Raw genomic sequence first — 55,192 nt, forward strand, 5'->3', positions numbered from 1 at the left:
GGTGAGCGGGCCTGTCCGTGTCCGGGCCTGCGCCGCGCTGAAGGCGCTTACTCCCCACGGGGCGGGGCGGCAAGGGGGATGTGTCGTCGGGATGCTCGGAAGCGGTCGGAAGTGGGAAGTTGTCGCAGCAAAAAATACGCACACTGAACAGGTTACAATTCCAGGGTATTTTCCCAGCCTTCGTCTCTCAAAAGGCCATCCCCGCTTCTGCTGTGTGGATTTCCGCGAGGCTTTTGGGTATGTTCGTTTGATGCGGCCTTTTGGCCGCTTCTTTCGATTTCAAGCCCGATTTCCCGCTCCAAGGAGACCTCATGCCCGCCGTGACCATACCTGCCGACCTGCCCGTGCCTCAGCTCAACCAGAACGCCAAGCTCGTGCTTTCCAAGCGCTACCTGCGCAAAGGCCCCGAGGGCGAACCCATGGAGACCGAACAGGAGCTGTTCTGGCGCGTGGCCCAGGCCATCGCCGCCCAGGAAGTGAATTACGCGAAGTCTTCCTGCACTGTCGAAGAGCTGGCGCGGACCTTCTACGACATGATGATCTCTTTCAAGTTCCTGCCCAACTCCCCCACGCTCATGAACGCGGGCACGGACCTGGGACAGCTGGCCGCCTGCTTCGTCATCCCCGTGGGCGACTCCATGGACGAGATTTTCGACGCGGTGAAGCACGCCGCGCTCATCCACAAGTCCGGCGGCGGCACCGGCTTCTCCTTCTCCCGCCTGCGCCCGGCCAGCGCCCGTGTGGGCTCCACCGGCGGCGTGGCATCCGGCCCGGTGTCCTTCATGCGCATCTTCAACACCGCCACCGAGCAGGTGAAGCAGGGCGGCACGCGCCGGGGCGCCAACATGGGCATCCTGCGCGTGGACCATCCGGACATCCTGGAGTTCATCCGCTGCAAGGAGCGCGAGGGCGACCTGAACAACTTCAACATCTCCGTGGCCCTGACCGAAGCCTTCATGCAGGCCGTGGAGGCCGACGAGCCCTACGACCTGATCGCCCCCCACACCCGGGAGGTCAAAGGCCAGCTCAAGGCGCGCGAGGTGTTCTCCATCCTGGTGCAGAAGGCCTGGGAGTCCGGCGATCCGGGCATCATTTTCCTGGACCGCATCAACCGCGACAACCCCACCCCGGCCCTGGGCGAGATCGAGTCCACAAATCCTTGCGGCGAGCAGCCCCTGCTGCCCTACGAGGCCTGCAACCTGGGCTCGATAAACCTGGCGCTCCTGGCCACGGACACCCATGAGGGCGTGGACTGGGACGAGCTCAGGCGCGTGGTGCATGTGGCCGTGCGCTTCCTGGACAACGTCATCGACGCCTCGGTCTATCCGCTGGACCGCATCACGGACATGGTGCGCTCCAACCGCAAGATCGGCCTTGGCGTCATGGGCTTCGCCGACCTCCTCTACCAATTGGACATCCCCTACGATTCCCAGGAGGGGCTGCGCCTGGCCGAAAAGGTGATGGACTTCATCCAGACCGAGTCCAAGGCCGCGTCCAAGATCCTGGCCGACGAGCGCGGGCCTTTCCCCAACTTCGAGGGCTCCACCTTCGCCAAGCGCAAGCAGGGGCCGTTCCGCAACGCCACCACCACCACCATCGCCCCCACGGGCACGCTGTCCATTCTGGCCGGGTGCTCCTCGGGCGTGGAGCCGCTGTTCGCCCTGTCGTTCGCGCGCCACGTCATGGACGGCGAGAAGCTGGTGGAATCAAACCCCTACTTCGAGGCCGCCGTGAAGGCCGCCCAGTGCCACTCGCCCAAGCTCATGGAGGAGGTGGCCGCCAAGGGGTCCATCGCGCACATCACCTACATCCCCGAGGACATCCGCCGCGTCTACGTGACCGCCATGGACATCGAGCCGGTCTGGCACCTCAAGATGCAGGCCGCCTTCCAGAAATACACCGACAACGCCGTGTCCAAGACCGTGAACCTGCCCAACTCCGCCGTGCAGGACGACATCTGGCGCATCTACTGGATGGCCTACGAACTGGGCTGCAAGGGCGTCACCGTGTACCGCGACGGCTGCAAGGCAGGGCAGGTGCTGTGCACCGGCGACGGGACCAAGGCCGACAAGCCCGACGAGCGCGCCGAGACCAAGGTGCGCCACCGCCCCGACGTCTGCTACGGCTTCACCCAGAAGGTGAAGACCGGCTACGGCGACCTGTACCTCACCGTGAACGAGGTGGACGGCAAGCCCTTCGAGGTGTTCGCCACCATCGGCAAGTCCGGCCGCTCCATCACGGCCAAGGCCGAGGCCATCGGACGCCTGGTGTCTTTGGCGCTGCGCTCCGGCGTGGACGTGGCCGACGTGGTTGGGCAGCTGAAGGGAATAGGCGGCGAGAACCCTGTGTTCCAGAAGAAGGGCCTCCTGCTCTCCGTGCCGGACGCCGTGTCCTGGGTGCTGGAGCACCGCTACCTTCAGGGCAAGGTGCTGGCCGAGGACTTCCAGTCCCTGAACGCGCCCACCTGCCCCGAATGCGCCCAGGAACTGGTGTTCGAGGAAGGCTGCTACGTGTGCAAGGCCTGCGGCTTCACCAAGTGCGGCTGATCCAGGGGACCCGATGATATCGGCCGTCCACCTGACCCACGCCTTCGGCGACCACCTCGCCCTTCGCGCCGTGAGCTTTCGCGTGCGCAAGGGCGAGTTCGCCTTCCTGACCGGGCACTCCGGCGCGGGCAAGACCACGCTGCTGCGCCTGCTGCACGGCGACGTCGCGCTCCAACGCGGCAAGGCGTCCATCGCGGGGTATGACCTGGCGGGCATCCGAAAGAGCCAGCTGCCCTATCTGCGCCGCGACGTGGCCGTGGTCTTCCAGGACTTCAAGATCCTCATGGACCGCACCGTGGAGGAGAACGTGCGCCTGCCCCTGGAGGTCAGCGGCCTCTCCTGGGACCAGATCAAGCGCCGGGTGGACTCGGTGCTGGCCTCCCTGCACCTGACCCGCATGGCCCGGCTGGAGTGCCAGAGCCTCTCCGGGGGCGAGCAGCAGCGCGTGGCCATCGCCAGGGCCATGGCCGGAGGACCCAAGGTCATCCTGGCCGACGAGCCCACCGGCAACCTGGACTGGGACATGGCCCAGCGTTTGATGGAGGTGTTCAAGGAGTTCCACGCCCACGGCGTGACCATCCTCATGGCCACCCACAACCAGGAGATCGTTCGCACCACGCCCCAGGCGCGGGTGCTGAGCCTGGAGGCGGGGTTCCTGCTCTCCGGCGGCGAGGAGGCTCCTGCCGAAGGGTACCCGGACTCGGCGCGCGATGCTGATGAACTGAGGCGCGAGGCAGGAAACGGCGAAATGTTCGAGTTCTCCATGAAGCCCCCCAGGGACGGTCAATCATGACCATGCTGGGGCGCGCCTTCGCCCGCGCCTTCATCCAGTTGGCCAGGAGCCCCGGCCTGCACGCCATGGCCGCCCTGGCCCTGGCGCTCACCTGCTTTCTGGCCGGAGCCTTCGGTCTGTTCCTCTCCAACCTGGATTCGCACCTGCGCAAGCACCAGGGGCACGCCCAGTTCCAGATCTACTGGAAACCCGGCACGGACATGGCCCAGGTGCGCCAGCAGTGGGACGCCATCCGCTCCATCTCCGGCGTGGACGAGTTCGTGGCCTTCACCCCGGACCAGGCCCTGGAGAGCCTGAAGCGTTCCATGGGCGACGGCATGGACTTCTCCTGGATGGGCGCAAGCCCCATGCCCGCCACGGCCCTGGCCTCCCTGCGGGTGGTCAGCGAGGACGCCCGCCCGGCCCGGATATTCCTGGAGCGCCTCAAAGCCCTGCCCGGCGTGGACAAGGTGCGCATAAACCCCATGCAGCTGGACGTGGCCACGGCGCTGCGCTCGCTGTCCATGCAGGCGCTGGTGCCGTTGTCCGTGTCGCTGTCCCTGGCCATCGCCATGGTGGCCTATCTGGCGGCGCGGCTGTGCCTGGAGGGCCGCCGGGCCGAGGTGGAGATCATGCGCCTCGTGGGCGCGCAGGAGTGGTTCGTGCGCCTGCCCTGGGCCGTGAGCGCGGGCTTCACCGGCCTGATTGGAGCGCTTCTGGGCCTGGGGGCGCTGTACACGCTGCAACTGGCCCTTTCAGGCGTTCTGTACGAGCCGCCCCTGTGGATCAGGCTCGGGCCTCTCCCGCTGGAGGAGGCTGGGGCCATGCTGCTCATGGCGCTGGCCATGTCCTCCCTGGGCGGCTGGCTGGCCGCCAGGGAGTAGCTTGTGCCCGGTCCCGGTGAGTCCACCCGGAATCTCGAGCATCCTGGCGGCCTGATCGCCTGGTTCGGTCGCGAATACTTCGCCGGATCGCTGCGCGCCCTGGGGCGGCGTCTGCTGGTGCATTCCCACCACAAGCCGCGCCTGTTCACCTGGGAGAACGTCCTGTCCGTGTGCGGGGAGGCTCCCCAGGTGCTGGTTCTTGGCGACCGGAGCCACCCCCCGCCGTTCCTGGGCCTGGAAAACTTCCCCTGCCTGACCGTGTTCTTCAGCGTGGACAGCCACATACACGCCTGGCATCCCCTGTATGCCCAGGCCTTCGACGCCTGCCTGGTGGCCCTGAAGGATGACCTGCCGAACTACGTCCAGGGACGCCTTGGTCCGGAGCGGCTTCTGTGGACCCCGGCCTACGCCCTGAACCCGGAGAACATGCCCTGGACCCCGGCTGAGCCGGAATGGGACGTTTTGTTCGTGGGGGCGGTGGACCCGGAGACCACGCCGGGGCGCGTCGCGTTTCTGGGAGAGCTTTCGCGCGAACTGCCCGGGCTGGAAGTCCGGCAGGGGGATTTCCTGGAGCTTTTCCCCAAGGGGAAGGTGATCCTCAACGTGGCGGAGCGGGGCGACCTGAACTACCGGGTGTTCGAGGCCCTGGCCATGGGCAAGCCGCTGCTCACGCCGCGCACCGGCAACGGGCTTCTGGACCTGTTCGAGGACGGGGTGCATCTTCTGACCTACGCGCCGGGCGACGCGGCGGACTGCGCGGCCAAGGCCCGCTGGCTGCTGGACCACCCGCAGGAGGCCGAAACCATGGGCCGCGCAGGAAAGAGGCTGGTGGACGAGAAACACAGGGCCAGACACCGCGCCGCAACGTTTTCGGCTTTCCTGGACGAACGGTTGGCCGAGGGCAACGCCGAGCGGCTCTCCCTGGCCCGGACGCTCCACGAGAGCGTGCTCAAGCCGCTGCACCTGCACTTCGCCGAGATTGCGGGCGACCCTGCCTTTGCAAGGGCCTATCTGGCCGACGCCTGCCGCCGCTGAGGGGGCATCCTCACCTCATTTCCAGTCTCGTCAGTCCATGGCGGCGAACGCCGGCCGACATCCCAAACCAGGGAAGTCAGACCGCAAGCGCCGCCCGGATGCGTCCGCGCGGGTCCTGCGCGGCCAGGATGCGCTCGAAGCTCTCGAGCTTGCCCAGGGAGCGTGCCTGCTCGCGGGCCACGCGCAGCTCCTCCAAACCCTGATCGATGCGAAAAAGCTTCAGGTCCACAAGCCCCAGCGCCAGCCCCAGGCGGAAGTCCTCGCGATTTCGAAGCGAAATCTCGGACAGATAGCCCATTCGATAGAGCTCGCTGCCGGGTACGGCGCGCAGCAGGGCCTCGGCCTTGCGCAGCACCTCCACGTCGTCCGGCGCGCATTGGAGGCTCATGTGGAAGAACTCGCTGGCCGTGGCCGGGAGGTGCATGGCCGGGTCGAAGGGGAAGCCGGGGCGGCAGTTGAGGTCGCGCCGGGCCAGGGTCTCGGCCAGGGCGGCGTAGAGCTTCGCCGGGGTCTTCGCAGGGCGAAGCGCTTCGCCTGCGGCCTTGGCGAAATCCTCGTACAGGCGCAGCGCCAGGGGATACTCCTGCTGGCGCAGGGCCAGGGCGCACAGGCAGGCCTGGAACGATGCCCCGTCGCGCGCGAAACCCTCCGAGGCGAAGCGCAGGCCCAGATGCAGGGCGTCTCGCGACTGGCCCCCCAGCGTGAGGATGGACAGGATGGAGACCAGGCAGTCCGGGTCCTCCTGGAAGCGGGCCAGCTCTCCGATGACCTCCTCCGGGGCGGCTGCCAGCAGGTTCGATTCCAGGGCGCGCCCGGCCGTCAGCCAGAACAGCCGCTCTCCTTGCGCGCCTGACGCTCCGGCCCCGGCCTGCGCGGACAGGGCCAGACGCCCCAGAGCCTGAACCCGGTGCCCGGGCTGGTGCTCGCGGCGCACACGCTCCCAACCGGCGCGGCCCAGGCGCTCCGCCTCAAGGGGGTGGCCGGTGAAGCGGCGCATGGCCTCGTCCAGTTCCAGGGCGTCGGCGTAGACCACCACTTCCTTGCCGGGCTCGAAGAGCTCATCCAGGCCGTTGTCCTGGGCCGGTTCCAGCACCAGGGCTCCGGCTCCGGCGGCTGCGAAGAGGCGCTGGTTCACCTCGCCCCGGATGGACTCGTTGGGCGCAAGCCGCGCCTTTGCGTACACCTGCTGGACAAGTCCGGGCTCGATGTCGGTCTCCAGGCGCAGGGGGAAGCGGGCCGCCAGGAACTCCGCGAACATCTGCCTGACCGGGCGGAACTCGTTGATGCGGCCCACGAAGGCCGCATTGTCCTGGCGCTCGGCGAACGGCGTCCAGGCCACGCTGCGGGCGTTCCAGGTGATCCACTCCACGGACCTGGCCGCTGTCTGGGCCGGATTTCCGGCGCGGCGCATGGGCTCGACCCAGTCCTTCTGGGTGACGGCCACGGCGTCGAACAGCGTGGAGTAGGGGGCCTGCCAGTAGGGATTCAGGTGCGGGTCCAGGCTCCAGAACACCTTGGGGCAGGGGAGTGTCTCCAGGCCCTTCAGCAGGACGCGCGGAGCCAGGCGTTCGTCCTGGAGTATCAGGTCAGGGCGCAGGCCCCGCTCCTCCAGGGCGGCGGGCAGGTCGAAGATGCCGGGCGGAGGGGTCAGCACCGCCACCTCGGCGGGGAAGGCCTCCAGCCAGGGGGCGAGGCTCGGCGAGACGTAGACCGCCAGGGGTTTGGCGTTCATGCGGGCGCTGTGAGCTGTGCGTGGCGGAAGCAGCCGTTGAGGTGGTCGTTCACCAGCCCGGAGGCCTGCATGAACGCGTAGATGATGGTGGAGCCCACGAAGGTGAACCCGGCGGCCTTGAGGGCGCGGCTTATCTCGTCGGAAAGGGGCGTTTTTGCCGGGACGTCCTGCATGCGCTCCCAGGCGTTGGCCACGGGGCGGTGGTTCACGAAGCCCCACAGGTAGTCCGAGAAGCTGCCGTGCTTTTCCAGGATGGCCAAGTAGGCCCTGGCGTTCTTCGTGGCCCCGTGGACCTTCAAGCGGTTTCGGATGATGCCGGGGTCGGCCAGCAGGCGCTGGAAATCCGCGTCGCCGTAGGCTGCCAGGGTCACGGGGTCGAAGCCTTGGAAGGCCCGGCGCATGCTTTCGCGCCGCCGGAGGATGGTCAGCCAGGACAGCCCGGCCTGGAAACCCTCCAGCAGGAGCAGTTCGAACAGGGCGCGGTCGTCTCGCAGGGGCGCGCCCCATTCGCGGTCGTGGTACTCCAGGTAGAGGGGGTCGGTTCCCGGCCAGGGGCAGCGCGCGAGGCCGTCCGCTCCCGTGACGAGGCTCATGCGCCTTCCTTGGTCAGATAGACCTCCATCTTCTCGGAGAAGAGGAACAGGCAGTCCACCATGAAGGCGTATTCGGGACACTCCTGGCGCCACAGGGCCATGATCTCCTTGAGGTCGTCGCGCGCGGCTGCCGCCTCCGCCGGGGTGTCGGCGTTGTTGATGCGGGCCAGCAGCTCCAGGTATTCGTCGGAGGTGAAGGCCGTGAGCACGGCGCGGCTCACGCGCTCCTTGTCGAGTCCGTCCCAGACGCCTTTCATGGTGGATATCCTTTGCGGTTCAGGTGTGATTCAGGTGCGATGCGGGTGAACGGACGCTACTGCTGCGCCGGGGCGTCGTTCTTGCCGTTCTTGCCGTTCCCGGACGACTTTCCGGAACTCTTGTCCTTGGCTTTGGATTTGTCCTTGGACGTATCCTTGGCTTTGGACTTGCTTTTGGGCCTGGCTTCTTCGGTGCCTGCGTCCGTGGCCGCGCCCGCATCAACCGGCGGCCCCTGGCAGATGGCCAGCTTGTCCTTGGCCATGAAGGCCACCGCGCCGGTTCCGGCCTTGGTGGCGTATTCCACCACCACGGAGGTGTCCTTCTCGTCGTAGCGCCAGGAGCGGTCCCCGCGCGGGTTGGGGGCGGCCTCCAGGGGCGTGCCGTACGTCTCCCCGAGCTTGGCCTGGAGCTGCAGGTGGTTGATCTCGCCGTCGTAGCGGGTGAGCGCCCCGGCCAGCCTGCCCTTGCAGAACACGTAGACCACCTCGCGCATGGATACGCCAAGAAGGTCCATGTTGTCGCCGGTCACGGTGTAGTAGGCCAGGTCGCCGTCTTTTTCGCGCAGGTCTGGTTCCTTCAGCACGGAAAGGGGGGAGCCCCAGGCCAGGCCGCGAAATCCGCCAGCGGTCGCCTTGGCGTCGCTCTTCTTTTTAGAGCCACCCTCTTCGGACGATTTCCTGGACTTGCCGGAGTCCTTCTTGGACTTCGGTTTGGCGTCCTGTTTGGTAGCGGAGCCGGACGCCGTCTTCTGGGCGTCGTCGGTCTTGGCCCAGGACGCCGGGACGGCGAGGCACAGGGCCAGGGCAAAGCTCAGACTCAGACACAGGGCCTGGATCAGGCGGGAGGATCGGATGAAGATGTTCATGGGCGTGGGATAAAGAATGCCCGGCCCCGCATCAAGCGGTCCGGGCATGAAAATGCGACTTTCCTGCGGATAGCCTAAAAACTGTGGTATGCAACCGCCGGGCAGGCCTCACCCCTGGAGCCGACGGCTCCGGTTGCGAGGTCTGCCACAGACGCTCTGCGGCCCCGGCCTCAGACGGCCTTGTCCATGAGCCCCTTGCTCATGCGCTTCAGGCTGTCCGAGAGCTTCAGCAGTTCATCCTGGGGAAACTTCCGGATCACCTTGTTGCTGTCGGCGTCCACCACCTCCACCTGGAGCTCGTCGGAATCGTCCAGCACCTTGAAGTGCAGGTTGACGCCCTTGTCCTTGAAGTAGTCCTGGGCCTTATTCACGAGTTTCGTCACATCGTCGCGGCCCAAGGTCTTGGGGTCGTCCTCTTGCGGCGTGTCCCGGAGTTCCTTTCGGACGTCCTGTCCGACTGCAACGGAGACGGCCTTCTCGTCTTTCTCCTTGAGCGACTGTACGGCGCGTTCCGCCGTCAGCGTCTGGAGAACGGCCTCGTGCGGCAGTTCCTGGGTCTGTACGTTCATGGCTCACCCCTCCCTGGATGAAACCTCCCAAAACAACGGGTTTCGTCTCTCCTCCTATCGGTCTTGACGCCGCGAACTTTAGGGGGAAAACCGCGCGTCGAAGATGTCCGCGCCCTTTCTTGACTTGGGCGCGCTTTTCATAAAAACTCCCCCCTCTCAATTTCGCTATCCTGGAGCCCCACGTGAAACCAGCCCCGTCGTCCGTATCCTTCCCCAAACTGGAGGAGGAGGTCCTGGCCTTCTGGAACGAGGACCGCACCTTCTGGAAGTCCCTCGACAAGACCAAGAACGGCAAGCCCTACGTCTTCTACGACGGCCCCCCCTTCGCCACGGGCCTGCCCCATTACGGCCACATCCTCACCTCCTACGTAAAAGACACCGTGCCGCGCTACCACACCATGCAGGGCCGCTTCGTGGACCGCACCTGGGGCTGGGACTGCCACGGCCTGCCCATCGAGTACGAGGTGGAGAAGAAGCTGGCCATCTCCGGCAAGGCCGAGATCCAGGAGTACGGCATCGGCAAGTTCAACGAGAAGTGCCGCGACATCGTGCTGGGCTACGCGGGCGAATGGGAAAAGGCCGTGGGCCGCATCGGACGCTGGGTTGATTTCTCGCGCCAGTACAAGACCATGGACCTGACCTTCATGGAGTCGGTGCTGTGGATCTTCTCCGAACTCTTCAAGAAAGGGCTGGTGTACGAGAGCCCGCGCGTGGTGGCCTACTGCAACCGCTGCATGACCCCGCTCTCCAACTTCGAGACCGGCCTGGACGACTCCTTCCGCGAGCGCGACGACATGGCCATCACCGTGCGCTTCCGGGAAAAGGCCGACCCCACCCGCTCCTTCCTGGCCTGGACCACCACCCCCTGGACGCTCCCCTCCAACCTGGCCCTGGCCCTGGGCCCGGACATGACCTACGTCCTGGTGGAGATCGCCCCGGACGACAAGGTGTGGATCGCCAAGGAGCGCATGGAGGCCTACAAGAAGTTCCTGCCCGAGAATCCGGTCATCCTGGAAGAGGTGAAGGGTTCCGCCCTGGTGGGGCGCAAGTACCAGCCGCTCTTCCCCTACGCCGTATCCGAGAAGACCCACGTGGTGCTGGAAGGCTCCTTCGTGGACACCTCCACGGGCACGGGCATCGTGCACATGGCCCCCGCCTTCGGTGAGGACGACTACAACCTCTGCACCGCCCAGGGCATCGACATCTTCGACCCCGTGGACCACCAGGGCAAGTTCACCGAGGCCGCCCCGGACCTCACGGGCACGGGCGTGTTCGAGTCCAACAAGGTGGTGGCGCGCAGGCTGCGCGAGGACGGCTCCCTGTTCGCCCAGGAGAACTACCGCCACAGGTATCCCCACTGCTGGCGCTGCGACCAGCCGCTCATCTACCGGGCCATCTCCAGCTGGTACGTGAAGGTGGCCGAGAACCGCGACAAGCTGCTCTCCTGCAACGAGGACATCAACTGGGTGCCCGGCCACATCGGCACCGGCCGCTTCAAGAACTGGATCGCCGACGCGCGCGACTGGTCGGTTTCCCGCAACCGCTTCTGGGGCACGCCCATCCCGGTGTGGCGCTGCGGCTCCTGCGGCCAGCTCGAGGTGCCCGGCTCCATCGCCGAGCTGGAAGCCAGGTCCGGCCAGAAGATCGAGGACCTGCACCGTCCCTTTTGCGACGAGCTCAGCTGGGCCTGCTCCAAGGACGGATGCTCCGGGGCCATGCACCGCGTGCCCGAGGTGTTCGACTGCTGGTTCGAATCCGGAGCCATGCCCTACGGACAGGCCCACTACCCCTTCGAGAAGAAGGAGTGGTTCGACGCCAACTACCCGGCCAGCTTCATCGTGGAATACATCGCCCAGACGCGCGGCTGGTTCTACACCCTGCTTGTTGAAGGGGCGCTGCTCAAGAACCAGACGCCCTTCACCAACTGCATCTGCCACGGCGTGGTGCTGGCCGAGGACGGCCGCAAGATGTCCAAGCGCCTGAAGAACTTCCCCGACCCCATGGACGTGGTCAACAAGTACGGCTCGGACGCCCTGCGCATCTACCTGCTCTCCTCGCCCGTGGTGCGCGGCCTGGACCTGCGCTTCTCCGAACGCGACGTGGAAGACGCCGTGCGCCGCTACCTGATCCCGTTCTGGAACGTGTTCCACTTCTATACGTCCTACGCGGCCCTGGCCCAGGGCTATGAGCCCAAGCGCCTGGAGACCGCCGAGCAGCTGGCCGACCGCCACCTGCTGGCCGAACTGGAAGAGCTGCGCAAGGCGGTCTCGGCCAACATCGAGGCTTACGACCTGCCCAAGTGCTACCAGGCCATCCTGGAGTTCATCGACACGCTCTCGGGCTGGTACGTGCGCCTGAACCGCCCCCGCTTCTGGACCGAGACCCTCACCGACGACGCGCGCCAGGCCTTCGACACCCTGTACACGGCGATCCTGGAGGCCTCGCGCATCTTCGCGCCCTTCATCCCCTTCGCCATGGACCACATCCACAAGCACCTGACCGGCGAGTCGGTGCATCTGGCCGACTGGCCCGTGGCCGTGCCGGGACGAGAAGACGTGAAGCTCACCGCGGAGATCGCCACGGTGCGCCGGGTGATCGAGTGCGGGCGCTCCATCCGTGAGAAGGTGCGCATCAACCTGCGCCAGCCCCTGGCCTCCATCCTGGTGGCGGGCGTGGACCCGGCCACGGTAGAGCCCTACAAGGCGCTCATCGAGGAGCAGGTGAACGTGAAGGGCGTTGAGTTCCCGGCCGGGGCGGACTCGTTCGCGGCGCGCGCCGTGCAACTGGACGCCAAGAAGCTCGGGCCTCTACTCAAGGGCGCTTTCGGGCCGACCCAGGCAGCCGTGAAGGCCGGAAACTACGAGATCGGCGCGGACGGCGCGCTCACCGCCGCTGGCACGCGTGTGGAGCAGGGCGACTTCTCCATTGTCTGGGCGGCGCTCAGCGAGGACGTGGGCGTGGCCGCCTCGCAGTCCCTGGTGGTGGGGCTCAATCTGGTGGTGACCCCGGAACTCAAGCGCGAGGGCTGCGCCAGGACGCTGAACCGCCTGATCCAGGACCAGCGCAAGAAGCTCAATCTGGCCTACGACCAGCGCGTGAAGCTCGGCATCGTGGCCGACGGCGTCTGGAAGGAAGCGCTGGACGCGCACCTGGGCTGGCTGACCGAGCAGTGCCTGGCGGTCGGCGTGGAGTGGAGCGTGGCCGCGCCGCAGATCGAGCTGTCCGACGACAACGGCACGCTGAAGATCGAAGTGATCGCCCAGTAGTAGGCAGCATCTGGGTCGCGACTTAAAGAAAACACAGCGTCGCTCCCGTCATGGGGGCGGCGCTTTTTCCGTCACGCGACCGCCTTTTGCCTCCCGCGAAAAAAACTGTTAGGCAGCCCCCGTGAACATAGCTGACTTGGCCCTGCTCATCATCTGGGGCTTCTTCTTTTTCCGGGGATACTACCGGGGCCTGGTCAAGGAGGCGGCGTCCATCCTGGCGCTGATCCTTGGGTTCAAGCTGGCCGTGGCCTACTCCCCGCAGGTGTCCCCGCACCTGACCTCGCTGGTCTCCAACCCGGCCTTCGCCGCGCCCGCAGCCTTCATCCTCATCTTCGTGGGCGTGATGATCGCCTGTTCGCTCATCGTCAGCGGACTCACGGCGCTCATGAAGCTGACCCTGATCGACTGGGCCAACAAGTTTTTCGGCGGCTTCTTCGGGCTGGCCAAGGGCGTGTTCATAACCGCCCTGGTGCTCTGGGTGTGGACGGTGCTGCTGCCCAAACCGGACTTCATGGCCTCCTCGCGTCTGGTGCCGGTGCTTGAAAAAGTCGACGCGGCCCTGTCCGAGTACATCCCGGCGGACTGGAAGCAGAAGCTGAAAACCCTGACCCCGCCCCCTGTGGTTCCCCAGAAGAAGGTCGTGGAGGAACCCAAGCCCCAGCCCAAACCGCAGGCCAAACCGCAGGCCCAGCCCTCGGAAGGCCAGCCCAAGAAAGGATAATCCCATGTCCGACGCTTCAGGCGAGGCCCTGGCCAAGCTGCGTCAGGTGGTCGCCACGCTGCTCGGTCCGGACGGCTGTCCCTGGGACCGCAAGCAGACCCCGGAAACCCTCTGCGACTACGTGGTCGAGGAAGCCTTCGAGCTGGTGGAGGCCATCCGCTCCGGCGACTCCAAGGCCGCCATGGAAGAGCTGGGCGACGTCCTGTTCCTCTTGTGCTTCGTGGCCGCGCTCTTCGAGCAGCGCGGGGAGTTCACCCTGGCCGACGCCACGGACGCCATCACCGCCAAGATGATCCGCCGCCATCCCCACGTGTTCGAGGGGGCGAAGGTGGAGAACCAGGAGCAGCTGCTCAGGAACTGGGAGCGCATCAAGCGTCAGGAAAAAGACAATAAAGAGGGGATCTTCGATTCCCTGCCGCGCGGCCTGCCCGCGCTCCTGAAGGCCTACCGACTGAACTCCAAGGCCGCCCGGCACCACTTCACCTGGGAGACGGACGCCGATCAGACCGCGCAGCTGGCCTCGGAGTGGGCCGAGCTCCAGGAGGCCATCGCTGGGGGCGACCCGGTCCGTGTGGAAGCCGAATTCGGCGACTACCTGTTCAGCCTGGTGGAGTACGGCCGCAGGCTCGGCGTGAAGGCCAACGCGGCCCTGGAAGGGGCCAACGCCACGTTCCTCTCCCGCTTTGAGGCCATGGAGGAACTGGCCCGCGAACGCGGGCTGGACACCGCTCAATTCGGCCTTACTGATTGGGACGGACTCTGGGACGAAGTGAAGGCGCAGGGAAAGTAGCTCTCGGCAGCATCTCCCGGGCTACGCCACACGCTCGCCGAACGGACAATGAGAAGCGACTGGGGGGGACCTCCACGACAAGGAGATCCGCCCCCGATTATTGGAGCTGGCCGGTGACGGTGACGTTCCAGTGCTCGGCAGGTATGGGCAGGCACATGGTGCGCCCGTCCAGTTCGGCGCACATGATGAGCTCCCCCCCCGCCTCGTTCCAGTAGAGCCGGGAAGCAAACAGAGACACTATTTCCGAAAGCGGCATGGCGTGCGCGCTGGCTGCGTCGATGACCCGGGCCAGCAGCGAGCGGCCTGCCTTGCCCATGGCGGACAGGGCTTCGGGCGAGATGGCGACGTCGTCGGTGTCCATTTCGTGGAGCATGTTCCTGGTGGTCTTCTGGTTGGCGGCCAGAGCGTCCAGGAGTGCATTGTTGTGTGCGGTCATGGTGGCCTCCTTGTTTGGAATACATCCGATTCCGAGCAAGATGCGGGCCACTGGACCATTAAAGGAGTCGTCATGCGTGTTAACGAGTTGGGAACCCCGAAAAAATTGTTTTTCGTTCTCCTAGCGCTGTTTCTGGCCCTGGTCTATTTCGGGCCGGAACGTCAGGAAAAGGACGTGCTTTTGAGCGGCCTGGTGGTGGGCGTGCAGGAAACCGAGGGCCTCATGCGGGCTTTTGCCGTGGAATCGAACGGCCAGCGCTACGTGGTGCGGGTCACCGGGCAGTATTTGCAGCAGGCGGCCCCCCCCTCGCTCCAGGAGAACCAGGACGTTGACGTCAAGGTGACGGGCTTCAAGGGCGTGAAGCAGGGCATCACCTGCGAGCTGGTGGCCGTGGTGCGCGCAGGCGAAGTCCATCCCCCCAGGGAGCAGGCCGATGGCGCGCCCTCAGCGCCACAGGGGAACGCGTCGCTGCCCGTCGACGACCTCAAGAGCTCCTTCGGCCTCAAAGGTATGTAGGCAGAAACTTCCCGCGATGAGCTCAGGCTCCAGGCGGGAAGCGGGGCGCTCCTCATAGCCTGCCTCGTCCAGGCGCGTGATCTCCATGACGGCCAGCGCGCGCCCGTACCACCCCGAACAGTCCTGGGCCGGACGGTACAGCTTGCCGCCACGACGGATGATCCTGCCTGCGGGCCTGGCTTGGCACACGTCCGAGACTACCGGGTTCAGGGGGTGCGGGCGAAACGGCCCAAGGCGCGACTCGCCCCGGTAGAGGTGCAGCTCGTCCCAGGACGAACCGCCCGGCGCGCGCAGGTTCACGAACATCCACCAGACCCCGCCGTGCTCAACGAACGTTGCGTCTGTGCCGGGAGCATCGTTCAGAAGAATCCGGTCCAGCACCCAGCCCCCCGGAAAATCCGTGGCCCGGTACAGGCGCACCTGCCCCGCTTCAGCCGTCTCCGGCACCATGTACATCTGCCCGTCGTGCTCGAACACGTTGGGGTAGGACAGGTGGAAGGGCTCCTCCAGCACGCGCCGGGGATCGCTCCAGCCGCCGTCAGGCAATAGCTCCAGCACGCTCAGCACGCCCTTTTTCCCGAAAGGGATCTCCTCGATGAACAGCCAGGTGCGCCCGTCCCTGGTGAACAGGAACGGGTCGGCCCAGCCGGTTTTGCCGGGCGGCAGCAGGGGCACGAAAGGCTCTTGCGAAAAGCCGGGCCGCGTGGGGTCGCCGTTTCCGGGGCGCACAGCCAGAAACCACTGCCGACGGTGGAAGATGTCCTGCCAGGCCCGCGTCAGGCCGTAGGCGGCAAGTTCGCCCAGGAATCGCAGCCAGTCGCCGGGGCCGGGGGTATAGGGGGGCAGGGGGGACGCCTCGGGGCAGGCCCGCCAGCAGTCCTCGCCTTCCAGCTCAAGCCGGGCAATCAGGCGCGCTGGCATCAGGGCGGTCTTGGCGAAATGCGCCTTCGCCCAGTCGAGCGGCAGGGGGCCGGGGCGGCAGGTGACCGTCTCGCTGGCCAGCCGCGCCGACATGGCGGAGCGCCGCCAGAGCATGCGCCCGGTCAGGACGCCGGGGCCGAAAGCGGCTGGATGAACGGGCTCGATCTCAAGCACGCCCCAGGGCAGGCGCTCCAAAAGGTCCTGCGCGAGGTCCGGGCGGGCAAGCGCTCCCGGCGTGAGAACCAGGATGTCCGGCCTGGCCTGCGCCAGGGAGACGGCAGGGATGTCCGCGCTGGCCAGCAGGTCCGGCCTGGGGCGCGCCAGCAGGCGCTCCAGGGGCAGCAGCGCGCGCCAGGGCAGGGCGACGGGGTGGAGGTGGCCCGCATCGCGTGTCGCGTCCGCCGGATTCGTCGCCCCTGGGTGTTCCAGGCGCACAGCCACTCCGGCCTCGCCCAGGGAGTCCAGAAGAAACCGGTGCCACCGCAGCGCGCCGGTGCTGGGAATCATCACGCCGACCCGTATCTGTGCCTGTTTCACGCGCACCTCCGGGCAGGGTGCTACCGCCTGCACCGGGAGTTGTCAAAACGTCGTCCATCGGGTAAGGGGCAGCGACTCGTTACGACTCTCGCCTTTCAATCCGACTGATCGCAGGACAGCATGGTTTTCAGCTCCGCATCTTTTCTCTTTTATTTCCTCCCCTTGGTGCTACTGCTGTATTTTGCGGCCGCCCCTACGCTACGGCTGCGCAACCTGGTCCTCCTCGCGGCGAGCTTCGTGTTCTACGCCTGGGGCGAAGGCATATACACGGTAGTCATGGCCATCTCCATCCTGGCCAACTACTTCTTCGGCCTGTGGGTGCACAAGGCGCACGAGAACTCCTCCGCCAAGCTTCAGATCGGGCTGGCCATCGCCTTCAACATCACCCTGCTGGTGATCTTCAAGTATACCAACTTCATAGTGGACAACCTGAACCTCTATCTGGCGGAGCCCATGGGTCTTGGCCGGATAGAGATCGGCAAGGTCCACCTGCCCATCGGCGTCTCCTTCTTCACCTTCCACTGCATCTCCTACCTGATGGACATCTACCGCAAGCAGACGCCGCCCAACGCGTCGCTGCCGCAGCTGTCCCTCTACGTGTCGCTTTTCCCGCAGCTGGTTGCCGGCCCCATCGTCCGCTACAAGGACATCGCCGACCAGCTCACCAAGCGCACCGTGAACGTTGAGCGCTTCGCCCACGGCGTAAACCGTTTCGTTGCGGGCCTTGGCAAGAAGGTGCTGATCGCCAACGTGCTGGCCCTGCCCGCCGACAAGATCTTCGCCATCCCGGCGGACCAGCTCACCACTCCGGTGGCCTGGCTGGGCGTGGTCTGTTACACGCTCCAGATTTATTTCGACTTCTCCGGCTACTCGGACATGGCCATCGGCCTGGCCCACATGTTCGGGTTCAAGTTCATGGAGAACTTCAACTACCCCTACATCTCCCGCAGTGTCCGCGAGTTCTGGCGGCGCTGGCACATCTCGCTCTCCACCTGGTACCGCGACTACCTGTACATCCCGCTGGGCGGCAACCGCGTGTCCAACGCGCGCGTCACCTTCAACCTTGTGCTGGTGTTCTTCCTGTGCGGCCTGTGGCACGGCGCGAGCTGGAGCTTCATCGTGTGGGGCCTGTACCACGGCTTCTTCCTGGGCCTTGAGCGCACCCGCTTCGGCAAGTGGCTGGACGGCTCCTGGCGGCCCATATCGCATGTGTACGCCATCCTGGTGTTCATGGTGGGCTGGGTGTTCTTCCGGGCCGACAGCCTGGGGCAGGCCGAGGCTTTCCTGCGGGCCATGGCCGGTTTCGGCGGCGGCTCCGGGAAGGAGTGGCACGTGGGGCTGTTCCTGAACCCCAAGGTGGTCATCATGCTGGTGCTTGGCGTGATCGGCTCCATGCCCATCATCCCCTGGATCAGGGACTGGCGCCATCACAGGCTTGAGACCATGCACGCCAAGGGGCTCTCCCCGGCGGGCGGGATTCTGCTCGGAGCCGGCGTGGACGCGCTGGTCGGGCTGGTGGCCACTCCGGTGATCCTGCTGCTGGCGTGCATGTCGTTGGCCAGCGGGAGCCACAATCCATTCATCTACTTTCAGTTCTAGGCATGGAGCACTCTCCGGCACGCAGGCTGACCCTGGCCGCAGCCATCCTGACGTCGACGGTGTTCGTCGCGGCCATCTGCATCCCGGCCACCGCCAACCTCTTCAAGATTAATCCTCCGGTGCCTCTCCAGGAGTCCGACCCCAACCCCATGCCCGTGCTGCAGTCGGACCTGGCCACGGTCGGGCAGGTGATCTACACGCTGCGGCGCAACTGGCTGGACCGTAATTTCGGCCTGCGCAAGGTGCTGGTGCGCTGGCAGCAGCTTCTGGACGTGCGCGTGCTGGGGGCGTCCATGCCCAACGACTCCGTGCTGGCGGGCGACGGCGACTGGCTCTATCTGGCTCAGGAGAACCCGCAGCTGAACGTCATCACCGACTACCGGGCCGTGAATCCTCTGACACAGGCGCAGCTCGCGACCTGGGTGTCGGTGTTCACCGCCAGGCGCGACTGGCTTGCGGCTCACGGCATCAAGTACATGGTGGTGGTGGCGCCCAACAAGGCCAGCATCTATCCGGAGCACATCCCCAGTCGCTTCAACCGGGCCAAGGACATCAACAAGATGGACCAGCTGGTGGGCGTGCTCGGCGGCGCGGGCATCGACATCGTGGATCTGCGCCCGGCCCTGCTGGAAGCCAAGGCCCAGGGACCGGCTTATTACCGCACCGACAGCCACTGGACGCCCTACGGCGCGTTCTTCGCCTACCAGGAGATCGCGCGCCGCCTGCAACGCTATTTCCCGGACATGCGCCCCGCCCCGCTCGAGAGTTTCGTCGTGGGCCGCAAGCCGGGTCTGCTGGGAGGCTTGTCCTACATGATCGCCATGGGGGACCTCTACCAGGAAGATATCGTCCTGATTGAGCCGAAGTTCCAACGCAACGCCTTCGAGGTGTCCGGCAAGAAGGCGCAGCTCAACCATTTCCAGCCGCTCAGCGTCTATGAGAACCCGGACAAGTCCCTGCCCAGTGCGCTGGTGGTCCGCGATTCCTTCGTGCACGAGATCATCCCGTTCATGGCCGAGCATTTTTCACGCATGTATTTCGTGTGGCCTTTCCCCACCGACGCCGTGCGGGTTCGCGGCTTCGACACCGAGGCCATTCTCCAGGAAAAGCCGGACATCGTCATCGACGAGTTCGTGGAGCGTTACTTCACCCAGCCACCGCCGCCGTCGGCCCTCTCTTCCCTCCCGAGGCTGCCATGACCACCCCCTTCGAGCCGCCGCGCGCCCTGTTGCCTGAAGAATTCGCCGAACTTCCCCAGGCCCGCTTCGAGGGCGACGTGCTGGTAGTGGAAACCGTTCAGGACGCCCTGGATGCGCTGAAGCGCCTGGAAGGCGTCCCGGTGCTCGGCTTCGATACCGAGACCCGGCCCACGTTCAAACGCGGGGTGAGTTACTCGCCGTCGCTGGTGCAGCTGGCCGGGGACAACACCGTGGTGCTCCTGCGCGCGAGCGCATTCGGAGCCTGGGAGGCACTTGCCGGGGTGCTGGGAGACGCTGGAAGGGTCAAGGCGGGAGTGGCCGTGCGCGACGACCTGACCGGGCTTGGCAAGATCGGTCCGGTATCGCCCAAGGGGTTCGAGGATGTGGGGGAGTGGGCCAGAAAGTTCGGCTGGCCCGTGACTGGTCTTCGCAACCTGGCTGCCGCGCTTCTGGGGGTGCGGGTGTCGAAGAAGGCCCGGCTCACCAATTGGGAGGCCAAGACCCTGAGCGCCGCCCAGATCTGCTATGCGGCCACGGACGCCTGGGTCAGCCGGGAGCTCTACCTTGCCATGCGCGGGTTCAAGATAAAGCCCAGGAAAAAGGATTCGGCAAAAAAGGATTCGCCCGGACGCGCTGTGCCGGGTGACCGGCAGTGCCCCGGATCCTAGTCGATGGTCTCGGGGATTGATCGCGCGTTTGGCGAATCCTGAGGGGCGCTCATTCGCCCGCTATGGGCATGCCGGTTAACGATCAACACCCTCCGTTTCGGTGGACAGGCCTGCCGAAGACCGCCTTCGGCATTGATTCCCTCATACTCGCACCCTGTTCCGCTGCAAGAAAAAAAACACAAGATCATTCCGCAGGTTAGCAGTCAGCATCCAAGAAATGCTGTGATTGTGACGATTTGAATGCTGAAAAAAGTTTCAGTATTCCCGGTCTGGCCGCCTTTCGCCGCTAAATCGCCATAAAAGCGCGTGATTTCGGCGCGCTTGCCCTTGACCTGCGCCGCAGGTACTATGCCCCCATGGACTATTCCCGCGTCACGCTGGATGACGGCGTCAGCTTGTCCGTTTACGAGAGCGGCAAGCGGGGCATCCCGCTTCTCTTCATTCACGGATGCAGCTGCGACCACACCTTCCTGGCCCCCCAGATAGAGCACTTCGAGGAGCAGCGCCGGGTGTTCGCCCTGGACCTGCGCGGCCACGGGGCCAGCGACAAGCCCGAGGGCGATTATACTTTCGCGCGGCTGGCGGATGACCTCGCTGAGGTCGCGCAGAAGCGCGACTGGCCGCCCGTTGTGGCAGTGGGGCACAGCATGGGCGGCATGGTGGCCCTGGAACTGGCCATGCGCCATCCCGGACTGGTGGCGGCGGTCGCCTGCCTGGACTCCACCGTGCTCACTCCTCCGGGGAGGCCCACCCGCATGCATTCGCTGTTGGAGGGGCTGCGCTCGTCTGCCTGGGAAGGGTACTTCCGGCGATATTTCGAGTCGTCCTTCGAACCCGAGGATGATCCGGAGCGCAAGCAGGCCATACTGGTTCGCATGCTGGCCACCCCGCAGCACGTGGTGGTCAGCATCTTCGAGCAGTGGCGGCTGGCCGACGGCGCGGCGGCGGCCCGGGCCTGCCGCGTGCCGTTTTTGTACGTGGCCTCGTCACGTCCCCGCATGGACGTGGCCCAGCTGCGCGAACTCTGCCCGCAACTGGTGGCGGCGCAGGTGGCGGGCTCGGGCCATTTCCTGACCCTGGAGGTCCCGGATCAGGTCAACGCCATGCTGGAGCGGTTTCTGGGGATAAGCGGTCTATAAGACGTGGGGCTTGCGCCGGATCTCGTCCATGATGCGGGTGAAGACCTGCTCCAGGTTCAGCTTTGACGTGTCGATGATGATGGCGTCCGGGGCTGGGGCCAGGGGAGCTATGGCGCGGTTTCGGTCCAGGTCGTCGCGCTGGCGGATGGACTGCTCGATGGTGTCCAGGTCGGCGCTCTGGCCCATGGCCCGCAGCTGATCCGCCCGGCGCTGCGCCCGCACGCGGGGGTCGGCGTCCAGGAAGAACTTGTGGCGCGCCTTCGGGAACACCACGCTGCCCATGTCGCGCCCTTCGGCCACCAGGGATGTCCGGACGCTTATGGCCCGCTGCGCCGCCTTCTGGTATTCGCGGATTTCACTCCTGGAGGCCACCCGGGAGGCCCACATCCCCACCTGCTCCGTGCGCACCTCGTCGCCCACGGGCATCCCGTCGCAGAAGAGGACAGAATCCTCGCCCACGCCTTCCAGGCCGAAGGTCATGGCCGCCAGTTTCCGGGCCAGTTGGGGGCCGGGCACGTCCCAGGCCCCTTCGCCGAGTTTCAGGGCTGTGACCCTGAACATGGCGCCCGTGTCCAGATAGGCTATCCCCAGGGCCTGGGCCACTTTCCTGGCTAGGCTGGTCTTGCCGACCCCGGCTGGTCCGTCCAGGGTGACGATGAAATGATCATGCACCGGATGCACCTGCTTCACCCGGAGCCAACGCCTCCTCGAAGGCCTTGATGAAGGCCTTGTTCTCCGGTTCGCTGCCGATGCTCACGCGAAGCGAGTCGGGCAGGCCGTAGCTGGCCAGGGGACGTATGATCACGCCTTTGGACAGCAACGCCTCGAACACGGCCTTGGCGGGCGCGGGCGGGGTGAACAGCAGGAAGTTGGCCTGGGAGGGCGCCACAACGCAGCCCAGGCGGGTCAGCTCGCTGGTCAGCCAGTCGCGGCCTACGCGCACGGTCTCCAGGGTGGCCTGCCGGAAGTGCAGGTCCTCCAGGGCGGCGATGCCTGCTGCCTCGGCCAGCAGGTTCACGCTGAAGGGCAGGCGAACGCGCAGGAGCAGGTCGGCCAGCCACTCGGGCATGACTCCGAAACCCAGACGCAGCCCGGCCAGCCCGTAGAGCTTGGAGAAGGTGCGCAGCACCACCACGTTGGGCAGGCTCCCCAGGCGGCTCATCACCGAGTACTCCTCTTCGGGCTGCGCGAACTCCACATAGGCCTCGTCCACCACCAGCAGGGCGCGCGGCGGCAGGGCCTTGGCCAGATAGGTCAGCTCGGCGGCGCGCACCGCATGCCCGGAGGGATTGTCCGGGTTGGTGACGAACACCAGGGCGGTGTTGTCGTCGCACAGGTCCAGGAGGGCCTGGAAGGGGAAGCTGAAGTCCGGGCCCAGGCGGGTCTGGCGCAGCTCCACGCCGCAGAGCTTGGCCTGGAGGCGGTAGATGCTGAAGCACGGGTCGAAGGCCACCACGTTGTCCAGGCCGGGCCTGGCCTTGACGCGCAGGAGCAGGTCGATGATCTCGTCCGAGCCGTTGCCCGGCACCACGCACGATGCAGGCACGCCGTGGTGGGCGGCGATGGCCGCCACAAGCTTGGGGTTGCCCGACTGCGGGTAGCGGAAGGCCGTCTCGGCGCGGCGCGCCAGGACGCGCTGGACCAGCGGCGAGGCTCCCAGGGGGTTCTCGTTGCTGGCCAGCTTGATGACGCCCGGAAGCTTGAAGCGCTCCTTGATCTCATCGATGGAAAGGCCGGGAGAATAGGGCGTGAACTCCAGAATCTCCGGCCTCAAGGTGTCTTTGGGAGTCTTTGGGGGAGTCATCGGGGTATCCGTTGGGGAATGCATCGGTCCTTAATCCTTGTCGTCTGAACTGGGCTCGGGGCGGATGGTGAGCACCGGGCAGGTGGAGCTCTTGACCACCTTTTCGGCCACGGAGCCGAACAGGATGCGGTCTATGCCGGTGCGCCCGTGGGTGCCCATGATGATGAGGTCCGCGTTTTCGTCCTCGGCCATGTTGAGGATTTCCTCGGCGGGATAGCCCACCAGGACCTTGCCCTCAGCGTCGGCGCCTGCGAAGTGGGTCTCCAGGTAGGTCTGCATGCTGGTGTCCGCGCCCGCCACGATCTCGCCCACGAAGGACTCGATGGAGCTCGGCGGCACGTGGAAGCCTACGTACTGCGAGAGCGACGGGGCCACGTACACGCACAGGAGCTTGGCTCCGGTGCAGCGGGCCAGGGTCTTGGCGTAATCGGCCAGTTTGGGGCTCTGATCGGAAAAATCGACTGCGCACAGAATCTTCTTGAACTCGGCCATGGCCGCCTCCAATGATTTCACGTTGTCCGGGAAGCCAATGTAGCCAACGGGGGCAAGAATAGACAAGGGGTTTCCTGTGTACTAGAAAAAGGAAAGAATCCCGAGCGGGGTCAACGCCGTGAACGGCCTCTGCCTGGAGGCCCGGAAAAAACTTCCCTGCCGGGATATTTACAATCTCTTTTATTTCAGCTGATTACGCTGGACGCGCTCTTGGCAGGACCTTTGCTATGAAAGGCCCGAGGAAAACGTCAGGGCGAGGAGATGCAGCCTATGAAGATCCAAACCGACCAGATCGCCTCTCTTCAGCAGACGGGCAAGGCCCAGACGGCCAAGTCCGCCTCGGCCACGAACTTCGGCGAGCTTCTGGCCAAAGAGGTCGACGGCGGCCAGCAGACGGCCAGGACCGGCTCCCTGCCTCCATTGGCGGGCGTGGGCGGGCTGGCTCAGGCCATGGCCACGCAGGCGGCGGAGCAGGTTGCCGACGTGGGAAGCGAAAGGCAGGCGGTCATGGAAAATGTGGACGGCATTCTCAACCAGTGGGAAAAATATTCCGGCCAGTTGGCCAGCGGGTCCAGCGCCCAGCTGCGCCAGGCGTACGGAACCCTTGAAAACATCCAGACCGGCGTGAAAAAGCTCAAGGACGAGCATCCCGGCCTGGACGGGCACAGCCCGCAACTGTCGTCTCTGGTCAACGAACTGGAAGTCATGACCGTGACGGAAAAGATCAAGTTCAACCGGGGCGACTACCTGTAAGCCGGGCTCGCCCCAGCCCTGACGGCTTCGCTGCGGATCAGCCGGAGGCTCCGAATTCCCCAAGCGGGAGGTAACGGGGCCCCGGCTGGCCGGCGCGGACATTCTCCGCCGGACCTTCCGGCGTCCCTTCTCCCAGAGCTCCCCCCAGATACGACCGCCACAGCACGAACCGGTCCATGACCACCTGCGGCCAGTTCGCCCCCTGCACTTCGCCAAGCGGGCGCTTCCAGTCAGCGCCAGGCCGCGAGGAGCGGATGCGGGCCAGGGTGAGGTGCGCCGCGAAGGGGCGCGCGTCCTGGCCCAGTCCGAAGGAGGCCAGGGCGTCCTTCACGGCCCAGGCCAGCTCCCGACAGGGCCTCCCGCCTTCGGCTGCGCCTACCCAGAACACGCGCGGGCACTCCGGCGAGGGAAAGAATCCTCCGCCCCCGGCCATGAAGGGAAAGGCCTCCCAGCGCACCGACGCCAGGGCGGCGCACAGGTCCGGGACGATATTGAGGGGCACGTCGCCCAGGAAGGCCAGGGTCAGGTGCCAGTTGCCGGGTTTTGTCCAGGAGCAGGTTCCGGGAACCAGGGGGGCAAGCGTGCGGATCAGTCCGGCCAGACCCTGCTGGTAGGACTCGGGCAGGGGCAGGCCCACGAACAGGCGGGCGCTTCCCGCGCCCGCGCGTCCCGCTTCTGCCGGATTGTCGTGAGCGTGTGTCATTGTTGGGACGGCTCTTGCCGCTATTCCTGCGGGATCACGCCCGTTTCTGCTTCCGGCAGAGCGCCGGAGGCGGGTTCGGTTTCCGCGTCAGCCGACAGGGGATCATCCCCGGCGCGCATGCCGTGCACCATGTTCACCAAAAGCTCCAGGGCTTCGCCCGGATCGGGGTTCTGGAAGATGTTTCGCCCCACGCACAGCCCCGCCGCGCCGCAGCGCAGGGCCTCGTCCATGGCCGAGAGGAACCGGGGGAAGTCGCCGCGTCCGGGGCCGCCCGTCACCAGCACGGGTGTGGCCGAGGCGTCCACTGCCTCGGCAAAGCTTACGGGGTCGCCGCTGTAGGGCACGCCGATGAGGTCCGCGCCAAGCTCCGCGCCCAGGCGGATGCAGTGGGAGATGAGGCTCGGGTCCATCTCGTTGACGATGTGCCCGCCGCGCGGGGCGATGATGGCGAACACGGGCAACCCGGCCAGATGGGCTTCGTCGGCCATGGCCCCGAAGTCGGCCAGCATCCGCTCTTCCAGATCGTTGCCGACATTGATCTGGAGGCTGACGGCGTCCGCGCCCAGGCGCAGGGCCTCGCCCACCGAGCAGACCACGGTGCGCCCGTAGGGGGGCAGGGCGTGCTTGGTGCCGCCGGAGAGCTGAACGATCACGTTGACCGAAAGGGGCAGGTCGGCCCCGTGCACCCGGGCCGGACCTTTGTTCAGCACCACGCCCTGCACGTTTCTTCCGTCCAGCATGCCAAGCAGCACGGAGATGGCCTCCAGGCCCGGCAGCATGCCTTCGCCAACGCCGTGATCCAGGGGAAGGATGACGGCCCTGCCGCTTGACGGATCGAAGAGGCGGCCCAATCTGCGATAGATTCCGGTCATGTCCATACCTCTGCGCGTCTGGTGGAAATTGTAGATCCTGTCCGGCGCGGGCGCGCTCTTGGCGGCCTGGCGGAGTCTGGTTCGCGGCATCACGTTTCTGATCATGTCCTCACCTGTCGGACCAGAGGGCGCGTCCGCCCTTCACGGTCACAAAGCCCAGGGGCAGCCCCCGGAAGTATAGCCCCATGCGCCCGGCCGCGACCGTCGTCTGGATGCTGCGGCCCTCCAGCAGGGCCGCGAGCGGCTCGGGGCCGTCCACGTTCAGTTCAGGCCCCCGGCCTTGCGGGGGCAGAAGAAGCCTGGCCCTGGCCCAGGGCCGGAAGATCCCGCCCTTGAGCGTGCCCAGGCGCTGACCCTTGCGGCGCACCGGCAAGAGCCCCTGGCCACGTGCAGGGATGAAACAAAGGTCTTCCTTGAAAGTCTCGAAATATCCCGGCGGGAGATTCTCCCAGGCCAGGGACGGATCGTTCAGGGCCTTGTCCGGCACGGCGGGCTTGGCGTCGGTCTGCGACGCCGAGGCCTTGCCGCGTTTCTTCCTGGCCGGGCTGGGGGCGCGGTCCTGCGCCTCGTCATCAGGGAGCTCTTCGCCGGGCGCGCCGGGTTTGGCCAGCAGCGCCAGATAGAAGCCCTGAGCCTGCGACTCCTCGCCGTCCACGCGCAGCGTTCCGGCGGCTTCGGGCAGGTGCGGCTCGTGAAAGCTGAAGCCTGCGAACGGCGCGAGCGCGACAACCGAGAGCCCCAGTTCGGACACGGCCCAGGCGGCCTGTTCCTCGTTCTCGGCCCGGTTGGTGGTGCAGGTGGAGTACAGGAGCCTGCCGCCCGGAGCCAGCAGCGAGGCGGCCTTGGCAAGCAGCTCGCGTTGCAGGGCGATGAGCGGGTCCACCTTGTCGGGCTTCCACAGGGTGAGCACCTGGGGGTTCTTTTCGGCTGTGCCCCATCCACTGCACGGCGGATCAAGCAAAATATGGCCAAATCCTGCCTCGGGCAAGGGCAGGTCCTGGCCCTTCATCCCGGTGGACACGGCCTGGGGCAGGTTCATGCGGGCCAGGTTCTGTCGAAGCGTGGCCAGCCTGTCCGCGCCGGGTTCGTTGCCCAGCACGTAGCCCTCGCGGCCGACCAGCTGGGCCAGGAAGGAGGTCTTCCCGCCGGGGCTCGCGCACATGTCCAGCACGGCGTCGCCTGCCCCCGGAGCCAGGGCCAGCGGGGGCAGCATGGAGGAGCGGTCCTGGATGAAGAGGAGCCCGAAGCGCGCGGCCAGAGAGGCCCCCAGCGCGAAGGGTTCTTCGAGAATCCTGCGGCACCAGGGGCTGAATGGTTCCGGTTCGAAGGAAAAACCCTGGGACTGGAGCAGGGCTTCCACCAGGGAAACTTCGCCAGGAGAACAGACAATGCGAAAAGAACGTGCCACAAGCCCAGGATGGCTTAAGCACGGCCCGTTGGCAAGGGGGGCGTAACCGATCCGCCCCCTGGCGCGTCGTAAGTGGGAGGCCCGCAGCGCGCCGCGGCAGGCGCAGCGGCTGGCCGTTCGGGCTTCCGGACGGCGCAGATCGGCGTCGGCGCTGATGAATTTTTGTTCATGCCCGCACGGTCCGCCCAAGACCTCGGCCTGTCTCGGAAAACCCAAGCACATTTCTTTTGCCTCGCATGTGCGATAATGCTAAATGCTGGCCCGCCCGGCAGTGTCCGGGAAGGCTTCCCAAGCCAATGGAGGTTCCTGCATGATCCGCGTCCGCGTGGTGTTTCTGGCCGCACTGGCCCTTATAGTGTCCGCTTCGGCCGCCGTCGCCCAGGTGAAAACCTTTGCGGTGCTGCCCTTCGCCGTCAACGGCCCCGAGAAATTCGCCTATCTTTCCCAGGGCGTGCAGGACATGCTCGTCTCCCGCCTGACCTGGCAGGGCAAGTTCCAGCCTCTGGACAAGTCCGTCATCGACCAGAAGGCCAAGACCGCGCCCCGCTCCGACTCCGACGCCAAGGCCGCCATGGCCGCCCTCAAGACCGATTTCGTGGTCTTCGGCTCCATGACCATCGCGGGCGACGACGCGAGCCTGGACGTCAAGGTCATGGATTCCAAGGGCCAGGTGACCCCCAAGACCGCCCAGACCAAGCTCAATACGCTCATCCCCGCCATGGAGGGCGTGGCCAAGGACATCAACACCCAGGTGTTCAAGCGTCCCGACGCCCCGCGCGACCCCAAGACCGGGCAGCCCGTGGAGCAGGTCAACCAGATGAACCCGGCTTTCGTGGTCAACCAGACCGGCGAAAACCAGCAGGTCTACCTGAACCCCAACTTCCGCTACGCAGGCAACACCGAGACCCCCGGCTCCTGGCGCAGCCAGACCCTGCCCTTCGCCGCCAACGGCATCGCCCTTGGCGACCTGGACGGAGACGGCAAGAACGAGGTGGTGCTCTTCACCAACTCCGACATCTACGTCATGCGCTGGCAGGACCGCCAGTTGGCCCAGGTGGCCAAGATCAGCGGCTCCACCCGCGTCGTGCAGGTGCGCGCCAGCATCGTGAACCTGGGTGGCGACAAGTCCGCCAGGCTGGTGGTTTCCGGCCACTTCGACCGGCTGCCCCAGGCCATGATCTACCGCCTGGAAGGCAACAAGCTGGTGGCCGAGACCGAGCGCCTTCCCTGGTACCTGTCCGCCGTGAGGCTGCCCCCCCGCTACCAGCTGCAGCTGGTCGGCTCCAAGGGCGAGCAGAAGAACCTGTTCGCTGGCGGCGTCTACGAGATGACCTACTCCGGCGGCAAGCTGACCCCCGGCGCGCGCCTGAACCTGCCCCTGAAGGCCAACCCCTTCAACTTCGCCTATCTGCCCGAAGAGGCCGGATACAAGCTGGTGCTGGTGGACGACAACGACCACCTGGAGGTCATCTCCGGGCGCAACGACACCATCGCCAAGACCGAGGAGCTCTACGCCGGTTCGGGCCTGGGCATCGAGCATGACTCCCTCATGGCGCCCGGCGCGGCCACCAACCAGAACTACCTCTGGTCCTACTACTACGTGCCGCTGCCGCTGGTGCCCGTCACCCTGGGCAAGACCCCGGAACTCATCGTCAGCCGCAACATCTCCGTGGCCGCCCAGTTCTTCGAGAACTTCCGCTCCTTCTCCCAGGGCGAGATCCACGCCCTGGCCTGGGACGGCGTGGGCCTCAACCTGAAGTGGAAGACCCGCCGCATCAAGGGCACCATCATGGGCTACGACGTCTCCGACATCGAGAACGACGGCACCAAGGATCTGGTCGTGTGCCTCAACACCTACCCCGGAGCCGCAGGCCTCAAGAACCGCCGCACCATCGTGACGGCCTATCCCCTGGACGTCAGCTCCGCTCAGCAGGGCGGCACCTTCGGCAATATGGAGGAGGTGGGCAACTAGCCCGCCACGCATAGAGAGTGTTCGCGCTTTATCTGGCCCAAGCCGTCAACTCAGGGTTGGCGCTGGGGGCTGTCTACGGGTTGATGGCCCTGGGATTCTCCCTGGTCTACAACTCAAGCAGGCTCATCAACTTCGCCCAGGGGGAACTGCTCCTCCTGGGCGGACTTGTGCTGTACAGCCTCTCCCAAGCCCTGGAACTCGGACCCGTGACGGCTCTTCTGGCCACCGGGGTCTTCGGCTTCGTCCTGGGGCATGCGCTCTATGCCTCCACCCTGGGGGTGATGCTTGGCGCGCAGCCGCTCAGGCAGCTCATGCTCACCGTGGCCGCCAGCCTCGTCTGGCAGGGGGCGGCCATCCTCGTATGGGGCAAGAATCCCCTGAAGCTCGAACAGTTCGTGGTCTTTCCTCCCTTTCGTGCAGGGCCCCTTTTCCTGGGGGGCAACACCGTCACCGCCCTGGTGCTCTCCGTGGCCAGCGTGGCCGTGCTTTCGGCCTTCCTGACGCTCACGCGCACGGGCCGGGCCATCCGCGCCGTGTCCATGAACGCCCTCGCGGCTCGCCTTCAGGGCGTGAACCCCGTGCGGGTGCAGGCTTTGTCCTTCGCCCTGTCCGGCATGCTCGCGGCGCTTGCGGCCATGGCCATCGGGCCGCAGACCATGCTGCGCTACGACATGGGCTTCGGCCTTGGCCTCAAGGGCTTCGTGGCAGCCACCCTGGGCGGGTATTCGTCCTTGTCGCGCGTGTTCGCAGGCGGGCTGTTTCTTGGCGTGGTGGAAGCCTGCCTGACCCTGGCCTTCTCCGCTGACCTCAAGGAAACCCTGACCTACACCATTCTGGTGGCGCTCATGATGCTCGCGCCTCTGCCCCAGAACCTGAAGCAGAAGGTCTAGCCGTGGGCGGGGAGCTTCGCAGACTTGCCGTATTTCTGGGAGCCGTGGGCGCTTTGGGGCTCATGCTGCCCAACGTCCACCTCCTGGCGCTGAACCAGCATCTCTTCCTGGCCCTGAACGTCCTGGCGCTCAACTTCAGCCTGGGCCTGGGCGGGCAGGCGTCAATGGCCACCGGGGCCTTTTGCGGCCTTGGAGCCTACGCCTCGGTGATCCTGCACTCCATGTGGCCGCAGGGCACCCTGGTGATCGTCCCGGCGGTGGCCTTTACGGCCTACGCCTGCGGAGCAGCCGTCAGCAAACCCCTGGAGAAGCTGGGCGAGGGCTTTCTGGCCATGGCCACTCTGTGCCTGTGCCTGATCTTTGTGAACCTGGTGCTGGTGTTCACGCCCATCACCGGCGGTTCCAACGGCATGATGGTCTCGCACCATCCCATGCTGCCCTTCATCGGAGAACTGAAAGGCGACCGGGCCAACTTCGCCGCGCTCCTGGCGCTCCTGGCGCTGGGCGGCTACCTGTTCGCAGCCGTGCGCTCCTCCCGACTGGGACGCGCGCTCCTGGCCTGCAAGGACGACGCCCTGGCTGCGTCCAGCTGCGGCATCGACCGTTTGTCCACGCGGGCCGTGTCGTTCGGCATCGGCGGGGCGTTCTCCGCCCTGGCGGGCATGGTGCTGGCCAACTCCACGGGATTCATAAGCCCAGGCCAGTTCGACCTGGGCCTCTCCCTCAAGACGCTCCTCTTCCTTGTGATCGGCGGCCCCGGCAAGCTCACTCGCCCCCTGATCGCCGTTGTGGTCCTCGAATCGCTCATCGCCTGGTTCCACGCGCTTGGCGAGGCCACGGTGCTGGTGCACGGCCTGATCCTGGCCGGGGCGCTCATCGCCGGGTACTGGCGGGAAACGGGCCGTCTGCGTCTGTTGCCCCGCTAAGCAAAGGAGTGTACTTCCTGCCGGAAACATTTCATTTTCCGGAGGACGTATGCCCCGCAGACTGCTTCTCGCCGTCCTGGCCCTCTTGTGTCTGGCCGTTCCGGCCTTCGCCGCCGAGCCCATCCTCATAGGCGGCATCTTCGCCGAATCCGGCCCTACCGCCGAGATCGGCACTGCCACCCGGCTGGTGGCCGAGATGACCCTCAAGGAAATCAACGACAAGGGCGGCGTGCTGGGCAGGCCCCTCAAGCTCATCGCCTACGACACCCAGTCCACCCCCGAGGTCGCCCTGCGCATGGCCCGCCAGCTGGTGGAGTCCGACAAGGTGCTGGCGCTCATCGGCCCCACCTCCACGGGCGAGGGCATGGCCGTGAAGAAGTACACCGAGGAGCAGAAGGTCCCCTCCATCATGACCGTGGGCGGCGACGCCATCGTGGCCGGAGGCAAGTACGGCCCCTTCGCCTGGACCTACAAGGTTCCCCAGCGCACCAACACCGCCGTGGACAAGATTTACAGGCACCTGAAGGCCAAAAATCTTACCAAGGTGGCCCTGCTCACCGCCAAGGACCCCTTCGGACAGGACGGCTTCGACGCGCTGAAGTCCCAGGCTGCGGCCAACGGCATCACCATCGTTTCCGAGGAGACCATCGACTCCAAGGGCGCGGACTTCTCCGCCGAGGCCTTCAAGGTGGCCATGACCAAGCCCCAGGCCGTGGTCATCTGGACCATCGGGCCTGCCGCCGCCATCGCGGCCAAGAACTTTGCGGACCTGCCCGGCGACAAGCCCCTGCTGGTGCAGTCGCACGGCATCGCCGGACCCAACTTCCTGAAGCTGGCCGGAGCCGGCGCCGAAGGCGTGGTCATGCCTGCCACCAAGCTGATGGTGGCCCAGGGCCTGCCCGCCGCCGACCCGCAGAAGGCCGTGATCGACGCCTTCGTGAAGAACTACCAGGAGAAGGGCCTTCAGGCCAAATTCCCCATGAACACCCACTCCGGCTACGCCGCAGACGCCCTGACGCTGCTGGTCGAGGGCCTGAAGAAGGCGGGCAAGGCCGAGCCTGCGGCGCTGCGCGACGCCCTGGAGAACCTGAAGGGTGTAGTGGCCATCTCCGGCGTCTACAGCCTGACCCCCGAAGACCACAACGGTCTGGGCGTGGATTCGCTGGTCATGGTGCAGGTGAAGGGCGGTCAGTTCGTGGAGGCCAAGTAGCAAGAGGTTGAGCCCGACGGCGCGGGAGAAGCCCGCGCCGCCAGGATGCACTGGTTGGCAGGCGTGGGGTGATGAGTGGGAGAAGCCTCCGGCGGCCAAAGGGCTTCGCCCTTGTGGAATCCCTTATAGGTCTGCGTAGCCATGATAACTGGGTAGATGTCTGAGCTAACGAAGCCCCGGCCGGACGTAGTCCGGCCGGGGCTTTTCGTGCGAAGCTTATTGCGGGTCCAGGGGGATCATCCCCCTGGCGGGTGCAGGGCAGAGCCCGCCGGGGTGCAGGGGCAGAGCCCCTGCGGTTGACTCTACGACTTCAGCTGCTGGTCGATCCACTCGTCCAGGGCCTTGCCGCCCTTCTCGAAGCGGTCCTTGAAGCGGTCGCGGAAGGCGTGCTTCTTCTCGGACGCGGCGGCGCGCTGTTCAGGGGTCAGCACCGTGTCGATCTTGGCCTTGACCTTGCCGTGGTGCACGGCCATGTCTTCGCCGACCTTGGCCATGGCCTGTGCGGCCTTGCGTACCAGGGCCTCGTCGCCGGGGGTCTTGTCCATCACCTCGCTCATCTGCTGGCGGGCGGTCTTCATGGCCTCGCGCAGGCCCTTGCCCTCGGCGCGGGAGTCCTTCAGGGTCTGGGCCACGAAGCGCTTCTGCTCTGGCGAGAGCTTCAGGTCCTCGATCATCCGGATGATGCCCTTGCCGTCGCCGTGGTGCGGCCCGTCAGGGGGAGGGGCCATTTCCTTGGCGGCCAGGGCGGTGGTGGCCAGCATTGCGAGTACTGCCATGATTGCGGCTATGCGTTTCATCGTTGTTCTCCTTGCTTGAAGGTGCGTGAGCGCGCTCAGCGAGTAAGTACGAAAAACGCTGCCTTTCGTTACAGCTATTTCAATACACCAGCCCGGATATTTTCTTCTCCAGCATTATGGACAGGATGGTGCGGTCGGTCTCGATCATGCCTTCGGTGCTGAGCATGCCCACGTTTCGCATGGTCTGCTCGGGCGACTGGGCGATGATGCCGTCCGTGGGCTTCACCTTGACTCCATGCAGGGAGAAAAGCGCCGCCTGCACGGCAGTGCCCGCCGCCGTGGCCAATTTAAGCGCGCAGCCCGCCTTGGCTCCGTCGCATATGATCCCGGCCAGGTCCTCCATCAGGTTCTTGATGGCCCCGGCCACGTGATGCACGTCGCCGCCCATGAGGTAGGCCACTCCGGCGGCAGCGCCCGCGCCAGCCGCCACCGAGCAGCCGCACACGGCGGAGAGCCTGCCGGTGTGGGCCTTCACGTAGGCGGTGATGATGTGGCTGACCGCGATGGCGCGCAGGGCCTCGTCGCTGGTGCAGGTCAGGTAGTCCTTCACGGCCCAGATGGGCAGGATGGCGGTCAGGCCGTGGTTGCCGCTTCCGGCGGAGCTCATGGCCGGCAGGGCCACGCCGTCCATGCGGGCGTCGGCGGCGGCGGAGGTCAGCATGCGCGCGGCCACGAACATGTCGCTCTTCATGAGGTTCTGGCGCACCAGACGCTCGAAGGTCTTGCCCACGCCCAGGCCTGGCCCGTGCTTCAGGCCGTAGTCGGCCAGGGCCATGTTGTGGCGCACGCCGTCCTGCAGGAAGGCCATGTCGTCGGCGTCCAGGGCGTCGGCCAGGTCCAGGAGTTGCTGCAGGCTCTGCTCCTTGAGCCAGGTCTCCAGTTCCGCCACGCCGCCAGAGCCTGCGCGCGCCTCGTGGAACAGGGGGCTGTCCGTCAGGTCTGCGCCGTCCATGCGAAGCGACGTGAGATGGTCGTGGTGCTGCTCGATGATGGCCTCGCCCACGTGTTCGCCCTGGCGGGCCTCGGCCTTGATGTAGATGCCGCGCCGGTCGGAGAGCAGGTGCACGCGCACCTGTCCCAGACGCAGCAACTCGCTCGAGCGGGCCACGTCGGCCTCGGACAGGGGGGAGAGCACTTCGAGCCGCAGCATGGGGTCGCCGCCCACAGCGCCCAGAGCAGCGGCGGTGTCCAGTCCGCACAGGCCTCCGGTGCCAGGGATGGTGACGGCCAGCCCGTTTTTGTAGATGTTGGGGTCCACCCAGACGTCGAGCGCGTCGAAGCGTTTGCCCGGCAGGAGCGACACGGCTGCGGCAGCGGCCAGGGCCACGGCCACGGGTTCGGTGCAGCCCAATGCGGGGGCGACTTCCAGGCGAAGGACGTCCTTTACGGTGAAGGCCATGTGCGACTCCTTGGGGTTCTGGCTCGACGCAAGCGCCGGGCCTGGAGTTGGGGCAAAAACGGGCGTGCGTCAAGCGCGAACGCGCGGCGACCACTGTCCAGTTGATTTCTCCAGCCTACCATGTATTTTGATGGCGTCCGGGCCAGGACGCCGTTCGAGGCGCAGCGTCCGCATGGCCGGCAGGAGGAGGTGGCATGAAACGCATGCTCGTGACGGTTCTCGCTTTGGCAGCTTTGGCGTCCGCAGGTTGCGGCCCGGTGAAGCCCATGACCGAGGCCGAATTCAAGGGGTTCTGTTACCAGTACACCGGCAGTCCGCAGCAATCCTGCGACACCATTCCCATCTGCGACGAATATTCCATGGTGATGAACATGAAACAGGCATCCCTGCAGAAATGCCTGGACGAGTGCAACGCGGTGTACGCTCCGCAGGGCAGACAGTACAGTTTCGACGACTGCGCAGGGGCCGCCCAGACCGCGCGCGACTGGTGCCAGCGCTATTGCAGGACGAACTACCCGCAATAGCGGAATCACCCTGGCGGATGCCGCGCCGCCAGCGATGTAAACAATATTCCCGGAGGTACTCCATGGAATGGGTTGAAAAAGTCAAAAGTTTCTTTGCCGGAGAGAAAAAGGACCTGACCGATCCCGAGAACCGCAAGGAAGCCTTCTTCCTGCTGTCCGAACTGCACGGGCAGGCCAAGTGGGACGAGTTCGCCATGATCGTTCGCCAGACCATCATCACGCGCCATCCCGTGCAGAAGCCGTCGTTTGCCGAGATGGAGGCCGAGATGCGCGAGGTGCACAAACTTTTCGAGCCCTGGCTGAACTGACAGGAAAAGGGCCGCCCCACAGGGCGGCCCTTTTTTTACTGACACGTTGCCGGTTTCCGTCATGCGTCCGCATCGTCGACGGCAGGATGAACCATCCTGATCCCGTAAGGGTTTCCAAAGGGCGGAGCCCTTTGGCCGCCGGAGGCCCTCTTTCGCCTGTGCCTCCGCGCTGCGTCCTTCGCCGCCTGCCTCGCCGGAAGAAGCGACCAACCCCGTGAGGGTTTCCAAAGGGCGGAGCCCTTTGGCCGCCGGAGGCCCTCTTTCGCCTGTGCCTCGACTACTCTTCCTTCAGCTTCTCCAGCATCTCAGCGCGCACTTCGCGCGTGGCCATGGCCAGCAGGCGGTTCACGGCGCTCACCACCGCCAGAATCGAGGCGGTGACGATGTTCTCGTGCACGCCCACGCCGAAGGTCATGCCCTTCACGCCCTCCATGGACACTTCCACGAAGGCGGCGGCCTTGGCGTCCGCGCCCTGGCTGATGGCCCGCTCCTCGTAGGAGTGCAGGGTGATGGGCAGTCCCAGGGCGTGCACGGTGGCGTCGATGGGCCCGTTGCCCAAGCCTGAGAGCCCCAGGGTCTTCTTGTCCAGTCCCACGGTGAGGCTTACGCCCTGGCCCTTGTCGCGCTCGATCAGGTGATGCCCGGCGTAGAGCAGGGGCTTTTTAAGCTTCAGGTATTCCGTGGCGAAGAGGTCCCAGAGCTCGGTCGCGGAGATCTCGCCGCCCTTGGCGTCTGCGCGGCGCTGCACCGCGCCGGAGAACTCCACCTGAAGCCTGCGGGGCATGACCATGCCGTGGGACGTCTCCATGAGGTAGGCCACGCCGCCCTTTCCGGACTGGCTGTTGACGCGCACGATGGAGTCGTAGCCGCGGCCGAGGTCCTCGGGGTCGACGGGCAGGTAGGGCACGTCCCAGACGTCGCCGGGCTGGCGAGCGGCCATGCCCTTCTTGATGGCGTCCTGATGGGAGCCGGAGAAGGCAGTGAACACCAGATCGCCCGCGTAGGGATGGCGCGGGTGGACGGGCAGGCCGGTGAGCTCCTCGGCGGTGCGGGCCAGCTTGTCCAGTTCGGTGAAGTCCAGGCCCGGATTGATGCCCTGGGTGTAGAGGTTCAGCCCCATGGTGACCAGGTCGGCGTTGCCGGTGCGCTCGCCGTTGCCGAACAGGCAGCCTTCCACGCGCTCGGCCCCGGCCAAAAGGGCCAGCTCGGCGGCGGCCACGGCGGCTCCACGGTCGTTGTGGGTGTGGACGCTTATGATCATGCTCTGGCGGTGTTTCAGGTTGCGGCACATCCATTCGATCTGGTCGGCGTAGACGTTGGGGGTGGCAAGTTCAACGGTGGCCGGGAGGTTCACGATGAGCTTGTCGTCTGGCGTTGCGCCCCAGGCCTCGGCCACGGCGTCGGAGATGTCTCGGGCGAAGGTGAGGTCGGAGCCGGAGAAGTTCTCGGGGCTGAACTCCAGCGCCCACTCGGTGGCGGGCTGGGCGGCGGCCAGCTCGCGGATGAGCTTCACCGAGGACACGGCCATGGCGATGACCTCTTCGGGGGTCTTGCGGAACACGGTCTTCATGAACACCGGAGCCGTGGAGGCGTAGATGTGCACGATGGCCCGGCGCGCGCCCTGGAGGGATTCCATGGTCCGGCGGATCAGGTGCTCGCGGCACTGGCTGAGCACGGAGATGGTCACGTCGCTCGGGATGTGGCTGTCCTCGATGAGGGAGCGCACGAAGTCGAAATCGGTCTGGGAGGCCGCCGGGAAGGCCACTTCGATTTCCTTGAAGCCCACGCGGGTCAGGAGTTCGAACAGGCGCAGCTTGCTTGCCGGGTCCAGGGGCTCGAACAGGGCCTGGTTGCCGTCGCGAAGGTCCGTGGAGAGCCAGATGGGGGCGGCGGTGATGGTCTTGTCCGGCCAGGTGCGGCCAGTGAGGGGCACGGGAGGAAATGGACGGTACTTGTCCGGGGTGCTGGGCTGCATGCTATGAACACTCCTGCTGCGAGAATGCGTGAGGAAACCCCCGCCTTAAGCGGGTGGACACGGATTGCGAATGCAAAAAGAGAAAATAGTATTATTTGCCCGCGGGGGGCAGTAGCAGGAGAGCCAGAGCGAGGGAGGCGCAGACCGTGGTCATGTGGGGAAGGCTACACGCGGTGAGTGGGGGTTGTCAACAGGGGGATTGCGCGATCCTGACTTCGCGGGAGGAAGGGAAGGCACGGGGGCCGGAGTTCGGATGCGTGTTGTCGTCCGGGATGAGCCTCTTGTGTCGCGTCCTTGAAAAATGTGAGGATGCATTCCGGGAAGAAGACAGTATGCCAATAATATTGTCCTCCAGACTGCACATCTGTTGAGGTTTCAATACAGGGGGACGGACGATGTCGTGTTTGCGGGTCGCTGCGGTCCAAGTTGTTCCCAATGAGAATAATCCCAAAAATCCTTTGTTGCGGAAATATACGTGTGAACAATCTCTCGGGTTGGATAGAGACGGATGCCGAGAAGGGGTGTTCCGAAAAATGTTTCAGGCAGCGGGGTAGGTGGTTCTATCGTGATTGGTGCCCCTGATGCCAACAATTCGTCGTATGAGCTGCCTTGCCCTTGCTTTATGGCGTTTGTAATGAGCTGCATTTCCTGCAAGTCACTGTACGATGGGATGAGATTTTTGGGTGTGCTATACTCTGAAAGGGTGGAGATGATCGTCTCCCATGTCCAATATGATTTTTGAATGAAGATGTCGTTGAATTCGAGTTGAAGCTGAAGATGGTTGATTATTTGTCTTTCCCAGAGATTGTATGTTGAGACGATTGTCATTGCCAGAAAGTGGAGGCTGATGTCGTTCAAGAAGACTGCGTTCCCAGCGGTGTCGCTGCGTGCCGACGATGTGGCTTGGTTTTGGGTGGAAACGCCATTCGCGAGTGCCAGGTATTCAACAAATTTTGTCTCTTCCTTGAGAATGTCACTATATGTCGGTATGTTTTGAAGGATATGCGTGTGTATGAATCTGCTGTAGAGGTCGATTTCGGATTGATAGCCGCGACATTGCCCTCGGTCGAAGGAGATGTATTTCGAATGCATATGTAGCGACGCTACTTGCAGGACTCACGCTCAAGTTCCAGCAGCCACTTCTTCATCTCGACACCAGGCCCGAACCCGCCAAGCCCGCCGCCAGAGGCCAGCACCCGGTGGCAGGGGAACACCAGCGGCCAGGGGTTCTTGGCCATCACCTGCCCCACGGCGCGGGCGGCCTTGGGGCTGCCGCAGCGCTCGGCCAATTGGCCGTAGCTCAGGCTCTCGCCCGCCGGAATCCGGTACAGTTCCTTCAGCACCACGCGGTGGAACGGCGCGAGCCTGCTCAAATCAACGGGCAGCACCGGCCACTCCACGCGCTCCCCGGCCACGTAGCGGGCAAGCGCCTCGGCCAGTTCGCGCCCGAGCTGCGTCCTGGGGGCGGAGACGTCCTCGTCCCCGGCCCACTTCAGGCCGATGGAGTCCAACGTGTCCCCATCCCAGGTCAGGTGCAGGGCCAGCGGTCTGGCGACGATGATTTCGGTGGCGCTCATTTCTTGCCCTCCGGCACGTATTCCAGCTCCGGCGAAAGCTTCACGCTCATGGCCGACTGGTGCAGCGTGGGCTCATAGGCCCTCAGCTCGTTTTCGCCCACGAACCAGGCCACGCGCAAAAAGCCCCGGCTGGTCAGATAGGTGTACACGCCCATGGCCACCTTGCGGCCCTGGGCGGCACTGTAGCTGACGTCTTTATAGTAGTGCATGCGCTTGGTGGGCAAGTGGTCCTTTTCCCGGAAGCGGTAGCCCTCGCCTGGCGCTCCGGCCTCGCTGTCCTTCTCGGCCAGCACGTGGTCCATGAACAGCTCCTGGGGGCCGCGTTTCTTGCCGGTCTCCAGGCGCACGATCATGTAGGGCAGGGTGAACCAGGCGTCTGCGGGCCGCTGGAAGCCCATGCGCGTGTTGCGAAATTCTGCCAGCTCCTCTGGCGTGACCGGCGTGGTGCGGCCCGGATGCTCGAACAGATACAGCTCAAGCGTCGGGATGGCCACCCAGCCGGACGGGATGGTCAGGGAGAAGGACCTGTCCGGCGCGGACGCGCTCTGCTGGGCCTGGGCCGGAGCGGCCAGGACGATGACAAGCGCCAGCAGCGCGAAGAAGCCCAAGGTGCGTTTCATGCGTCGTTCTCCCGGAAAATAGCCGACAGTCGTGTCGCGCTGGTTTGTTTCTGCGTCGTCAGGCGAGCCCGGTCTCAGGCCGGTCTCAGGCCGGTCTCAATCTGTTCCGCTCCAGGCCGCGCCCTGCCTGATCCCGCCGCGCCGGATTTCCGCCATGATGGCGTTATGCACCGCGCGCTTGTCTCCGGCCCATGCAGGCGCGACCAGTTCGCCCTGGGCCGGGTCTGCGGCCAGCCGGTGCACCACCATGTCCGGGCGAAGTGCCGAAAGCGACCGGCCCACCCAGGCCGCGTAGTCCTCAAGCGTGGGCGGCTGGACGAACCCTGCCCGGTAGTCGTTCGCCAGGGGCGTGTTCCCGGCCACGAACAGGTTGTGGAACTTGATGCCCGCCACGGGGAGCGCGTTCACGAAGCGCACGGTCTCGTCCCAGTCCCCGGGCGTTTCGCCGGGCAAACCGGCCATCACGTGCGCCAGCACCTTTACGCCCATCCCGGCGGCCATTTCGGCGGCGCGGGCAAAGCACTCGGGCCCGTGCCCCCGGTTCACGCGGGCAAGGGTTGCCGGGTTGGAAGATTGCAAACCCAGTTCCAGCCAGAGCTCGCGGGCGGGAAAATCCGCCAGCAGCCGGATTTTTTCCTGGTCCAGGCAGTCGGGCCGGGTGCCCAGGCACAGCCCCTCCAGGTCGGGGATGGTGGCCAGCTCCTCCAGCACGGCGCGCAGCTTTGACGCAGGCCCGTGGGTGTTGGAGAAGGCCTGGAGGTAGCCCACCAGGGCCACCTCGCCCCACACGGTGCGGCGCCGCTCCCGCCAGTGGTCCCACTGCTGCGTGAGGCTCATGGCGCGGTGAAGGCCCGTGCCGGACCCGTTGGCGTTGCAGAAGGAGCACCCCCCGGAGGAGACGGTCCCGTCGCGGTTTGGGCAGGTGAATCCGGCGTCCAGCGGGACCTTGCGGGCAGGGCGGGAAAATAAGTCCTTCCAGTGCGCGGATACGGAGTAATATCCCTGTGCCTGGATTGCGTTTGATGATACCTTGTTCATAAGTGCAAAATCCCGTTGACATCAGGCGGGGAATCGAACAACACCAACCCTCGACCGGGCGGGGGCCACGAGATCACCGCTCTGCCGATCCGAGGGCCGGCCGCGCGCGGCCCGGCTTTTTTTATCGGCCGCCAAGGCCGGTTTCGAGGCGGGCCGCGAGGCCCACTCCGCAAGACGCCAGACTCCATGATTGAGTCAAGGAAGGGACCATGTCCAGACTTTTGGATTCCGCATTGGGATTTTTCTCCAACGACCTCGCCATCGACCTCGGTACAGCCAACACGCTGGTGTACGTGAAGGGCAAGGGGATCGTGCTCTCGGAACCGTCCGTCGTCGCCGTCAAGAAGGACGCGCGCGGCGTCAACAAGGTGCTGGCCGTGGGCGCCGAGGCCAAGAAGATGCTTGGCCGCACCCCCGGCAACATCGTGGCCATCCGCCCCATGAAGGACGGCGTCATCGCCGACTTCGAGGTCACCGAGGCCATGCTTCGCCACTTCATCTCCAAGGTGCACAACTCGCGCCGCCTGGTGCGCCCGCGCATCATCATCTGCGTGCCCACGGGCATCACCCAGGTGGAGAAGCGCGCCGTGAAGGAATCCGCCCAGTCGGCGGGCGCGCGCGAGGTGTACCTGATCGAGGAGCCCATGGCCGCAGCCATCGGCGCGAACCTCCCCATCACCGAGCCCACCTCCAACATGGTTGTGGACATCGGCGGCGGCACCACCGAGGTGGCGGTCATCTCCCTGTCGGGCATCGTGTACGCCAAGAGCGTGCGCGTCGGCGGCGACAAGATGGACGAAGCCATCATGCAGTTCGTCAAGCGCAAGTACAACATGCTCATCGGCGAATCCACGGCCGAGCAGATCAAGATCAACATCGGCAGCGCGCACCACTCCACCAGCCAGGGGGAGATCGAGGTCAAGGGCCGCGATCTGGTCACGGGCATTCCGCAGAACATCACCATCACCGCCGACGAGGTCCAGAAGGCCATCGCCGAGCAGGTTGAGTCCATCGTCCAGGCGGTCCGCATCGCCCTGGAGCAGACCCCCCCGGAACTGGCCGCGGACATCGTGGACCGGGGCATCGTCCTGACGGGCGGCGGCGCGCTGCTGCGCGGCCTGGATCAGCTCCTGCGCGAAGAGACCAGCCTTCCCATCGTCATCGTGGACGACCCTTTGTCGGCGGTCGTCCTCGGATCGGGCAAGGCCTTGGACAATCTCGATGTGCTCAAAGAGGTAACCATCGATTAAGCCCACGCCCCAGCGCATAGCACTGGGTCTGCTGGTGGTCCTTTTTGTCTATCTGGGCTTGTTCACCTGGAACATCCGCACCGGATACGTGGACAATCTGGCCAGCCATACGGGCCTGGAACTCACCCGGTGGGTACTGACCCCCGGTCGGTGGGTATGGACACGTCTATCCTCGTTCTGGGAGCGCTACGTCTACTTCGTGGGCCTGCGCCAGGAGAACGAGGTGCTGCGTGACGAACTGGCGCGCGCCAACGACGAACTTGTGGGCGCGCGCGAGCAGGCCTCGCTGGCCAAGCGTCTCACCGGCATCCTGATGATCACGCCGCCGCCCGAATGGTCCCGGGAGGCGGCGCGCGTCATCGCCCACCGCCTTGGCCCCAACGCGGCCCTGGAGACGTTCGTCATCGATCGTGGCAGCCGCCACGGCGTGGAGATCAACACGCCCGTGGTCTCGCCCGAGGGCGTGGTGGGGCGCGTGCTGCGCTACTCCATGAACGCGGCCACGGTCATCATGATCACCGACCCCAACAGCAAGATTCCCGTGGTCTCCCAGAAGACCCGCACCCAGGGCATCCTGGTGGGGCGCGGCCCCAACCTGGGCATGACTCTGCAATACGTGGCCCTGAACGCTCCCCTGGAAAAGGGCGAGACCCTGGTCACCACTGGGCTGGAAGGCATCTTCCCCCAGGGGCTGCCCGTGGCCGAGGTGTCCGACGTCTCGCGCGAGGGGGCCTCGTTGTTTTTGAACGTGCAGGCCCAGGCCCTTTTCGACCCCAAGCGCATGGAAGAAGTGGCCCTGCTGCGCAAGATTCCGCCTCCCAGGCCACCCGAGGCCACCGAAGCCGACGACGCCCTGCCCGACACCTCCACCAAGCGCCCCAAGGGCGCGGCGGAGCGCAAGGGCGAGGTCAAGAAGCGCGGGCGCAACGAACCTCCCGAGGCCCGGCCCCAGGAATCCCTGCCCAGGAAGAAGCGGGGCGAAGGGCAATGAACGGCCCCCGCCTGGCTTTCTGGTCGGTCTTCACCCTGGCCGGACTGTGGATGCAGAGCTTCATGCCCGGAGTGGACTTTCTCGCGCCGGGGCTTATCTTGAGCCTTCAGGAAGAAAAACCCCGAACCACGGTCATCCTGGGGCTCATCTGGCTCCTGCTCCAGGAAGGCTCCGGCTCCCTGGCTTTCGGCACGGTGGTCCTGTGGTACGGGGTGCTTACGGCGCTCTTCTTCTTCGGACACTGGCTCTTTGAGGCCAAGAACTTTCTGTTCATGATCATCCTGGGCGCGTGCCTGGGGGTTTTGCATTTTGGGCTGATGAATGTCATGACCCAGCTTCAGGACTGGCGGGTGCCGCCGGGACGTGTTCTTCTGGAGGCCGTGGTCCAGGCCGTGGTCTTCCCCGTGCAATGGGGCCTTGCTTACATCATCTACAACCACCTGCCCCACAATGGCCAAGACGTATGAGCCCGACACCGGGCAACAATCGCCACGCGGCGGTCTGATCCTCCTCCAGAGCCTCATCCTGGGGCTCTTCTGCCTGTTCACGGTCCGCCTGTGGTATCTCCAGGTGCACAAGGGCGAGCACTTCGCCGAGCTCGCCCGGGAAAACCAGATGCGCCAGGCCTCCATCATCGCCGCGCGCGGCATGATCCTGGACCGCAACGGCAAACCCCTGGCCATCAACGAACCTTCCTTCGCACTTGGCCTCATCCGCGAGGATTGCGAGGACATCCAGGCCACCTTGCGCAAGGTGTCCGAGTGGACCGGGCTCGACTATCAGGTGCTTCTCGACACATACATTCGCGGCAAGAAGCGCTCCAAGCCCTTCGAGCCCATGGTGCTCATCTCCAACCTGTCCTACGAGCTGCTGGCCAAGATCGAGGCCAACGCCGTGTCCTGGCCGGGCCTGGAGATCCTCATCCGCCACAAGCGCTACTATCCGGACGGGCAGCCCCTGGCGCACGTCATGGGCTATGTGGCCGAGGCCAACGAGGAGGAGCTGGAGAAGGACTCGCGCCTGGCCCTGGGCGACCACGTGGGCAAGCAGGGCCTCGAGCTGGTGCTGGAGCAGCGGTTGCGCGGCGAGAAGGGCCTCAAGCAGATCGAGGTGGACGCCTACGGCCGCGAGCACGACCAGCAGGTGATCCAGGAGCCGCGCACCGGAGGCAACCTGATGCTTTCCGTGGACGCCGACCTCCAGGCCTTCTGCGCCAAGCAGCTGGAAGGGCAGGCCGGGGCCGTGGTTGTGCTCCAGCCCGAAACCGGCAAGGTGCTGGCCCTGGTGAGCCAGCCCACCTACGACAACAACCTCTTCGTCCTGGGCATCCCTCCCAAGAAGTGGAAGGAGCTGCGCGACGACCCCATGCACCCCATCCAGAACCGGGTGTCGCAGTCGGTGTACCCGCCGGGGTCCACCTTCAAGCTGCTCATGGCGGCCTGCGCCCTGTCCGAGGGGATGATCAAGACCTCGGACACAGTGGTCTGCACCGGCTCCTACCGCGTGGGTGACCACGACTTCCACTGCTGGAAGAAGGGCGGGCACGGCTCCATGGACATGCGCTCCGCCCTGGTCCACTCCTGCGACGTCTACTTCTACCAGCTGGGCGAGAAGCTCGGCATCGACCGCATCAACCGCTACGCGCTCCAGTCCGGCTTCGGCCAGCCCACGGGCATCGACCTGCCCCACGAGCGCAGCGGCCTGATCCCCTCCACCGCCTGGAAGAAACGCCGCTACGGCGAGAACTGGACGCGCGGCGAGACGCTGAACGCATCCATCGGCCAGGGCTACGTGCAGGTGTCTCCGCTTCAGCTGGCCAAGTTCCTGGCTGCGCTGGTCAATGGCGGCAAGGTCATCAGACCGAGCCTGGTGCTGGACGATCCGGTGGATGTGCAGTCCAAACTGACCCTGTCCGACAAGGACCGGGAGTTCATCCTGAAGGCCATGGCCGATACCGTGCAGGCGGGCACGGCCCAGAAGCTCAAGCGGCCCGATGCGGTCATCGGCGGCAAGACCGGCACGGCCCAGGTGGTCAAGCTGCAAAACGCCGACATCCGCCAGAAGACCCACGAGATGCCCTACAAATACCGCGACCACGCCTGGATATCCACCTGGGGCCAGAAGGACGGCAAGAGCTACGTGGTGGTGTGCATGCTGGAACACGGCGGCCACGGCGGCGAGAGCGCAGGCCCGGTGGTCAAGGCCGTGTACGACTACCTGTTCGGGCCGGCCCCTGCCGCCGCAAAGACCGCCGCCAAGGCGCAACCCGCGCCGGAAACCGGCGACTAACCCATGTCACCGCTGGACCGCCGCCTCATCACGCACATCAACTGGCCGTTGCTGGTCATGATCGCTATGCTTTTTGGCGTGGGGGTTTTGAACCTCTATTCCGCCAGCGGCTTCCGCATGGGCGACGGCGTGTCGCTGAACCCTTTCTATCAGAAGCAGTGCATCTGGGGTCTGGCCGGGTTCGTGGGCATGATAACCATGACCCTGTTCGACTACCGCTACTTCAAGCACGTGGCCTGGCCGCTCATGATCCTGACCATCATCCTGCTGGCACTGGTTCCCATCATGGGCAAGACCGTCTACGGGGCCAAGCGCTGGCTGGATTTCGGGCTCTTCAGCATCCAGCCCAGCGAGTTCGCCAAGTTCGCCACCCTGATGCTGGGCGCACTCATGCTCTCCAAGGACACCGGACGGCTTGGCTGGCTTGAACTGTTCACCATCCTGGCCGTGGCCCTGCCTCCGGCGGCCATGGTCATCGTGCAGCCCGACCTGGGTTCGGGGCTGAACATCCTGCTGCTGCTTGGCGGCATGATCCTCTTCCGTGGGCTCACCGGGCGGGTTTTCAAGGTGCTGCTGGTGGTGGTTCCCGTGCTTATACCCTGCGGATGGTTCTTCCTGAAACCATACCAGAAGCTGCGCGTGCTGACCTTGTTCAATCCTGAACGTGACCCCTTGGGCTCGGGCTACCACATCATCCAGTCGCAGATCGCCATCGGCTCGGGGCAGATGTGGGGCAAGGGATTCCTGGAGGGAACCCAGAGCCAGCTGAGGTTCCTGCCGGAAAAGCACACGGACTTCGCCGTGGCCGTGTTCGCCGAGGAGTGGGGTTTCGTGGGGGCCATCGTGCTGGTGGCCCTGTTCAGCATCTTCCTCTACCTGCTGGCCGGGTCCGCGCGCGACGCGAAAGACCGTTTCGGGTCGTTTTTGTGCGCTGGCGTGTTCTTCTACTTCTTCTGGCAGATCCTCATCAACATGGGGATGGTGCTCGGCATCATGCCCGTGGTGGGCATCCCGCTCCCCTTCATCAGTTATGGCGGCAGCGCCACCATCGTGAACTTCTGTCTCATCGGAATAGTGCTGAACGTATCCATGCGCCGGTTCGTCTTCAAAAAGGCGTGACGCGCTTCACCGCATCGTCTGGAGGTATTGCCGTGGCCAAGGATGAAATCAACGCCTTTCTGGGGGCGGGCACCACGTATCGCGGGCGCCTGGACTTCACCGGTTCGGTGCGCATCGACGGCGTCTTCGAAGGCGAGATCGAGTCGGAAGGCATCCTGGTGGTCGGGCGCGAGGCCGTGATCACCGGACAGGTGCGCGTGGGCCAATTGGTTCTCGGCGGGACTTTCAGCGGCGAAGCCACGGCCTCCCAGCGGGCGCTCCTGCACAAGACCGCCCATTTCAAGGGCGTGCTCAACACCCCGGCCCTTTCCGTTGAAGAGGGCGCAGAGCTCGACGGCCAGGTCTGCATGAGCGGATCGGGTGTCGCGGCATCGCAAGACTGAGCCTGCCGATATTCGTGAAATTCATAACTATCTCCGTCAAAACGTCCATTTAGCGTGCGTTTTCGCACCCTTTCCCAAAAAGGGCCTAGACACTCCGTGCGAAAACAGGTACGTACCCTCCGGGCTTGAAACAAAATTCACAATTAGGGGGGCGGTGGATGGACATACTTGTTCTAGACGGATGGTTCTTCGTACAGCTGGCCAACTTCCTCATCATCCTGGTGGTTCTGAACGCGGTGCTCATCGCTCCCGTTCGCAGGATGCTCAAACTGCGCGCCGACACCGTCGCCGCCCAAGCCTCTGAAATTGACGGCTTCACGTCGTCCGCCGAAGGCAAAATCAAGAATTATCAGGCCGCCCTGGAAGACGCCCGCCGCGAAGCCAGCGCTGTGCGCACCGGTCTTCGTCTGGAAGGCGCCGGCCAGGAGAAGGCGATTCTTGAAGCCGCCAACGAGGAGGCCTTCGTCTCCCTGAAGGGCGCGCGCGCCACAGTTGCAAACGAGTCCAAGGTCGCTCTGGAGACCATGCTGGCTGGGGTGTCCGTCATGGCCAACAAGGCCGTTTCGAAGGTTCTGGGCAAGGCCCTCTAGTCGGCGGCCCCAAGCGTTTCAAGGAGGATGGCGTTGAAGAAGGCACGGATTGTTCTCTTTGCACTCGCGGTCTGTCTGCTGACCGCCGCGTGCGCATGGGCCTCGGCCGACGGGGGTGACGCTCCCAACTGGAAAAACTTCATTCTGCGGACCATCAACTTCGCTCTCGTGGTGGGAGTGGTGTGGTGGGTCGGAGGCAAGAAGATCGCCAGCACCTTCAGCGGACGCAAGCTGGGCATCGAAAACCAGCTCGCCGACCTGGAGGAGCGCAAGGTTTCGGCGCAGAAGCGCCTGTCCGATGTCGAGGGTTCCATCGCGAACCTTGAGAGCGAAAGGGCTCAGATCCTGGCCGACTACAAGGCCCAGGGCGAGGCGCTCAAGCTCTCCATCGTGAAGGCCGCCGAAGAGCAGGCCGAGCGCATCAAGGCTCAGGCGCTGCTTTCCGCCGAGCAGGAAGCCAAGATGGCCATGAACGCGCTGCGCGTCGAAATGGCCGACAAGATCATCGAGGCAGCCCAGGACATGCTGGCCAAGAAGCTGACGGCCGATGTCCAGGACAAGCTTGTTGACGACGCTTTAGGCAAGGTGGTGCTCAATTGACCGGGAACATCGTCGCACGCAGGTACGCCAAGGCGCTGTTCGCTCTGGGCGTGAAGGAAAAGGCCGCCGACACTTTCGGCAAGGATCTCGACGGGCTGGCTGGCGCAATGAATACGGCCCCCGAGCTTCTGAAACTCTTTAAGAGCCCGAGCTTCAACGTGCAGGAGAAGAAGGCGGTTCTGAACGACGTGGTGGCCAAGCTGAACATGGCCCCCCTGTCCGTGAACTTCCTCTCCGTGTTGGCTGACAAGGGCCGGTTGGACTGTCTGCCGGACATCCAGGAGACCTACGCCGAGCTTCTGGACGAAACCAGCGGTGTGGTTCGCGGCAAGCTGACCACTGCCATGGAGATTCCGGCCAAGCGGCAGAAGGACATCAAGGCCAAGCTGGAGAAGAAGTCCGGCAAGAAGCTGGTTCTCGACTTCGGCGTGGAGCCCGCCATCCTGGGCGGGGTTGTCCTGCGGGTGGGGGATAAGGTCCTGGACGCTAGCCTTCGGGCCCAGTTGCAGCTGCTGAAAGAACAAATCAAGAGGGGTGAGTAGGGCCATGCAGATCAAAGCCGAAGAGATCAGCAAGATCATCGAGCAGCAGATTCAGAATTATGAATCTCGCGTCGAGATGAGCGAGACCGGCACCGTGCTCTCCGTGGGTGACGGCATTGCCCGTGTCTACGGTTGCCAGAGCGCCATGTCCATGGAACTTCTGGAGTTCCCTGGCGGCATCATGGGACTGGTGCTGAACCTGGAAGAGGACAACGTGGGTGTCGCGCTCCTGGGTGAGGACACGCACATCAAGGAAGGCGACCCGGTCAAGCGTACCGGCAAGATCTTCTCCGTGCCCGTCGGCGACGCCGTGGCCGGTCGAGTCATCGACCCCCTGGGCAACCCCATCGACGGTCTGGGGCCCATCGCCTCCAACGAATTCCGCGCGGTCGAAATCAAGGCTCCCGGCATCATCGCCCGTAAGTCGGTGCACGAGCCCATGATCACCGGCATCAAGGCCGTCGACGCCATGACCCCCATCGGTCGCGGCCAGCGCGAGCTGATCATCGGCGACCGCCAGGTCGGCAAGACCGCCGTCTGCCTGGACGCCATTCTGGCCCAGAAGGGCGGCGACGTGCAGTGCTTCTACGTGGCCATCGGCCAGAAGAAGTCCACCGTGGCCCTGGTGGTGGACACCCTGCGCAAGTACGGCGCCATGGAGTACACCACGGTCATCTCCTCCACCGCTTCCGAGCCCGCGCCGCTGCAGTTCATCGCGGCCTACGCCGGTTGCACCATGGCGGAATACTACCGCGACTCCAGCCGTCACGCCCTCATCGTGTATGATGACCTGTCCAAGCAGGCCGTGGCCTACCGCCAGATGTCCCTCTTGCTGCGCCGTCCGCCGGGACGTGAAGCGTTCCCCGGCGACGTGTTCTACCTCCACTCGCGTCTGTTGGAGCGCTCCTCCAAGCTTTCCGACAAGGAAGGCGCAGGCTCGCTGACCGCCCTGCCCATCATCGAGACCCAGGCAGGCGACGTGTCCGCGTACATCCCCACCAACGTGATCTCGATCACCGACGGTCAGGTGTACCTGGAGCCCAACCTGTTCAACGCAGGCATCCGTCCCGCCATCAACGTCGGCCTCTCGGTCTCCCGAGTCGGCGGCGCGGCCCAGATCAAGGCCATGAAGCAGGTCGCGGGCACTCTGCGCCTGGACCTGGCCCAGTACCGCGAACTGGCGGCCTTCGCCCAGTTCGGCTCGGACCTGGACAAGGGCACCCAGCTGAAGCTCAACCGCGGCATGCGCATGGTTGAACTGCTGAAGCAGCCCCAGTACCGCCCCCTGCCCGTCGAAGAGCAGGTCGCGGTTATCTTCGCGGCTGGCCGCGGCTTCCTGGACGACGTCGAAGTGAGCGCCGTGCGCAAGTTCGAGGAAGAGTTCCTGGATTATCTGCGCAACTCCAAGGCTTCCATTCTCAAGGACATCCGCGAGAAGAAGGCCCTGGACGACAGCCTCACCGCCACCCTGGGCGCCGCCATTGACGAGTTCAAAAAGGGCTTCCGGGCTGAAGGTTAAGGCGGGGGAGCACATACATGCCATCCCTGAAAGACGTCGAATTAAAGATCGCAGCGGTCAAGAAGACCAAGCAGATCACCAAAGCCATGAACATGGTGGCTTCGGCCAAGCTGCGTAACGCGCAGTCTCGCATCGAACGCTTCCGCCCCTACGCGGACAAGTTCTACGAGATGCTCGGCAGCCTGGCCGCGGGAGCGGATTCTTCGATCCATCCGCTTCTGGAAGTCCGTGAGGAGATCAAGACGAGTCTCATCGTCCTGGTCACTTCCGACAGGGGCCTTTGCGGCTCCTTCAACGGCGGCCTCATCACCATGGCTTTGAAGCTCGCCAAAGAAAAGGCCGCCCAGGGCAAGACGGTTAAGTTCGTCTGCATGGGCAAGAAGGGCCGCGACTCCATCAAGAAGAGCGACTACGAAATCGTGGCCGCCTTCGCGGACCAGATGGGCTCCTTCGATTACACCGTGGCCCTCAAGCTGGGCATGGACGTGATCAACGGCTATATCAATGGCGACTTCGATGAAGTGAATCTGGTCTTCGGCAAGTTCATCTCCATCCCCAGGCAGGAGTCAACCACGTTGACCATCCTGCCCATGGTCGCCGACAGCGTCGAAGGCGTCGAAGCGGCTGGGCCAACTCAGGAGTACCTCTACGAACCTTCGGTGGAAGGCCTTCTGGCCGAGCTTCTGCCCCGGTTCGTCAACGTCCAGCTCTATCGCGGCATGCTCGATACGTCGGCTTCGGAACATGCGGCACGCATGCGGGCCATGGACAACGCCACGAGGAACTGCGACGACATGGTGGGCACGCTCACCCTGGTATACAACAAGGCCAGGCAGGCGAGCATCACCAGAGAGTTGATGGACATCGTCGGCGGAACCGAAGCGCTCAAAGGATAAAGGGGGCGAACAATCATGAGCGGTGTCAAAGGCAAGATCGTACAAGTCATCGGCGCGGTGGTGGACCTCGAATTTCCCGAGGGCCAGCTTCCCGCCATCATGAACGCAGTTTTTCTGAAGAACACAAACAACCCCACTGCTGAAGACCTCGTCCTCGAAGTCGCTCAGCACCTGGGCAACAACGTCGTGCGCACCATCGCCATGGACGCCACTGACGGTCTGGTTCGCGGCATGGAAGGAACGGACTCCGGAAACCCCATCATGGCTCCGGTTGGCCGCGCCCCCCTGGGCCGCATCATCAACGTCGTGGGTCTGCCCGTGGACGAAATGGGCGATGTCGGCGCGACCGAGTTCCGCCCCATCCACCGTACCGCCCCCGAGTTCGTTGAGCTCTCCACCAAGGTCGAAGTGCTCGAAACCGGCATCAAGGTCGTTGACCTGCTCATCCCGTTCCCCAAGGGCGGCAAGATGGGCCTGTTCGGCGGCGCCGGCGTCGGCAAGACGGTTATCTTGATGGAGATGATCAACAACATCGCCAAGCAGCACGGCGGCCTCTCCGTGTTCGCGGGCGTCGGCGAGCGCACTCGTGAGGGTAACGACCTCTATCACGAGTTCAAGGAAGCCGGCATTCTGGACAAAGCCGCATTGGTTTACGGCCAGATGAACGAGCCCCCGGGAGCCCGCGCCCGCGTCGCTCTGACCGCGCTGACCGTGTGCGAGTACTTCCGTGACGTCGAAGGCCAGGACGTGTTGCTCTTCATCGACAACATCTTCCGCTTCACCCAGGCGAACTCCGAAGTGTCCGCGCTTCTTGGCCGCATGCCCTCCGCGGTGGGTTACCAGCCCACCCTGGGTACCGACCTTGGCGCTCTTCAGGAACGCATCACCTCGACCACCAAGGGTTCCATCACCTCGGTGCAGGCCGTGTACGTCCCCGCGGACGACTTGACCGACCCCGCGCCGGCCACCACGTTCTCGCACCTTGACGGAACGCTGGTTCTTTCGCGTCAGATCGCGGAACTGGGCATCTACCCTGCGGTGGACCCGCTCGACTCCACCTCCCGCATCCTGGACCCCCTGGTCCTGGGCGTGGAGCACTACGGCGTCGCCCGCGCGGTTCAGTCGATCCTTCAGAAGTACAAGGACCTGCAGGACATCATCGCCATTCTGGGCATGGACGAGCTCTCCGACGAGGACAAGCTGACGGTGGCCCGCGCCCGTAAGATCCAGCGTTTCCTCTCGCAGCCCTTCTTCGTCGCCGCCCAGTTCACCGGCAAGGAAGGCCGCTACGTGAAGCTTGAAGACACCATCAAGGGCTTCAAGGAGATCATTGACGGCTTGCACGACGAACTCCCCGAAGGCGCCTTCTACATGGTTGGCGGAATCGAGGAAGCCGTTTCCAAAGCCAAGGAGATGTAACGTCCAATGGCCAAAGAACTTCGCCTGGAAATTGTCACGCCTGACCGGTTGGTCGTGTCCTCCGACGTGGAATACGTCGGGGCGCCCGGCGTGCTCGGCGAGTTCGGCGTGCTGCCCGGCCACGTTCCCTTTCTCTCCGCACTTGGCGTCGGCAACCTGCATTACAACAAGGGAGGCAAGACCTATTACGTCTTCGTCTCCGGCGGGTTTGCCGAGGTCAGCGGCGACAAGGTGACTGTCCTGGCCGAAGTGGCCGAACGGGCCGAGGAGATCGACGTGGAACGCGCTCGTCGCGCTCAAGAGCGTGCGAAAGAACGCGTCTCAAAACAACAAGAGGCCATCGACAACGCCAGGGCGACCGCTGCCCTCCAGCGAGCCATGGCCCGCATGAGCTGCCGCAACGCCGCCCAAAGCGCCGGAACCTGCAGCATGAGCTAGCAAAACGGGGGCGTAAGCCCCCGTTTTTTTCGTCCCGCCCAAACACGTCTTGGGTGGGGACAGCCTCGAGCCTTTCATGGAACGGCGGACCGCTTGCGATCCGCCGTTCTTTTTGTGGAAAGCCGTGTCCCCTCGATGAGAAGGAATGCCGGGGTATGCAGAGAGAAGGTCCGTATTCATCATCGTTGTTTCGGTGGGTTTCCCCAGGCGCTCTTGTCTGCAGGGTTGAATCTGGTGTCTGCCTGTGACAAACATGGCGAGTCCACGACATACTTGAAGGATGCACTCATGAATAAGAGCGTTGGAGCGATCGTCCTGGCTGCCGGAAAAGGCACCCGCATGTATTCGGACCAGCCGAAGGTGCTGCGCTCCATCCTGGGCGAACCCATGTTGGGATACGTTCTGGATGGACTGAGCGGACCTTTCCAGGACCGCGTGCACGTGGTGGTGGGGTTCGGCGCGCAGAGCGTGATGAAAGCCTACCCCGCCTACGAGGGGCGGTTCGTGCTCCAGGAGCAGCAGCTGGGCACGGGGCATGCCCTGCAATGCTGCTGGGACGCCGTGAAGACTGCCGGGTACGAGCACGTGCTGGTGGTCAACGGCGACGTTCCCCTTGCTGACGGCAAGGATCTGGAAATATTCGTCGAGCAGGCCCTGGCTGACGCCGCCGATCTGGCCTTCCTGACCATCCAGCTGGACGAGGCCGGATCGTACGGACGCATCGTGCGCGACGCGGCGGGCCTTGCTCGCATCGTGGAAGCAAAAGATTACGACGAGACCTCGCATGGCCCGGTCACGGGCGAGATAAACGCGGGGATTTACCTGTTGCGCGTTGCGGCCATTGACTCGGTGCTGTTCAATCTTACCAATGCCAACAGGAGCGGCGAGTTCTACATCACCGATCTTGCGGAGCTGGTAGGGCAGAACGGCGGGCGCGTTGTGGCCGTGAACCGTGGCCGCGACGAGAACCTGCTGGGCATCAACAACCCGCGAGAGCTTGTGGCCGCCGAAGAGTCCTTGCGCGCGCGCATAGTCGATAACTTGCTGGAAACCGGAGTGGTCGTGCGCCAGCCAGGCACCGTGCGGGTCGGACCTCATGCCGTGATTGCGCCGGGTGCGGAAATATGCGGCCCGTGCGATGTCCTGGGCCAGAGTTCAATCGGCCCCCGCGCCGTGGTGGAGCCCCACTGCTGGATCAAGGACAGCGAGGTCGGCGCGGGCGCGGTCATCCACGCCTTCTCCCACCTGGAGAAGGCCTCCGTCGGGCCGGATTGCCACGCTGGCCCCTACGCGCGCCTGCGTCCCGGAGCAGTGATGATGGAAGGCTCGCGCGTTGGAAATTTCGTCGAGATGAAGAAGTCCGTGCTCGGGCCTGGAGCCAAGGCCAGCCACCTGACCTACCTGGGCGACGCCGAGATAGGGGCCGGGGCCAACGTGGGCGCTGGGACCATCACCTGCAACTACGACGGGACCCACAAGCACAAGACCACCATCGGGGCGGGGGCCTTCATCGGCTCCAACACCGCCCTGGTGGCTCCGGTGACTGTTGGCGAGGGCGCTCTGGTGGCGGCAGGGTCGGTGGTCACCGAGGATGTGCCGGACCACGCCCTGGCCATCGCGCGCGGACGCCAGGTGATAAAGACCCGCCGGAAAAACCCGGCTTGATTTACAATGTCAAACAAGCTAGGAACGCTTTATGGACATCATCGACACCCTTGAAGAGCGCATTGCGCAACTGGTGGGCCGCCTGAAGTCGCTGGAAGAGGAGAACAAAACCCTCAAGGCTTTGATGGACCAGGAGAATGCCTCGATGAAAGAGGCCCTGGAACAGGAACGCCAGAAAAAGGATGCCGTGCTGTCCCGCGTGGATCAGCTCTTGAAAAAACTGCAAGAGGAGCCGATCTGATTTGAATGCCAATGCCGAGCTACAACAAGGTCATTCTTGGTCTTGAACTTTCCTTCAAGACCGACGCGGAACCGGGACGCGTAGAAAATGCCAAGGCGTTGGTAGAGGAACGTTACAGGTTGCTCAATCCGGGTGGAAAGAATCTGAGCAAGGAGAAGGTGCTGACGTTTGTGGCTTTGGGATTGGCGGACGACTTGATAATGGCCAACCAGAGACTTGCCGAGATGGAAGAAAAGCTCGACAAGATCCTGAGAAAGATAAAAGTGCCGGACCTCCCCTGACCGGCTCTCAAGTGAGTGTTCCCTGGGGTGCGCGTGATCGTTAATCGGTTTTTGAGCCGATACTCAAAAACCGGGTGATGCTCCGAGGCGGCTGGTGCGCAAGCCCGACAACCGGGTAGCCTGAAGGTCGCGCAGCGTCGCCCACCTTGCACAGCAAGGTTCAAAACTGGTTTTCGACACGGCTCTCCGGGGTTATTCGGCCAGCATCTCCGGGCTTCGGGTTTCTCCCGGGCCCGCGCATCAAGTCCCTCATCGTCCCGTCTTCCCACGTCCTTCCGCTATGGCCCGCGTCAGGCCATTTCTCCGCCGCAGCCGCCGGACCACGGTCCGCAGGGCGCACAATATCGGGCTAGTTGCCCGTAATACCATAAAGGAGTCAGTATGGACTTCACCGTCGTTCTCGTAGGCGCGGGCGGGGTCGCAGCAGGAGCTGCGGGCGGATGGCTGATGAACAAAGTCATCTCGTCCAAGTCCCTGGCGGAATCGAAAACCCTTGCCGAACGCATACTTGAAGAGGCCCGCAAAGAGGCCCAGGCACATAAGAAAGAGATCATCCTGCAAACGCAGGACGAACTCTACAAGCAGAAGCTTGAGCACGAACGCGAAGTAAAAGAACGCGAATCGCAACTGGTCCGCAAGGAATCCTCCCTCCAGG

56 protein-coding genes and 1 other RNA gene (1 of these 57 running past the window's edge) are annotated in these 55,192 nt (G+C 64.8%); 37 read left to right on the forward strand and 20 right to left on the reverse strand.

Features of this window, described 5'->3' with window-relative positions:
• Window positions 1–311: 311 nt before the first annotated feature.
• Genes G453_RS0119710 through G453_RS25470 form a run of 4 tightly spaced genes read left to right on the forward strand, consistent with a single transcriptional unit; the run spans window position 312 to window position 5,237 of the window.
• Entirely contained in the window at window positions 312–2,546 is a 2,235-nt protein-coding gene (locus G453_RS0119710) for a vitamin B12-dependent ribonucleotide reductase (RefSeq protein WP_027192409.1), read from the forward strand.
• A 13-nt stretch (window positions 2,547–2,559) separates the two neighbouring features.
• Window positions 2,560–3,339, forward strand: a complete 780-nt coding sequence (locus G453_RS25460; RefSeq protein WP_084502597.1) for a cell division ATP-binding protein FtsE — start codon at window positions 2,560–2,562, stop codon at window positions 3,337–3,339.
• Window positions 3,336–4,202, forward strand: a complete 867-nt coding sequence (locus tag G453_RS25465; RefSeq protein ID WP_051272663.1) for a cell division protein FtsX — start codon at window positions 3,336–3,338, stop codon at window positions 4,200–4,202. Before G453_RS25460 ends, G453_RS25465 begins: the two co-directional genes overlap by 4 nt.
• A gap of 3 nt (window positions 4,203–4,205) precedes the next feature.
• Window positions 4,206–5,237, forward strand: coding sequence for a glycosyltransferase family protein (locus tag G453_RS25470; protein WP_156921026.1), 1,032 nt, complete (start codon window positions 4,206–4,208; stop codon window positions 5,235–5,237).
• Window positions 5,238–5,313: 76 nt separating this feature from the next.
• Here the strand turns inward: G453_RS25470 and G453_RS0119730 are convergent, their stop codons facing one another.
• From G453_RS0119730 to G453_RS26810, 5 genes are all read right to left on the reverse strand, one after another.
• A complete protein-coding gene (locus G453_RS0119730; RefSeq protein WP_027192410.1) occupies window positions 5,314–6,969 on the reverse strand; it encodes a glycosyltransferase family protein in 1,656 nt (551 codons plus the stop codon).
• Complete coding sequence (locus tag G453_RS0119735) at window positions 6,966–7,562, reverse strand: DNA-3-methyladenine glycosylase I (RefSeq protein ID WP_027192411.1); 597 nt, start codon at window positions 7,560–7,562, stop codon at window positions 6,966–6,968. Before G453_RS0119735 ends, G453_RS0119730 begins: the two co-directional genes overlap by 4 nt.
• Window positions 7,559–7,819 (reverse strand): hypothetical protein, encoded by a 261-nt coding sequence (locus G453_RS0119740; RefSeq protein WP_043646492.1) that lies wholly within the window; start codon window positions 7,817–7,819, stop codon window positions 7,559–7,561. Before G453_RS0119740 ends, G453_RS0119735 begins: the two co-directional genes overlap by 4 nt.
• Before the next feature lie 56 nt (window positions 7,820–7,875).
• Window positions 7,876–8,733, reverse strand: coding sequence for a hypothetical protein (locus tag G453_RS0119745; RefSeq protein WP_027192413.1), 858 nt, complete (start codon window positions 8,731–8,733; stop codon window positions 7,876–7,878).
• Between the two features lie 122 nt (window positions 8,734–8,855).
• Window positions 8,856–9,254, reverse strand: coding sequence for a flagellar protein FlaG (locus tag G453_RS26810; protein WP_051272664.1), 399 nt, complete (start codon window positions 9,252–9,254; stop codon window positions 8,856–8,858).
• 182 nt (window positions 9,255–9,436) lie between these two features.
• Between G453_RS26810 and ileS the strand changes: the two genes are divergently transcribed.
• From ileS to mazG, 3 genes are all read left to right on the forward strand, one after another.
• Window positions 9,437–12,520: an isoleucine--tRNA ligase gene (gene ileS, locus G453_RS25480; RefSeq protein ID WP_043646495.1), complete on the forward strand. Its 3,084-nt coding sequence runs from the start codon at window positions 9,437–9,439 to the stop codon at window positions 12,518–12,520.
• A gap of 121 nt (window positions 12,521–12,641) precedes the next feature.
• On the forward strand, window positions 12,642–13,241 hold the full coding sequence (locus G453_RS25485; protein WP_051272665.1) for a CvpA family protein: 600 nt from the start codon (window positions 12,642–12,644) through the stop codon (window positions 13,239–13,241).
• Window positions 13,242–13,245: 4 nt separating this feature from the next.
• Window positions 13,246–14,031, forward strand: coding sequence for a nucleoside triphosphate pyrophosphohydrolase (mazG, locus tag G453_RS0119765; protein ID WP_027192414.1), 786 nt, complete (start codon window positions 13,246–13,248; stop codon window positions 14,029–14,031).
• Window positions 14,032–14,128: 97 nt separating this feature from the next.
• Here the strand turns inward: mazG and G453_RS0119770 are convergent, their stop codons facing one another.
• Entirely contained in the window at window positions 14,129–14,467 is a 339-nt protein-coding gene (locus G453_RS0119770; protein ID WP_027192415.1) for a hypothetical protein, read from the reverse strand.
• Between the two features lie 72 nt (window positions 14,468–14,539).
• On the opposite strand from G453_RS0119770, the gene G453_RS0119775 reads away from it, so the two are divergent.
• A complete protein-coding gene (locus G453_RS0119775) occupies window positions 14,540–14,983 on the forward strand; it encodes a hypothetical protein (RefSeq protein WP_027192416.1) in 444 nt (147 codons plus the stop codon).
• On the opposite strand, the gene G453_RS26815 is transcribed toward G453_RS0119775, so the two are convergent.
• Window positions 14,912–16,441 carry a glucosamine inositolphosphorylceramide transferase family protein gene (locus tag G453_RS26815; RefSeq protein ID WP_051272666.1) on the reverse strand — a complete coding sequence of 510 codons (1,530 nt, stop codon included), beginning with the start codon at window positions 16,439–16,441 and terminating at the stop codon, window positions 14,912–14,914. The two genes, G453_RS0119775 and G453_RS26815, sit on opposite strands and share 72 nt — an antisense overlap.
• A 120-nt stretch (window positions 16,442–16,561) precedes the next feature.
• Between G453_RS26815 and G453_RS0119785 the strand changes: the two genes are divergently transcribed.
• From G453_RS0119785 to G453_RS0119800, 4 genes are all read left to right on the forward strand, one after another.
• Window positions 16,562–18,040, forward strand: a complete 1,479-nt coding sequence (locus G453_RS0119785) for an MBOAT family O-acyltransferase (protein WP_027192417.1) — start codon at window positions 16,562–16,564, stop codon at window positions 18,038–18,040.
• Window positions 18,041–18,042: 2 nt separating this feature from the next.
• Window positions 18,043–19,239, forward strand: coding sequence for an alginate O-acetyltransferase AlgX-related protein (locus G453_RS0119790; protein WP_043646498.1), 1,197 nt, complete (start codon window positions 18,043–18,045; stop codon window positions 19,237–19,239).
• Window positions 19,236–19,907, forward strand: coding sequence for a 3'-5' exonuclease (locus G453_RS25495; protein ID WP_051272667.1), 672 nt, complete (start codon window positions 19,236–19,238; stop codon window positions 19,905–19,907). Before G453_RS0119790 ends, G453_RS25495 begins: the two co-directional genes overlap by 4 nt.
• A gap of 356 nt (window positions 19,908–20,263) precedes the next feature.
• On the forward strand, window positions 20,264–21,046 hold the full coding sequence (locus tag G453_RS0119800) for an alpha/beta fold hydrolase (RefSeq protein WP_027192419.1): 783 nt from the start codon (window positions 20,264–20,266) through the stop codon (window positions 21,044–21,046).
• Here the strand turns inward: G453_RS0119800 and cmk are convergent.
• Genes cmk through G453_RS0119815 form a run of 3 tightly spaced genes read right to left on the reverse strand, consistent with a single transcriptional unit; the run spans window position 21,041 to window position 23,342 of the window.
• Window positions 21,041–21,718, reverse strand: a complete 678-nt coding sequence (cmk, locus tag G453_RS0119805; protein ID WP_043646891.1) for a (d)CMP kinase — start codon at window positions 21,716–21,718, stop codon at window positions 21,041–21,043. The genes G453_RS0119800 and cmk overlap by 6 nt on opposite strands.
• On the reverse strand, window positions 21,711–22,850 hold the full coding sequence (gene hisC / locus G453_RS0119810; RefSeq protein WP_027192421.1) for a histidinol-phosphate transaminase: 1,140 nt from the start codon (window positions 22,848–22,850) through the stop codon (window positions 21,711–21,713). Before hisC ends, cmk begins: the two co-directional genes overlap by 8 nt.
• 30 nt (window positions 22,851–22,880) lie before the next feature.
• Window positions 22,881–23,342 carry a universal stress protein gene (locus G453_RS0119815; protein WP_027192422.1) on the reverse strand — a complete coding sequence of 154 codons (462 nt, stop codon included), beginning with the start codon at window positions 23,340–23,342 and terminating at the stop codon, window positions 22,881–22,883.
• Window positions 23,343–23,612: 270 nt separating this feature from the next.
• On the opposite strand from G453_RS0119815, the gene G453_RS0119820 reads away from it, so the two are divergent.
• Window positions 23,613–24,095, forward strand: coding sequence for a hypothetical protein (locus G453_RS0119820; RefSeq protein ID WP_027192423.1), 483 nt, complete (start codon window positions 23,613–23,615; stop codon window positions 24,093–24,095).
• A 37-nt stretch (window positions 24,096–24,132) separates the two neighbouring features.
• Here the strand turns inward: G453_RS0119820 and thpR are convergent, their stop codons facing one another.
• Genes thpR through G453_RS0119835 form a run of 3 tightly spaced genes read right to left on the reverse strand, consistent with a single transcriptional unit; the run spans window position 24,133 to window position 27,030 of the window.
• Window positions 24,133–24,798 (reverse strand): RNA 2',3'-cyclic phosphodiesterase, encoded by a 666-nt coding sequence (gene thpR, locus G453_RS26820; protein WP_051272668.1) that lies wholly within the window; start codon window positions 24,796–24,798, stop codon window positions 24,133–24,135.
• A gap of 20 nt (window positions 24,799–24,818) precedes the next feature.
• Window positions 24,819–25,775, reverse strand: coding sequence for a class I fructose-bisphosphate aldolase (locus G453_RS0119830; RefSeq protein ID WP_328285414.1), 957 nt, complete (start codon window positions 25,773–25,775; stop codon window positions 24,819–24,821).
• A 4-nt stretch (window positions 25,776–25,779) separates the two neighbouring features.
• Window positions 25,780–27,030 (reverse strand): NOL1/NOP2/SUN domain family protein, encoded by a 1,251-nt coding sequence (locus tag G453_RS0119835; protein WP_235731816.1) that lies wholly within the window; start codon window positions 27,028–27,030, stop codon window positions 25,780–25,782.
• A gap of 358 nt (window positions 27,031–27,388) precedes the next feature.
• On the opposite strand from G453_RS0119835, the gene G453_RS0119840 reads away from it, so the two are divergent.
• The 4 genes from G453_RS0119840 to G453_RS0119855 are packed head-to-tail and all read left to right on the forward strand — an operon-like array spanning window position 27,389 to window position 32,076.
• Window positions 27,389–29,050 carry a hypothetical protein gene (locus G453_RS0119840; protein WP_027192426.1) on the forward strand — a complete coding sequence of 554 codons (1,662 nt, stop codon included), beginning with the start codon at window positions 27,389–27,391 and terminating at the stop codon, window positions 29,048–29,050.
• A gap of 17 nt (window positions 29,051–29,067) precedes the next feature.
• Window positions 29,068–29,940 carry a branched-chain amino acid ABC transporter permease gene (locus G453_RS0119845; protein WP_027192427.1) on the forward strand — a complete coding sequence of 291 codons (873 nt, stop codon included), beginning with the start codon at window positions 29,068–29,070 and terminating at the stop codon, window positions 29,938–29,940.
• Window positions 29,941–29,942: 2 nt separating this feature from the next.
• Window positions 29,943–30,866, forward strand: a complete 924-nt coding sequence (locus G453_RS0119850; protein ID WP_027192428.1) for a branched-chain amino acid ABC transporter permease — start codon at window positions 29,943–29,945, stop codon at window positions 30,864–30,866.
• 49 nt (window positions 30,867–30,915) lie between these two features.
• Entirely contained in the window at window positions 30,916–32,076 is a 1,161-nt protein-coding gene (locus tag G453_RS0119855) for an ABC transporter substrate-binding protein (protein ID WP_027192429.1), read from the forward strand.
• 302 nt (window positions 32,077–32,378) lie between these two features.
• Here G453_RS0119855 and G453_RS0119860 read toward each other — a convergent pair whose 3' ends face one another.
• Together G453_RS0119860 and G453_RS0119865 are read right to left on the reverse strand one after the other, a co-directional pair.
• The gene (locus G453_RS0119860; protein ID WP_051272669.1) at window positions 32,379–32,873 is read right to left on the reverse strand and encodes a Spy/CpxP family protein refolding chaperone; all 495 of its coding nucleotides are present in this window, start codon (window positions 32,871–32,873) and stop codon (window positions 32,379–32,381) included.
• A 79-nt stretch (window positions 32,874–32,952) separates the two neighbouring features.
• Window positions 32,953–34,272, reverse strand: coding sequence for an L-cysteine desulfidase family protein (locus G453_RS0119865; protein WP_027192431.1), 1,320 nt, complete (start codon window positions 34,270–34,272; stop codon window positions 32,953–32,955).
• Window positions 34,273–34,466: 194 nt separating this feature from the next.
• Between G453_RS0119865 and G453_RS0119870 the strand changes: the two genes are divergently transcribed.
• Both G453_RS0119870 and G453_RS0119875 read left to right on the forward strand, forming a co-directional pair.
• Window positions 34,467–34,796 (forward strand): hypothetical protein, encoded by a 330-nt coding sequence (locus G453_RS0119870; protein WP_027192432.1) that lies wholly within the window; start codon window positions 34,467–34,469, stop codon window positions 34,794–34,796.
• A 62-nt stretch (window positions 34,797–34,858) separates the two neighbouring features.
• The gene (locus tag G453_RS0119875) at window positions 34,859–35,104 is read left to right on the forward strand and encodes a hypothetical protein (RefSeq protein WP_027192433.1); all 246 of its coding nucleotides are present in this window, start codon (window positions 34,859–34,861) and stop codon (window positions 35,102–35,104) included.
• Window positions 35,105–35,381: 277 nt separating this feature from the next.
• Here G453_RS0119875 and leuA read toward each other — a convergent pair whose 3' ends face one another.
• The 5 genes from leuA to G453_RS0119900 all read right to left on the reverse strand — a co-directional run bounded on the left by leuA (window position 35,382) and on the right by G453_RS0119900 (window position 40,314).
• Window positions 35,382–37,079 carry a 2-isopropylmalate synthase gene (gene leuA / locus G453_RS0119880; RefSeq protein ID WP_027192434.1) on the reverse strand — a complete coding sequence of 566 codons (1,698 nt, stop codon included), beginning with the start codon at window positions 37,077–37,079 and terminating at the stop codon, window positions 35,382–35,384.
• Window positions 37,080–37,454: 375 nt separating this feature from the next.
• Window positions 37,455–38,171 carry a hypothetical protein gene (locus G453_RS0119885; protein ID WP_027192435.1) on the reverse strand — a complete coding sequence of 239 codons (717 nt, stop codon included), beginning with the start codon at window positions 38,169–38,171 and terminating at the stop codon, window positions 37,455–37,457.
• An 11-nt stretch (window positions 38,172–38,182) separates the two neighbouring features.
• Window positions 38,183–38,656 (reverse strand): methylated-DNA--[protein]-cysteine S-methyltransferase, encoded by a 474-nt coding sequence (locus G453_RS0119890; RefSeq protein WP_027192436.1) that lies wholly within the window; start codon window positions 38,654–38,656, stop codon window positions 38,183–38,185.
• Entirely contained in the window at window positions 38,653–39,276 is a 624-nt protein-coding gene (locus tag G453_RS0119895; RefSeq protein ID WP_027192437.1) for a hypothetical protein, read from the reverse strand. Before G453_RS0119895 ends, G453_RS0119890 begins: the two co-directional genes overlap by 4 nt.
• Before the next feature lie 96 nt (window positions 39,277–39,372).
• On the reverse strand, window positions 39,373–40,314 hold the full coding sequence (locus tag G453_RS0119900; RefSeq protein ID WP_043646501.1) for a TIGR01212 family radical SAM protein: 942 nt from the start codon (window positions 40,312–40,314) through the stop codon (window positions 39,373–39,375).
• Window positions 40,315–40,523: 209 nt separating this feature from the next.
• Between G453_RS0119900 and G453_RS0119905 the strand changes: the two genes are divergently transcribed.
• The 18 genes from G453_RS0119905 to rny all read left to right on the forward strand — a co-directional run.
• Complete coding sequence (locus G453_RS0119905) at window positions 40,524–41,564, forward strand: rod shape-determining protein (RefSeq protein WP_027192439.1); 1,041 nt, start codon at window positions 40,524–40,526, stop codon at window positions 41,562–41,564.
• A 34-nt stretch (window positions 41,565–41,598) separates the two neighbouring features.
• Window positions 41,599–42,555, forward strand: a complete 957-nt coding sequence (gene mreC / locus G453_RS25505) for a rod shape-determining protein MreC (RefSeq protein ID WP_051272670.1) — start codon at window positions 41,599–41,601, stop codon at window positions 42,553–42,555.
• Window positions 42,552–43,022, forward strand: a complete 471-nt coding sequence (locus tag G453_RS0119915) for a hypothetical protein (protein ID WP_027192440.1) — start codon at window positions 42,552–42,554, stop codon at window positions 43,020–43,022. Before mreC ends, G453_RS0119915 begins: the two co-directional genes overlap by 4 nt.
• Window positions 43,006–44,844, forward strand: a complete 1,839-nt coding sequence (gene mrdA, locus G453_RS25510; RefSeq protein WP_043646504.1) for a penicillin-binding protein 2 — start codon at window positions 43,006–43,008, stop codon at window positions 44,842–44,844. Before G453_RS0119915 ends, mrdA begins: the two co-directional genes overlap by 17 nt.
• Window positions 44,845–44,847: 3 nt before the next feature.
• Entirely contained in the window at window positions 44,848–45,963 is a 1,116-nt protein-coding gene (gene rodA, locus G453_RS0119925) for a rod shape-determining protein RodA (protein WP_027192441.1), read from the forward strand.
• 32 nt (window positions 45,964–45,995) lie between these two features.
• Window positions 45,996–46,346 (forward strand): bactofilin family protein, encoded by a 351-nt coding sequence (locus G453_RS0119930; RefSeq protein ID WP_027192442.1) that lies wholly within the window; start codon window positions 45,996–45,998, stop codon window positions 46,344–46,346.
• A gap of 158 nt (window positions 46,347–46,504) precedes the next feature.
• A complete protein-coding gene (locus G453_RS0119935; protein ID WP_051272671.1) occupies window positions 46,505–46,936 on the forward strand; it encodes an ATP synthase F0 subunit B in 432 nt (143 codons plus the stop codon).
• 27 nt (window positions 46,937–46,963) lie between these two features.
• Window positions 46,964–47,536 carry a F0F1 ATP synthase subunit B family protein gene (locus G453_RS0119940; protein ID WP_051272672.1) on the forward strand — a complete coding sequence of 191 codons (573 nt, stop codon included), beginning with the start codon at window positions 46,964–46,966 and terminating at the stop codon, window positions 47,534–47,536.
• Window positions 47,533–48,078 (forward strand): ATP synthase F1 subunit delta, encoded by a 546-nt coding sequence (gene atpH, locus G453_RS0119945; protein ID WP_027192445.1) that lies wholly within the window; start codon window positions 47,533–47,535, stop codon window positions 48,076–48,078. The genes G453_RS0119940 and atpH overlap by 4 nt, the downstream gene beginning before the upstream one ends.
• Window positions 48,079–48,082: 4 nt before the next feature.
• Window positions 48,083–49,597 (forward strand): F0F1 ATP synthase subunit alpha, encoded by a 1,515-nt coding sequence (atpA, locus tag G453_RS0119950; protein WP_027192446.1) that lies wholly within the window; start codon window positions 48,083–48,085, stop codon window positions 49,595–49,597.
• A 17-nt stretch (window positions 49,598–49,614) separates the two neighbouring features.
• Window positions 49,615–50,493, forward strand: coding sequence for a F0F1 ATP synthase subunit gamma (locus G453_RS0119955; protein WP_027192447.1), 879 nt, complete (start codon window positions 49,615–49,617; stop codon window positions 50,491–50,493).
• Window positions 50,494–50,508: 15 nt separating this feature from the next.
• Window positions 50,509–51,912, forward strand: a complete 1,404-nt coding sequence (atpD, locus tag G453_RS0119960) for a F0F1 ATP synthase subunit beta (protein ID WP_027192448.1) — start codon at window positions 50,509–50,511, stop codon at window positions 51,910–51,912.
• A gap of 6 nt (window positions 51,913–51,918) precedes the next feature.
• Window positions 51,919–52,350 (forward strand): F0F1 ATP synthase subunit epsilon, encoded by a 432-nt coding sequence (locus G453_RS0119965; protein ID WP_027192449.1) that lies wholly within the window; start codon window positions 51,919–51,921, stop codon window positions 52,348–52,350.
• Between the two features lie 288 nt (window positions 52,351–52,638).
• Window positions 52,639–54,015 carry a bifunctional UDP-N-acetylglucosamine diphosphorylase/glucosamine-1-phosphate N-acetyltransferase GlmU gene (gene glmU, locus G453_RS0119970; RefSeq protein ID WP_027192450.1) on the forward strand — a complete coding sequence of 459 codons (1,377 nt, stop codon included), beginning with the start codon at window positions 52,639–52,641 and terminating at the stop codon, window positions 54,013–54,015.
• Between the two features lie 31 nt (window positions 54,016–54,046).
• Window positions 54,047–54,256, forward strand: coding sequence for a cell division protein ZapB (gene zapB / locus G453_RS0119975; RefSeq protein ID WP_027192451.1), 210 nt, complete (start codon window positions 54,047–54,049; stop codon window positions 54,254–54,256).
• A gap of 11 nt (window positions 54,257–54,267) precedes the next feature.
• The gene (locus G453_RS0119980) at window positions 54,268–54,537 is read left to right on the forward strand and encodes a cell division protein ZapA (RefSeq protein ID WP_027192452.1); all 270 of its coding nucleotides are present in this window, start codon (window positions 54,268–54,270) and stop codon (window positions 54,535–54,537) included.
• Between the two features lie 16 nt (window positions 54,538–54,553).
• Window positions 54,554–54,734, forward strand: a non-coding RNA gene (ssrS, locus tag G453_RS27495) — 6S RNA.
• 184 nt (window positions 54,735–54,918) lie between these two features.
• Window positions 54,919–55,192, forward strand: partial view of a ribonuclease Y gene (gene rny, locus G453_RS0119985; protein WP_027192453.1) — the beginning only. Its footprint extends 1,286 nt past the window's final position; the window shows 274 of its 1,560 coding nt (coding positions 1–274); its start codon is at window positions 54,919–54,921; its stop codon lies off the right edge, out of view.

The organism is Fundidesulfovibrio putealis DSM 16056 (assembly GCF_000429325.1).
Lineage (GTDB): Bacteria > Desulfobacterota > Desulfovibrionia > Desulfovibrionales > Desulfovibrionaceae > Fundidesulfovibrio > Fundidesulfovibrio putealis.

Excerpts from the sequence above, each read along its gene's own strand:
- G453_RS0119710 (WP_027192409.1), top strand. The coding sequence starts at position 312 with ATGCCCGCCGTGACCATACCTGCCGACCTGCCCGTGCCTCAGCTCAAC.
- G453_RS25460 (WP_084502597.1), top strand. The coding sequence starts at position 2,560 with ATGATATCGGCCGTCCACCTGACCCACGCCTTCGGCGACCACCTCGCC.
- G453_RS25465 (WP_051272663.1), top strand. The coding sequence starts at position 3,336 with ATGACCATGCTGGGGCGCGCCTTCGCCCGCGCCTTCATCCAGTTGGCC.
- G453_RS0119730 (WP_027192410.1), bottom strand. The coding sequence starts at position 6,969 with ATGAACGCCAAACCCCTGGCGGTCTACGTCTCGCCGAGCCTCGCCCCC.
- G453_RS0119735 (WP_027192411.1), bottom strand. The coding sequence starts at position 7,562 with ATGAGCCTCGTCACGGGAGCGGACGGCCTCGCGCGCTGCCCCTGGCCG.
- G453_RS0119740 (WP_043646492.1), bottom strand. The coding sequence starts at position 7,819 with ATGAAAGGCGTCTGGGACGGACTCGACAAGGAGCGCGTGAGCCGCGCC.
- G453_RS0119745 (WP_027192413.1), bottom strand. The coding sequence starts at position 8,733 with ATGCCCGGACCGCTTGATGCGGGGCCGGGCATTCTTTATCCCACGCCC.
- G453_RS26810 (WP_051272664.1), bottom strand. The coding sequence starts at position 9,254 with ATGAACGTACAGACCCAGGAACTGCCGCACGAGGCCGTTCTCCAGACG.
- mazG (WP_027192414.1), top strand. The coding sequence starts at position 13,246 with ATGTCCGACGCTTCAGGCGAGGCCCTGGCCAAGCTGCGTCAGGTGGTC.
- G453_RS0119770 (WP_027192415.1), bottom strand. The coding sequence starts at position 14,467 with ATGACCGCACACAACAATGCACTCCTGGACGCTCTGGCCGCCAACCAG.
- G453_RS0119775 (WP_027192416.1), top strand. The coding sequence starts at position 14,540 with ATGCGTGTTAACGAGTTGGGAACCCCGAAAAAATTGTTTTTCGTTCTC.
- G453_RS0119785 (WP_027192417.1), top strand. The coding sequence starts at position 16,562 with ATGGTTTTCAGCTCCGCATCTTTTCTCTTTTATTTCCTCCCCTTGGTG.
- G453_RS0119790 (WP_043646498.1), top strand. The coding sequence starts at position 18,043 with ATGGAGCACTCTCCGGCACGCAGGCTGACCCTGGCCGCAGCCATCCTG.
- G453_RS25495 (WP_051272667.1), top strand. The coding sequence starts at position 19,236 with ATGACCACCCCCTTCGAGCCGCCGCGCGCCCTGTTGCCTGAAGAATTC.
- G453_RS0119800 (WP_027192419.1), top strand. The coding sequence starts at position 20,264 with ATGGACTATTCCCGCGTCACGCTGGATGACGGCGTCAGCTTGTCCGTT.
- hisC (WP_027192421.1), bottom strand. The coding sequence starts at position 22,850 with ATGACTCCCCCAAAGACTCCCAAAGACACCTTGAGGCCGGAGATTCTG.
- G453_RS0119815 (WP_027192422.1), bottom strand. The coding sequence starts at position 23,342 with ATGGCCGAGTTCAAGAAGATTCTGTGCGCAGTCGATTTTTCCGATCAG.
- G453_RS0119820 (WP_027192423.1), top strand. The coding sequence starts at position 23,613 with ATGAAGATCCAAACCGACCAGATCGCCTCTCTTCAGCAGACGGGCAAG.
- thpR (WP_051272668.1), bottom strand. The coding sequence starts at position 24,798 with ATGACACACGCTCACGACAATCCGGCAGAAGCGGGACGCGCGGGCGCG.
- G453_RS0119830 (WP_328285414.1), bottom strand. The coding sequence starts at position 25,775 with ATGATCAGAAACGTGATGCCGCGAACCAGACTCCGCCAGGCCGCCAAG.
- G453_RS0119840 (WP_027192426.1), top strand. The coding sequence starts at position 27,389 with ATGATCCGCGTCCGCGTGGTGTTTCTGGCCGCACTGGCCCTTATAGTG.
- G453_RS0119855 (WP_027192429.1), top strand. The coding sequence starts at position 30,916 with ATGCCCCGCAGACTGCTTCTCGCCGTCCTGGCCCTCTTGTGTCTGGCC.
- G453_RS0119860 (WP_051272669.1), bottom strand. The coding sequence starts at position 32,873 with ATGAAACGCATAGCCGCAATCATGGCAGTACTCGCAATGCTGGCCACC.
- G453_RS0119865 (WP_027192431.1), bottom strand. The coding sequence starts at position 34,272 with ATGGCCTTCACCGTAAAGGACGTCCTTCGCCTGGAAGTCGCCCCCGCA.
- G453_RS0119870 (WP_027192432.1), top strand. The coding sequence starts at position 34,467 with ATGAAACGCATGCTCGTGACGGTTCTCGCTTTGGCAGCTTTGGCGTCC.
- G453_RS0119875 (WP_027192433.1), top strand. The coding sequence starts at position 34,859 with ATGGAATGGGTTGAAAAAGTCAAAAGTTTCTTTGCCGGAGAGAAAAAG.
- leuA (WP_027192434.1), bottom strand. The coding sequence starts at position 37,079 with ATGCAGCCCAGCACCCCGGACAAGTACCGTCCATTTCCTCCCGTGCCC.
- G453_RS0119885 (WP_027192435.1), bottom strand. The coding sequence starts at position 38,171 with ATGCATTCGAAATACATCTCCTTCGACCGAGGGCAATGTCGCGGCTAT.
- G453_RS0119890 (WP_027192436.1), bottom strand. The coding sequence starts at position 38,656 with ATGAGCGCCACCGAAATCATCGTCGCCAGACCGCTGGCCCTGCACCTG.
- G453_RS0119895 (WP_027192437.1), bottom strand. The coding sequence starts at position 39,276 with ATGAAACGCACCTTGGGCTTCTTCGCGCTGCTGGCGCTTGTCATCGTC.
- G453_RS0119900 (WP_043646501.1), bottom strand. The coding sequence starts at position 40,314 with ATGAACAAGGTATCATCAAACGCAATCCAGGCACAGGGATATTACTCC.
- G453_RS0119905 (WP_027192439.1), top strand. The coding sequence starts at position 40,524 with ATGTCCAGACTTTTGGATTCCGCATTGGGATTTTTCTCCAACGACCTC.
- G453_RS0119915 (WP_027192440.1), top strand. The coding sequence starts at position 42,552 with ATGAACGGCCCCCGCCTGGCTTTCTGGTCGGTCTTCACCCTGGCCGGA.
- mrdA (WP_043646504.1), top strand. The coding sequence starts at position 43,006 with ATGGCCAAGACGTATGAGCCCGACACCGGGCAACAATCGCCACGCGGC.
- rodA (WP_027192441.1), top strand. The coding sequence starts at position 44,848 with ATGTCACCGCTGGACCGCCGCCTCATCACGCACATCAACTGGCCGTTG.
- G453_RS0119935 (WP_051272671.1), top strand. The coding sequence starts at position 46,505 with ATGGACATACTTGTTCTAGACGGATGGTTCTTCGTACAGCTGGCCAAC.
- G453_RS0119940 (WP_051272672.1), top strand. The coding sequence starts at position 46,964 with ATGGCGTTGAAGAAGGCACGGATTGTTCTCTTTGCACTCGCGGTCTGT.
- atpA (WP_027192446.1), top strand. The coding sequence starts at position 48,083 with ATGCAGATCAAAGCCGAAGAGATCAGCAAGATCATCGAGCAGCAGATT.
- G453_RS0119955 (WP_027192447.1), top strand. The coding sequence starts at position 49,615 with ATGCCATCCCTGAAAGACGTCGAATTAAAGATCGCAGCGGTCAAGAAG.
- atpD (WP_027192448.1), top strand. The coding sequence starts at position 50,509 with ATGAGCGGTGTCAAAGGCAAGATCGTACAAGTCATCGGCGCGGTGGTG.
- G453_RS0119965 (WP_027192449.1), top strand. The coding sequence starts at position 51,919 with ATGGCCAAAGAACTTCGCCTGGAAATTGTCACGCCTGACCGGTTGGTC.
- glmU (WP_027192450.1), top strand. The coding sequence starts at position 52,639 with ATGAATAAGAGCGTTGGAGCGATCGTCCTGGCTGCCGGAAAAGGCACC.
- zapB (WP_027192451.1), top strand. The coding sequence starts at position 54,047 with ATGGACATCATCGACACCCTTGAAGAGCGCATTGCGCAACTGGTGGGC.
- G453_RS0119980 (WP_027192452.1), top strand. The coding sequence starts at position 54,268 with ATGCCGAGCTACAACAAGGTCATTCTTGGTCTTGAACTTTCCTTCAAG.